At 58.1% G+C, this 57671-nt stretch carries 49 protein-coding genes and 1 riboswitch (1 of these 50 only partly in view); of the genes, 21 read left to right on the forward strand and 28 right to left on the reverse strand.

The window, feature by feature from the left end:
- Positions 1-5 precede the first annotated feature (5 nt).
- The 4 genes from G5306_RS10805 (at position 6) to G5306_RS10820 (ending at position 5160) form a co-directional block, all read left to right on the forward strand.
- A complete protein-coding gene (locus G5306_RS10805; RefSeq protein WP_421172677.1) occupies positions 6-515 on the forward strand; it encodes a GNAT family N-acetyltransferase in 510 nt (169 codons plus the stop codon).
- A gap of 202 nt (positions 516-717) precedes the next feature.
- Positions 718-2070: an alpha-glucosidase/alpha-galactosidase gene (locus G5306_RS10810; RefSeq protein WP_421172679.1), complete on the forward strand. Its 1353-nt coding sequence runs from the start codon at positions 718-720 to the stop codon at positions 2068-2070.
- A gap of 44 nt (positions 2071-2114) precedes the next feature.
- Complete coding sequence (gene melB / locus G5306_RS10815) at positions 2115-3515, forward strand: melibiose:sodium transporter MelB (RefSeq protein ID WP_216952768.1); 1401 nt, start codon at positions 2115-2117, stop codon at positions 3513-3515.
- A gap of 58 nt (positions 3516-3573) precedes the next feature.
- The gene (locus tag G5306_RS10820) at positions 3574-5160 is read left to right on the forward strand and encodes a hypothetical protein (RefSeq protein ID WP_216952769.1); all 1587 of its coding nucleotides are present in this window, start codon (positions 3574-3576) and stop codon (positions 5158-5160) included.
- 51 nt (positions 5161-5211) lie between these two features.
- Here G5306_RS10820 and melR read toward each other — a convergent pair whose 3' ends face one another.
- The 4 genes from melR to G5306_RS10840 all read right to left on the reverse strand — a co-directional run bounded on the left by melR (position 5212) and on the right by G5306_RS10840 (position 10109).
- A complete protein-coding gene (gene melR, locus G5306_RS10825; protein WP_421172683.1) occupies positions 5212-6132 on the reverse strand; it encodes a transcriptional regulator MelR in 921 nt (306 codons plus the stop codon).
- 193 nt (positions 6133-6325) lie between these two features.
- A complete protein-coding gene (locus tag G5306_RS10830; protein WP_421172684.1) occupies positions 6326-7507 on the reverse strand; it encodes a MalY/PatB family protein in 1182 nt (393 codons plus the stop codon).
- A 1-nt stretch (position 7508) separates the two neighbouring features.
- Entirely contained in the window at positions 7509-8972 is a 1464-nt protein-coding gene (gene nhaC / locus G5306_RS10835) for a Na+/H+ antiporter NhaC (protein ID WP_216952772.1), read from the reverse strand.
- Positions 8973-9086: 114 nt separating this feature from the next.
- Complete coding sequence (locus tag G5306_RS10840) at positions 9087-10109, reverse strand: LacI family DNA-binding transcriptional regulator (RefSeq protein ID WP_421259328.1); 1023 nt, start codon at positions 10107-10109, stop codon at positions 9087-9089.
- A gap of 974 nt (positions 10110-11083) precedes the next feature.
- On the opposite strand from G5306_RS10840, the gene G5306_RS10845 reads away from it, so the two are divergent.
- Together G5306_RS10845 and G5306_RS10850 are read left to right on the forward strand one after the other, a co-directional pair.
- Positions 11084-12187 carry a leucine-rich repeat domain-containing protein gene (locus tag G5306_RS10845; protein ID WP_421312855.1) on the forward strand — a complete coding sequence of 368 codons (1104 nt, stop codon included), beginning with the start codon at positions 11084-11086 and terminating at the stop codon, positions 12185-12187.
- A 619-nt stretch (positions 12188-12806) separates the two neighbouring features.
- Positions 12807-14084, forward strand: coding sequence for a winged helix-turn-helix domain-containing protein (locus tag G5306_RS10850; RefSeq protein WP_421312856.1), 1278 nt, complete (start codon positions 12807-12809; stop codon positions 14082-14084).
- A gap of 764 nt (positions 14085-14848) precedes the next feature.
- Here G5306_RS10850 and G5306_RS10855 read toward each other — a convergent pair.
- From G5306_RS10855 to G5306_RS10880, 6 genes are all read right to left on the reverse strand, one after another.
- Positions 14849-15415, reverse strand: a complete 567-nt coding sequence (locus G5306_RS10855) for a fimbrial protein (protein WP_421312857.1) — start codon at positions 15413-15415, stop codon at positions 14849-14851.
- 2423 nt (positions 15416-17838) lie between these two features.
- Positions 17839-18864 (reverse strand): reverse transcriptase domain-containing protein, encoded by a 1026-nt coding sequence (locus G5306_RS10860; protein ID WP_421312858.1) that lies wholly within the window; start codon positions 18862-18864, stop codon positions 17839-17841.
- The gene (locus G5306_RS10865; RefSeq protein ID WP_279462974.1) at positions 18857-19417 is read right to left on the reverse strand and encodes a fimbrial protein; all 561 of its coding nucleotides are present in this window, start codon (positions 19415-19417) and stop codon (positions 18857-18859) included. The genes G5306_RS10860 and G5306_RS10865 overlap by 8 nt, the downstream gene beginning before the upstream one ends.
- Positions 19418-19428: 11 nt before the next feature.
- Positions 19429-20172 (reverse strand): fimbria/pilus periplasmic chaperone, encoded by a 744-nt coding sequence (locus G5306_RS10870; protein WP_016349199.1) that lies wholly within the window; start codon positions 20170-20172, stop codon positions 19429-19431.
- Between the two features lie 33 nt (positions 20173-20205).
- Positions 20206-22764 carry a fimbria/pilus outer membrane usher protein gene (locus tag G5306_RS10875; protein WP_421312859.1) on the reverse strand — a complete coding sequence of 853 codons (2559 nt, stop codon included), beginning with the start codon at positions 22762-22764 and terminating at the stop codon, positions 20206-20208.
- 565 nt (positions 22765-23329) lie between these two features.
- Positions 23330-24373, reverse strand: coding sequence for an OmpA family protein (locus G5306_RS10880; RefSeq protein WP_421208868.1), 1044 nt, complete (start codon positions 24371-24373; stop codon positions 23330-23332).
- Positions 24374-24699: 326 nt separating this feature from the next.
- Between G5306_RS10880 and G5306_RS10885 the strand changes: the two genes are divergently transcribed.
- A complete protein-coding gene (locus G5306_RS10885; RefSeq protein ID WP_421205561.1) occupies positions 24700-25311 on the forward strand; it encodes a fimbrial protein in 612 nt (203 codons plus the stop codon).
- 39 nt (positions 25312-25350) lie between these two features.
- Here the strand turns inward: G5306_RS10885 and G5306_RS10890 are convergent, their stop codons facing one another.
- The 9 genes from G5306_RS10890 to G5306_RS10930 all read right to left on the reverse strand — a co-directional run bounded on the left by G5306_RS10890 (position 25351) and on the right by G5306_RS10930 (position 32472).
- Positions 25351-25698, reverse strand: coding sequence for a 50S ribosome-binding protein YggL (locus tag G5306_RS10890; protein ID WP_421254358.1), 348 nt, complete (start codon positions 25696-25698; stop codon positions 25351-25353).
- A 609-nt stretch (positions 25699-26307) separates the two neighbouring features.
- Positions 26308-26811 carry a hypothetical protein gene (locus tag G5306_RS10895; protein WP_421312860.1) on the reverse strand — a complete coding sequence of 168 codons (504 nt, stop codon included), beginning with the start codon at positions 26809-26811 and terminating at the stop codon, positions 26308-26310.
- A 3-nt stretch (positions 26812-26814) separates the two neighbouring features.
- Positions 26815-27390, reverse strand: a complete 576-nt coding sequence (locus tag G5306_RS10900; RefSeq protein WP_421205556.1) for a YagK/YfjJ domain-containing protein — start codon at positions 27388-27390, stop codon at positions 26815-26817.
- A gap of 171 nt (positions 27391-27561) precedes the next feature.
- Positions 27562-27786, reverse strand: coding sequence for a helix-turn-helix transcriptional regulator (locus tag G5306_RS10905; protein ID WP_016349205.1), 225 nt, complete (start codon positions 27784-27786; stop codon positions 27562-27564).
- The gene (locus tag G5306_RS10910; RefSeq protein WP_421205554.1) at positions 27786-27971 is read right to left on the reverse strand and encodes a helix-turn-helix transcriptional regulator; all 186 of its coding nucleotides are present in this window, start codon (positions 27969-27971) and stop codon (positions 27786-27788) included. Before G5306_RS10910 ends, G5306_RS10905 begins: the two co-directional genes overlap by 1 nt.
- Positions 27972-28084: 113 nt before the next feature.
- Positions 28085-29119 (reverse strand): hypothetical protein, encoded by a 1035-nt coding sequence (locus tag G5306_RS10915; protein WP_421312861.1) that lies wholly within the window; start codon positions 29117-29119, stop codon positions 28085-28087.
- A 2-nt stretch (positions 29120-29121) separates the two neighbouring features.
- Complete coding sequence (locus G5306_RS10920; RefSeq protein WP_421312862.1) at positions 29122-30357, reverse strand: tyrosine-type recombinase/integrase; 1236 nt, start codon at positions 30355-30357, stop codon at positions 29122-29124.
- Positions 30358-30511: 154 nt separating this feature from the next.
- Positions 30512-30688 carry a hypothetical protein gene (locus tag G5306_RS10925; protein WP_118854342.1) on the reverse strand — a complete coding sequence of 59 codons (177 nt, stop codon included), beginning with the start codon at positions 30686-30688 and terminating at the stop codon, positions 30512-30514.
- A gap of 506 nt (positions 30689-31194) precedes the next feature.
- Positions 31195-32472: a cation:proton antiporter gene (locus tag G5306_RS10930; protein ID WP_019446508.1), complete on the reverse strand. Its 1278-nt coding sequence runs from the start codon at positions 32470-32472 to the stop codon at positions 31195-31197.
- Positions 32473-32688: 216 nt separating this feature from the next.
- Here G5306_RS10930 and metH point away from each other — a divergent pair, with 216 nt between their 5' ends.
- Positions 32689-36384 carry a methionine synthase gene (gene metH / locus G5306_RS10935; protein ID WP_421312879.1) on the forward strand — a complete coding sequence of 1232 codons (3696 nt, stop codon included), beginning with the start codon at positions 32689-32691 and terminating at the stop codon, positions 36382-36384.
- Between the two features lie 231 nt (positions 36385-36615).
- Entirely contained in the window at positions 36616-37512 is an 897-nt protein-coding gene (rimK, locus tag G5306_RS10940) for a 30S ribosomal protein S6--L-glutamate ligase (protein WP_005340088.1), read from the forward strand.
- A gap of 95 nt (positions 37513-37607) precedes the next feature.
- On the opposite strand, the gene G5306_RS10945 is transcribed toward rimK, so the two are convergent.
- The gene (locus tag G5306_RS10945) at positions 37608-38852 is read right to left on the reverse strand and encodes a sensor histidine kinase (RefSeq protein ID WP_021231598.1); all 1245 of its coding nucleotides are present in this window, start codon (positions 38850-38852) and stop codon (positions 37608-37610) included.
- Complete coding sequence (locus tag G5306_RS10950) at positions 38849-39517, reverse strand: response regulator transcription factor (protein ID WP_005340090.1); 669 nt, start codon at positions 39515-39517, stop codon at positions 38849-38851. The genes G5306_RS10945 and G5306_RS10950 overlap by 4 nt, the downstream gene beginning before the upstream one ends.
- A gap of 88 nt (positions 39518-39605) precedes the next feature.
- Between G5306_RS10950 and G5306_RS10955 the strand changes: the two genes are divergently transcribed.
- The 9 genes from G5306_RS10955 to thiH all read left to right on the forward strand — a co-directional run bounded on the left by G5306_RS10955 (position 39606) and on the right by thiH (position 49658).
- Positions 39606-40028 carry a hypothetical protein gene (locus tag G5306_RS10955; protein WP_164537822.1) on the forward strand — a complete coding sequence of 141 codons (423 nt, stop codon included), beginning with the start codon at positions 39606-39608 and terminating at the stop codon, positions 40026-40028.
- A gap of 86 nt (positions 40029-40114) precedes the next feature.
- A complete protein-coding gene (locus G5306_RS10960; RefSeq protein ID WP_042052581.1) occupies positions 40115-40600 on the forward strand; it encodes a hypothetical protein in 486 nt (161 codons plus the stop codon).
- Positions 40601-40860: 260 nt separating this feature from the next.
- A complete protein-coding gene (aerA, locus tag G5306_RS10965; protein WP_162838993.1) occupies positions 40861-42324 on the forward strand; it encodes an aerolysin AerA in 1464 nt (487 codons plus the stop codon).
- Positions 42325-42595: 271 nt separating this feature from the next.
- A riboswitch (TPP riboswitch) is annotated at positions 42596-42708 on the forward strand.
- A gap of 279 nt (positions 42709-42987) precedes the next feature.
- Positions 42988-44979, forward strand: a complete 1992-nt coding sequence (gene thiC / locus G5306_RS10970) for a phosphomethylpyrimidine synthase ThiC (protein WP_421312863.1) — start codon at positions 42988-42990, stop codon at positions 44977-44979.
- Positions 44976-46592 carry a thiamine phosphate synthase gene (thiE, locus tag G5306_RS10975; RefSeq protein WP_421312864.1) on the forward strand — a complete coding sequence of 539 codons (1617 nt, stop codon included), beginning with the start codon at positions 44976-44978 and terminating at the stop codon, positions 46590-46592. Before thiC ends, thiE begins: the two co-directional genes overlap by 4 nt.
- A complete protein-coding gene (locus G5306_RS10980; protein ID WP_421205545.1) occupies positions 46582-47358 on the forward strand; it encodes a HesA/MoeB/ThiF family protein in 777 nt (258 codons plus the stop codon). Before thiE ends, G5306_RS10980 begins: the two co-directional genes overlap by 11 nt.
- Entirely contained in the window at positions 47355-47561 is a 207-nt protein-coding gene (gene thiS / locus G5306_RS10985; RefSeq protein WP_167573687.1) for a sulfur carrier protein ThiS, read from the forward strand. Before G5306_RS10980 ends, thiS begins: the two co-directional genes overlap by 4 nt.
- Before the next feature lie 85 nt (positions 47562-47646).
- Complete coding sequence (locus G5306_RS10990) at positions 47647-48414, forward strand: thiazole synthase (protein WP_421312865.1); 768 nt, start codon at positions 47647-47649, stop codon at positions 48412-48414.
- Positions 48415-48431: 17 nt separating this feature from the next.
- Positions 48432-49658: a 2-iminoacetate synthase ThiH gene (thiH, locus tag G5306_RS10995; RefSeq protein ID WP_421312880.1), complete on the forward strand. Its 1227-nt coding sequence runs from the start codon at positions 48432-48434 to the stop codon at positions 49656-49658.
- Between the two features lie 413 nt (positions 49659-50071).
- On the opposite strand, the gene G5306_RS11000 is transcribed toward thiH, so the two are convergent.
- The 4 genes from G5306_RS11000 to G5306_RS11015 all read right to left on the reverse strand — a co-directional run bounded on the left by G5306_RS11000 (position 50072) and on the right by G5306_RS11015 (position 53577).
- The gene (locus tag G5306_RS11000) at positions 50072-51769 is read right to left on the reverse strand and encodes a reverse transcriptase domain-containing protein (RefSeq protein WP_421312866.1); all 1698 of its coding nucleotides are present in this window, start codon (positions 51767-51769) and stop codon (positions 50072-50074) included.
- Between the two features lie 303 nt (positions 51770-52072).
- On the reverse strand, positions 52073-52621 hold the full coding sequence (locus tag G5306_RS11005) for a GNAT family N-acetyltransferase (RefSeq protein ID WP_421312867.1): 549 nt from the start codon (positions 52619-52621) through the stop codon (positions 52073-52075).
- Between the two features lie 22 nt (positions 52622-52643).
- Positions 52644-53084 carry a hypothetical protein gene (locus G5306_RS11010; RefSeq protein ID WP_421312868.1) on the reverse strand — a complete coding sequence of 147 codons (441 nt, stop codon included), beginning with the start codon at positions 53082-53084 and terminating at the stop codon, positions 52644-52646.
- 79 nt (positions 53085-53163) lie between these two features.
- Complete coding sequence (locus G5306_RS11015) at positions 53164-53577, reverse strand: GNAT family N-acetyltransferase (protein ID WP_421312869.1); 414 nt, start codon at positions 53575-53577, stop codon at positions 53164-53166.
- Between the two features lie 287 nt (positions 53578-53864).
- Between G5306_RS11015 and G5306_RS11020 the strand changes: the two genes are divergently transcribed.
- Positions 53865-54446 carry a penicillin-binding protein activator LpoB gene (locus G5306_RS11020; RefSeq protein WP_257725757.1) on the forward strand — a complete coding sequence of 194 codons (582 nt, stop codon included), beginning with the start codon at positions 53865-53867 and terminating at the stop codon, positions 54444-54446.
- 89 nt (positions 54447-54535) lie between these two features.
- Here G5306_RS11020 and G5306_RS11025 read toward each other — a convergent pair whose 3' ends face one another.
- Positions 54536-55171: a Vat family streptogramin A O-acetyltransferase gene (locus G5306_RS11025; RefSeq protein WP_421257788.1), complete on the reverse strand. Its 636-nt coding sequence runs from the start codon at positions 55169-55171 to the stop codon at positions 54536-54538.
- A 23-nt stretch (positions 55172-55194) separates the two neighbouring features.
- Positions 55195-55512 (reverse strand): DUF6968 family protein, encoded by a 318-nt coding sequence (locus G5306_RS11030; protein WP_257725759.1) that lies wholly within the window; start codon positions 55510-55512, stop codon positions 55195-55197.
- A gap of 349 nt (positions 55513-55861) precedes the next feature.
- On the opposite strand from G5306_RS11030, the gene G5306_RS11035 reads away from it, so the two are divergent.
- Positions 55862-56752: a sensor domain-containing diguanylate cyclase gene (locus G5306_RS11035; protein WP_159158084.1), complete on the forward strand. Its 891-nt coding sequence runs from the start codon at positions 55862-55864 to the stop codon at positions 56750-56752.
- Positions 56753-56904: 152 nt separating this feature from the next.
- Here the strand turns inward: G5306_RS11035 and G5306_RS11040 are convergent, their stop codons facing one another.
- Positions 56905-57159 carry a hypothetical protein gene (locus tag G5306_RS11040; protein WP_421257787.1) on the reverse strand — a complete coding sequence of 85 codons (255 nt, stop codon included), beginning with the start codon at positions 57157-57159 and terminating at the stop codon, positions 56905-56907.
- 64 nt (positions 57160-57223) lie between these two features.
- Here G5306_RS11040 and G5306_RS11045 point away from each other — a divergent pair, with 64 nt between their 5' ends.
- Positions 57224-57671, forward strand: partial view of an amino acid permease gene (locus G5306_RS11045; RefSeq protein ID WP_421257786.1) — the start only. It continues 827 nt past the right edge of the window; 448 of the gene's 1275 nt are visible here — the first part of the coding sequence; the start codon lies at positions 57224-57226; its stop codon lies beyond the right edge, outside the window.

A 57671-nucleotide genomic window follows, 5' to 3' on the forward strand; every position in this document is an offset into this window, starting at 1 on the left:
TTGCCATGATTGCCTCCTCCCGCCTGATCCTGCGCGAAATGATCGCCACCGACGCCCCCTTCATCCTTGAGCTGCTCAATGACGGTGACTTCTATCGCTACATCGGTGATCGGGGCATTCGCACCCTCGAACAGGCGCAGGAGTATATCCAGCAGGGGCCGGCAGTCAGCTATGCCCGCTATGGTCACGGGCTCTATCTGGTGGAGCGCAAGGATGACGGTGCCAGCCTCGGTATCTGCGGTCTGATCAAACGCGATACCCTGGAGCAGGTCGATATCGGTTACGCCTTCCTGCCGCAATATCGTGGCCAGGGCTACGCCATTGAAGCGGCGCAGGCCGCCCTTGCCGATGGCAAAAGCCGGTTGGGGATCGGGCAGGTAGTTGCCATCGTCACTCCGGGCAACGAGCGATCCATCGGCCTGCTGGCCAAGCTGGGGCTGGTGCACAGTCGACTGGTCAAATTGAGCGAAGATGCCGATGAGTGCCTGCTGCTCGAATCCGGGGTAACGGAGTAACGTTCCGGCTGTCTGCGAGCCGGTCGATGCCAGGAGAAGGGAGTCCCACTTTCGGGAACAAGTGTCCCGTTTCCTAAGATCTTGTCAGCCAGCCCATCAAAAATGAGTTTTTGGGAGTCTCTGTTCCGTAAGCGAGACGCACCTGACGGGACCAGCCCTGCATAGTAGGCACACTGGTTTCACCGTCATTGGAGCAATGGACATGAGAACTCCCAATATCACCTTTATCGGCGCAGGCTCTACCATCTTTGTGAAGAACATCCTGGGCGATGTGTTTCACAAACCGGCCCTGAAAAATGCCAACATCTCCCTGATGGACATAGATCCACAGCGGCTTGAAGAGTCCCAGATTGTGGTGCGCAAGCTGATGGATTCCAGCGGTGCCAAGGGGCTGCTCAGTTGCCATACCGAGCTGAAACCTGCGCTGGCAGGGGCCAACTTTGTCATCGTTGCTTTCCAGATCGGCGGTTACGAGCCCTGTACCGTGACCGATTTCGAGGTGTGCAAACGCCACGGTCTCGAACAGACCATTGCCGATACGCTTGGGCCCGGCGGCATCATGCGGGCACTGCGCACCATCCCTAATCTTTGGCGGGTGTGCGAGGTAATGAGCGAGGTGTGCCCCGACGCCACCATGCTCAACTACGTCAACCCGATGGCGATGAACACCTGGGCCATGTATCAACAGTTCCCTCATATCAAGCAGGTGGGACTGTGCCACTCGGTGCAGGGAACGGCGCACGAGTTGGCCCGTGATCTCGGCATCGATCCGGCGACCTTGCGTTATCGCTGTGCCGGTATCAACCACATGGCCTTCTATTTGACCCTTGAGCATCAGCTGGAGAGCGGCGAATTCGTCAATCTCTATCCCGAGCTGCTGGCTGCCTATGAAGCGGGGACTGCCCCCAAACCCGGCCTGCACCACAACCAGCGTTGCCAGAATCTGGTGCGCTACGAGCTGTTCAAGAAGTTTGGCTACTTTGTTACCGAATCTTCCGAGCACTTTGCCGAGTACACCCCCTACTTCATCAAGCCGGGACGCCCCGATCTCATCGAGCGCTACAAGGTGCCGCTCGACGAGTATCCCAAGCGCTGCGTCGAGCAGATTGCCCGCTGGCAGGATGACCTCACTGCCTATCGTCAGGCCGAACGGGTCGAGGTGCCCGAATCGAACGAGTATGCGAGCGTCATCATCAACTCCCTCTGGAGCGGTGAGCCCAGCGTCATTTATGGCAACGTCAGAAACGACGGCCTCATTACCAACCTGCCGGATGGCTGCTGCGTGGAGGTGCCCTGTCTGGTGGATGCCAACGGCATTCAGCCCACCGCCATCGGTCGGCTGCCAACCCATCTGGCCGCCCTGATGAGCACCAACATCAACGTGCAGGCGCTGGTCACCGAGGCGATCACCGAGCGCAAGCGGGAAAGCATCTACCATGCAGCCCTGCTCGATCCCCACACGGCGGCAGTGCTTGGCATGGACGAGATCTACGCCCTGATCGACGAACTGATTGAAGCCCACCGCGGCTGGTTGCCGGAGTGGATTCACGGCTGAGCAAGAGCCCCCTGCGGGGGGCTTAACCCCCAAGGAGATAAACCATGAGCGTCTCGCTGAAAACCAAGTTGAGCTATGGCTTCGGGGCCTTCGGCAAGGATTTTGCCATCGGCATCGTCTACATGTACCTGATGTTCTACTACACGGATGTGGTGGGGGTGTCGGCTGCCTTCGTCGGCACCATCTTTCTGATTGCCAGGATTTGGGATGCGGTCAATGACCCCATCATGGGGTGGATTGTCGACAATACCCGTAGCCGTTGGGGCAAGTTCAAACCCTGGATACTGATCGGTACAGTGGTCAACTCCATCGCCCTGGTGATGGTGTTCAGTGCCCACTATTTCGAAGGGACGGCCCTGCTCGTCTATGTGGCCATCACCTACATCCTGTGGGGCATGACCTATACCCTGATGGATATACCCTTCTGGTCGCTGGTGCCAACGTTGACCATCGATAAGCACGAGCGCGAGGCACTGGTTCCCTATCCCCGCTTCTTTGCCAGTCTCTCCTGGCTTATTACCGGTGCCATCGGCCTCAAGGTAGTGGACTATTTTGGCCAGGGGGACAAGGCCCACGGTTTTCTGATGTTCACCTTCATCCTGGTCGCCTTCTTTCTTGTCTCGACCCTGGTCACCCTGCGCAATGTTAAGGAGCGCTACAGCTCGGCCGCGACCCCCACTGTCAGTCAGCAGCGCACCACCATCATGGATTCGGTCAAGCTTATTTTCCGCAACGATCAGCTCACCAGCGTGCTGTTTATGGCGCTCTGCTACAACGTGGCGAACAACACCATCACCGCCTTCGCCATCTACTACTTTACCTATGTGATTGGTCAGGAGTCCCTCTTTCCCAGCTTCATGATGTACGGGGGCATCGCCAACCTGATCACCCTGATGATCTTCCCGCGGCTGGCCCGCTTCATCTCGCGGCGGGTGCTCTGGGCGTTGGCCTCACTCTGCCCCATAACGAGCTGCCTGATGCTGATGTATATCGGTTTCATTGCTCCCCAGAATGTCGCGCTGATCATCCTCTCCGGCATCCTGCTCCACATAGGTACCGCCCTGTTCTGGGTGCTACAGGTGATCATGGTCGCCGACACGGTCGACTATGGCGAGTACAAGCTTGGCACCCGCAACGAGAGCATCGCTTACTCGGTGCAGACCATGGTGGTCAAGGCTGGCTCGGCCTTCGCCGGCTTCTTCATCGGTGTCATGTTGACTCTGGTCGGTTATGTCCCCAATGCGGTGCAGAGTGCCGAAACCCTCTTCGGCATGCAGGCCATCATGGTGGTGCTGCCGGCCATCTTCTTTGCCCTGACCCTGTTTGTTTACTTCCGCTTCTACAAGCTCAACGGCCACTACCAGAGCAAGGTGGTAGATCATCTGATGTGCAAATATGAATCCGAAAGTATCGAGGCCAAGCAGGCGCAGGCGGCGGCCAGCTGATCTCTTTCACCTATAACGCCGACCTTGGGGTCGGCGTTCATCATCAAAGGAGTTGAACATGGGATATCCAATGAGTCGCCGGGCCCGTCTCTCATGCGCCATGATGGCGGCAGGCATCGCTACCCTCTGTGCGCAGCCGGCGGTCGCCGCCGGAGTGGAGGCAGCATCGCAACCGGCCGTGCATCTCAGCTCTTCCAGCACCGAACTGGCGGAAGGGTTCAATTGGGCGGCCGCCAAAACGGCGCAGTTCATCATGACCGGCCAGCGTGGCGTCACCAACAAGGACGAGTACCACCCGGAGGGGGATGGCACCGGCCTGCATGACTACATCCCCTCCTACTGGGCCGGCTATTACGATCGCACGGCCTTTTACGGACGCGACTTTGCCCATCAGGTTGCCGGTGCCGAGATTGCTGGCTGGCGCGCCGAGAACTTTTCGATGTTCAAGGTGTTTGCTCGCAATGCCACCGACGCGCGCAAGTGGTATACCCTCTGGGCCTTCAACTTTGATGGCTCTCCCCACACCATCGACTACAAGGACGACAGCTGGTTCGTGCGCGAGGTGCCCGCCCAGTTCGAGTTGGTGGAGAAGGCTTACCACGCCTACCTCTGGAGCGGCGATCGCCGCTATATCGAGGATCCCGAGCTGTGGTCCTTTTACGGCAAGGTGCTGACCGACTTCATCGCGCTGCATGATGAGCAGCACCCCAACGGGATCGCCGAGGGCAAGGGAGGTATTTTCCAGGGATCCTGCACCTACAACGAGCGGGGCGAGCACCCGATAGAGGCAGCCGATGCCATCGGCTCCCAGTATCAGGCGACGCTGGCTTATGCCGCCATGCTGCAGGCTCGCGGTGAAAAGCGGGCGGCGCAAGTCTGGCAGCGCAAGGCGGTGCTGCTGAAGCGCTACTTCAACGAGGAGTGGAGCCGGGTTGCCGGGGATGAGCAGGGCCACTATGCCCGCATACTCGACAGCAATCTCAGCAAGCGCAACGATTTTGGCAAGGAGAACAGCTGGTTTATTCCGATGAAGCGGCTATCTGAGCCGGGGCCGCGCAATGACCGCTATCTCGACTTTATCAGCGAGATGGTGGGCGAGGGGATCGGCTCGACACCACAGGCACCCGCCAACATCGAGGCCTACACCTATCTGCCGGATACCTATTTCCCCTATCAGCGCAACGAGGAGGCGTGGCGCTGGATGCGCTACATTCTGGCCAAGCGAAATCTCCCCCATGAGCGGCCTAGTCAGGGCACCAATGGCGACTATCCGGAGATCTCCTTTACGCTGGTGTCGCAGACCGTGGAGGGGATGATGGGGGTTGAGCCGGATGCGGCCGCGCACCGGGTGGCAACCCTGTCCCGATTGCCCGCTTTCATCGACTGGGTAGCCATCGAGCAACTGCCGGTCGGGGCCCACCGGTTGTCACTGCGCCATGAGGGCGTTACCGCCAGCAAGTTGGGCAACACGGGGCCGCGCGCGCTGTTCTGGGAGGCCCGCTTCCCGGGCAACCACGGATTCCTGCTGGTGGATGGCAAGCTGCGCAAGGCGCGTATGCAGCGCCTCAACGGAGTCACTGTGAGTGCGGTCGAGGTGACTGTGCCGCCGGGTGGACGAGTGAATGTATCGGTACCGTCCCGCTAAGCGGTGAGAGATTGAGTCAGGGGGGCGTGAGCCCCTTTTTTATTTGGGAATTTACTGCGAAGAGTTGGCCCGTTCCCGACTCAGTTGGCGGTAGCGACTCGGTGTCAGCCCCAGATAACGCTGGAAGGTCTCATAGAAGCGGCTGCTGGAGTTGAAACCTGCCGTCAGTGCGACATCGAGGATGGTGCGGTCGGTATCGCTGAGCAGGGCTCTGGCATGGTTGATCCGCATCGCGGTGACGTACTGCTTGATGCTCATCTGCATCACCTTCTGAAACAGCCCCATGGCGTAGTTGGGGTGCAACCCAACATGATCGGCCAGCTCCCTGGTGGTGAGCGGGGCATCATGGTGGGCGGCAATGTATTCGAGCATCTGCTGCACATGGAACTGGGAGTGTTTTGAGGCACCCGTCGTCGTCCCCTGATTGCTGTGGTTGGCGAGCAGGCGGCTCCAGCCATCCAGCCCTAGGCGCCGCAACATCAGGCAGATCTCGTCGGCAACCAGTTGCTGACGGCCAGGGTCATCCATCCGGCTCTCCGTGACCCAGCGGGTCAGTTCAAACTCGCTCACCAGCATGGCTGATCGCGACTGCAGTACGCCGCCATGGGTGACCTGATTCAGCAGCTCCCGATTGATGGGCCAGGAGAGAAACAGATGGATCGGTATATTGATGAGGCCCATCTGCGAGCAGTGGCCGATACGGGTCAGCTGATGGGGGATGGCCGCCCAGAACAACCCTGCATGCCCTGCCGCCAGGGTAAAGGATTGGCCATTCATGGTGTACTCCACATCACCATCGAACGGGATGTTGACTTCCACCTGGCCATGCCAGTGGTAACCGGCCATCTCGTGGGGAGCCCGCAGTTCCACATCGATCGCCTCATAAACGGAGTAGAGCGAGAGGGGGCTGCTTAGCCCCTCATCGGTCTCGTGCACGCTGGAAAAGTAGGGGCGTTCAAGCTTCGTCATCATGCAGGCATCGTTATCAGGTGGATTGAAGAGACCCTGTTTGTATCACCATTCCGAGTCTCTGCCTGTGGCGGTCGTTCCGTTATTGCATCTTGTGGTGCACCAGAGCGGGAAACTGCCGGTGAACTCACAGTTGGGGTATGCAGGAGACAGCGGGGTTGCATGCTCTACCCCTGTTGTCCCCTGCTCTGCGATGTCATCTGGACACCAGCCGCTCCAGTCCGGTGAGTGCTTGTTCCAGATAGCTGCGCGGGCAGCCCAGATTGAGGCGAATAAAGCCCTGCCCCCCTTTGCCAAAGCCGATCCCCATCGACGGGACAACTCTCGCCTCTTCGATAAGCCGCTGTTTCAGCTCATCGTCATCCAGCTCCAGCTGGCGGCAATCGATCCAGGCCAGATAGGTGGCATCGGCCTCCATCAGTTGCAGACGGGGCAACCGGGTTGCCAGCTGCTCGGCAAACCAGTGGCGATTGTCTGTCAGATAGGCGAGCAGCCCGTTTAGCCATGCCTCGCCGTGCTGATAGGCCGCAGTGGCAGCCTCCATGGAGAGCGCATTGAATACATCCAGACCATGGGCATCGAGACGCTGTTTGAAGCGCTGGCGCAGCGCAGGATCCGGGATGATGAAGTTGGAGATGCGCAGCGAGGAGAGACCGAAGCTCTTGCTGGCAGAGGTCGCCACCACCATGTTGGGCAGCAAATGGGGCGGCAGGGAGAGCACCGAGGTGTGCCGATGGCCAGCCAGTTGCAGATCGGCCCAGATCTCGTCTGATACCAGCGTCACGCCGTGCTGCTGGCACAGGGTCGCCAGTTCATAGAGCTCGGTGAACGTCCAGCTCCTGCCGGTCGGGTTGTGGGGATTGCAGAGGATCATCATGGCGGGGCGCTCCACCATGAAGAGACGTGCCAGCTGCGGCAGATCCATCTCGTAGCGATTCCCTTTTCGCAGCAACGGGTTATCTAGCAGTCGTCGCTCGTTCAGCGCGATGATCTTGGCAAAGGAACCATAACAGGGGCCCTGGACAACAATCCCTTCTCCGGGTTGTGTCAGCATTTGCAGTAGCAGCGAGATGCCGGGGATCACCCCCTCGACGGAGTGGATCCACTCCCGTTCTATGGTGATCTGATGGCGCCGGGCAAACCACTGTTGTATGGCGCTGAAGTAGTCATCCCGTCGCTCGCTGTATCCGAATACGCCGTGGGCGACCCGCCGTTGCAGTGCCTGCTGCACGGTTGGTGGACAGGCAAAGTCGAAATCGGATACCCACATGGGTAGCAGATCGCTGCCGTCGATGCCAAGGTACTGGGGCATACAGTCCCACTTGATGGAGTTGGTATTGTGGCGATCAATCACTTGGTCAAAGTTGTGCTCCGGCATCTTATCGCTCCTCCGCCACTGTCATGGTCCGCGGCTCCCCTGTCACCTCTTTCCGGTCTGCATGGGCGATGCCAATACCGGTAAAGCCGTAGCCCAGGGCAAAGAAAAGGGCGGCATAGCACTGGATGGCCCAGGGGAGGTAATCGAGCGTCGGGATGCCAAGGGTGCCCGCCATATAGACACCAGCAGCCGTCCAGGGGATCAGGGGCTCAATCACGGTGCCCGCATCCTCTATGGTGCGGGAGAGGTTCTTGGTATCCAGCCCCATGCGACGGTAGGCGTCCTGAAACAGCTCGCCCGGGATGAGCAGGGCCAGCTTGCCGTCACTGGTGGCACCGGTGACCAGCAGGGTGGTGGCAATGGTCGAGGCGATCAACTGGCCAGTGGAGTGAATAAGGGTCAGCAGGCGATTGATGATGAGGTTGAGCGCCCCCGTCAGGGTCAGTACACCGGCAAAGGAGAAGGCGCAGAAGACCAGCAGAATGGTGCTCATCATCGAGAACATGCCACCGCGATTGAGTAGGCGGGGGATATCGGGGAGCAGCTGGCTGACGTCATGACCCAGTGGGGTGAACATGGTGAGGTTGAAGCCGTCGATCAGGGCATTGAAACCGGACTGTAGCGGCAATCCCTGCAACGTAATCCCGAGGATAATGGCGATGGCGCTGGCCAGCAGCATCAAGGGAATAGTGGGCTTCTTGGCGATCGCCCCCCACAGCACAATCAGCGGGGGCAGCAGCAGGAGAGGATTGAAGTGGTAGAGCTGCTCCAGTGTGGACAGGATGGTGATGACCTTCTCCGGTGTGGCCACCTCTTCACCGATGACTGAAAAACCGGCGACGAAGAAGACGCCGGCAGCCAGCAGGAAGCTGGGCAGCGTGGTCCAGAGCAGGTGCTGGATATGGGCGTAGAGGGTGGTATCGGCCACAATGGCGGCGAAGTTGGTCGAATCGGAGAGAGGAGAGATCTTGTCGCCGAAATAGGCGCCTGACACCACGGCCCCGGCTGCCGCTGCCAGCGAAACATCCAGACCGTGCGCAACCCCCATCAGGGCTACCCCGACGGTGCCCGCTGAGCCCCAGGAGGTACCGGTACAGACCGAGACCAGACTGGTGATGAAGAAGGCCGCAATGAGAATGTATTGCGGGCTGATCAGCTTGAGCCCCCAATAGACCATGTAAGGGATGGTGCCGCTGAACATCCAGCTGCCAATCAATCCACCCACACAGACCAGGATCAGAATGACCGGCATCGCCTTGGCCAGCTTCTGGACGATGGACTGGATGATCTCGTCCCAGCTATATCCCTGCCAGCAGGCGAGCAGTGCTGTGAAGATGGCGGACAGCAGGAGCAGTGGCTCAATGCGCAATCCCATCAGAACATAGCCAACGATCAGGAGCCCCAGCATCACCAGAATGGGTAATGTGGCAAGCCCCAGGGTCAGGGTCTTTCTCTCTTGTTTCATCACAGTTGATCCATCGCTTCAGAACATGGCGCCATTGTGGGGCGAGCAGCCTGGTGGAAATGTGAGCCTTGCACGCCAGCTATGTAACCGGTTACATGGTGTTCTGGAACGTGATCATGGTCGCAGAAGGGGAGGTTGCGTCAGGGGCATAACCGACTCGCGAATGACCAGTGCAGGGGTGAACTCATGGATCTCCGGGCCCGGGTCCTGCTGTTGCAGTCGGGTGATGGCCAGCTCGGCAGCCCGTTTGGCCATGGTCTCAATGGGGTAGTGCAGAGTGGTCAGTGTCGGGTAGAGGTAGCGGGCCAGCATGATGTCATCGAACCCGATAATCGACAGGTCTTCAGGGATCCGTCGCCCGCATTTTCTCAGGTGCGACATCATGCCTGCCGCCATCACATCGTTGAAAGTGAGCACGGCGGTTACCTCGGGGCACTCAGCAAGCAAGCGCACCGCCGCCTGTTCGCCCCCCTCCTCGGTAAAGGGCTGGCTGATAACCCACTGTGGTTTGAGTGCCAGATGATAGTGAGCCATTCCTTGCTCATATCCCTCCAGGCGGAGCTGCCGATCGGCGATGGGCAAATCACAGGTGATGAAGCCGATCCGGCGATGACCTTGAGCCACCAGATGGTCGACGGCGGCTCGGGTGCCTGCCCGGTTGTCCAGCCAGACACTGCGGTGAGCCAGCTCGGGCAGATAGCGATTGATGGGAATGAGTGCTGGCATGTGTGAGGCGTAACGGAGCAGCAGTTCGTCAGAGAGGCGAGTGGTATGGGCAACGATGGCTTCGCAGCCCTGATTGATCAGAAACTCGAGCCCATACTGCTCCTGCTCGCTTTGATGGGACCCGCTACAGACCATCAACCGAAAGCCGTGCTGCCGGCTGATGGCTTCTACTCCGCGGGCCAGTCTGGCAAAGAAGGGATCGGCCAGATTGCCGGTCAACAGGCCGAGCATATTGCCGCTGCGTTTTGCCAGAGCCACTGCCGCCATGTCGCGTCGATAGTCGAGCGCACGCATTGCTTTCTCTACCCGTTCCCTGGTCGCCGGTTCAACATGGGCAGAGTTATTGATCACTCTTGAGACGGTTGCCGTCGAGACCTTGGCGAGGGTTGCGACCTGTCTGATGGTGGCCATCTGATTGCCTTGTTCATACTCCGGAGATAAGGGGCTCTCTTATAACGACAACTCGGTATGTCAGCTACCTCTTGCGGTTCGCTTTACTGCGATTTGTGATCGGAGTGGCACATTGGTGGTTTGCAAGGCGAATGAGATAAAGAGGCTAAGGGAAGGAGCAGAGACGATGCGGGGTGTACTATCACCAGATGATGGCGGAGGGGGATAAGCAAAGAGGCCGCCGTGAGTTGCGGCCTGTCTGCATCGGGCGCTGCCGGAGGGCAGGCAGGATCAGTTGAGGTCTTCGATGGAAGACTCGCCGCATTCATATAAGTGTTTGATTATTATATTTTTAATTGTTTTGGTTAAGTGTTTTTTATTTTTTTACCCCACGCTAAACCCCGCTCAGTCAAAATTCTCTCTGCTGGTGGCCGGCATAGAGCGCTTGGCCAGTGAGCCGTTTCCTCTCCTCTGGTGGTGATAACTCAGCCAGCGGAATGGGCTGTGTTGTCGTTTTCACTGCGTCATGGACGTGAGGTGGCAGGGATTATTTCATCTATCAGTTCGGTTGGGTCGAGATCCCGTTAGCCGCTGCAGCAGGTTGTCTGTCAAGGTTGCTCTGGCAGCCTTCCAATCAGCGATGTTGCGAGGCCTCATCTCGCATAGGTGGAAAAAGCGTGCCTCATGACGATCTGTGCGGCTCCCTTATGCTCATTGAGCTATTGGCTGCCAATGATGTAGAGCGCTACGCCAGGAGTCATTACATATGCTCATGTACACCAACCTGAAACCTGTGGTCTGTGATAAACCTTGCTCACCCAATATCTGGCAAATGTACGGATGGTATTGGCCGAAATTATTTATAATTATTTGTAATTTAAAAATATAAGCAGTTGGTGATCACAATAATGAATATGTCTCGATCTTTTTTATTTTTCATGAAATCTATTTTCGGTAGGGTTTTATAGCAATCAACAAACCGAGAGACGTAAATAATGAAAAACACGACCTTGGCAATTGCCATTTCAATGGCGCTGTCTGTCCCCGCCATTGCCGGCACAGTGTCAGAACATGAAGCCGATGATCGCAATGGATATATCCAGTTGCAGCCTTCCGAAAATAATGAACAACTCCTGACAGATGCAGTCAATGCAGAGATTATCAATTTTCCTGACAAGAATATGGAAGCCGCGGTCAAATCTGCGTTGGGTATTGCTGAGGCAGATCCTGTGACGACTCAGGATATGCTGGCGCTGGATAGTCTCAATGCTGTCGGTAAACATATCGAGAACCTGACCGGGTTACAGTTTGCCACCAATCTTGTTTCACTGGATGTGACGGACAACGATATCAGTGATATTTCCGCAATCAGTGAACTGCCGCTCTCCACGCTGAAAATAGCGGCCAACCGTCTCGCTGATATCCATCAACTTGGCAGAATATCTACGCTGACCATGCTGGATATCTCGGGAAATGGGATTGATTCACTGAGCCCGATTGCGGATCTGATGAATCTGACCACCTTGTCCGTCAGCGATAACCCGATAGATGACCTATCCCCGCTGGGAAAGATGAGCAAGCTCAAGCAGCTTGAGGTGGCATCAGCCAAGATCTCCACCCTGGAGTTTATGCCTGCGACCCTGGTTGGTCTGAATATTTCGAATAACAAGATGGCGGATTGGTCCGGCATGGCCAACCTGTCTGCTTTGCAGAAGCTGGATGTGTCGGGGTGTCGCCTGGATGACCTCGAGAAGATAGTGCATGGGCCGCGCTATCTGGCGAAGCTGACTGCCGATGACAACTACATCAGCAACACTCGGCCGCTGGCCTATCTGCACGACAACACCAGTGTGTCATTGAAGAATCAACATGTGGTGATGGCGGATACGGTGCAGGGGAAATGGCTCAAGATCGTTTTGCGCACTCCGCAAGACGAGGTACCAGAGATTGTCTGGGCGACGCCCGGCAGCTATGACGAGACGAACAACCTGCTGGTATGGGAAGGGGCAGGCCAGAATTCACTGACATGGTCCTACGAGAGCAGCAACAAGAAGGTGATTGCCAGCGGTAGCGTTGTGCAGCAGGTATTCCAGCCTTAATATGCGGCTGGCTTTTATGGCACTACCTCCATGACTCCCGGCAGGTAGTGCCATTTTTTTTTTAAATGAGGAAGAGAGAGACCATCCCGGACAGGGTATGGAAAACAAAATTGACGTGAATCAAGCGGATATGATTCATCTTTAATGTTCATTCAGATTTGCATCTTGATCAGATAAAATCACGGTCACGAGCCCCCCCTGGATGGGGGCTTTGTTGTTATGGATGCTCTTATCTCTATGTTTTTAAGGGTATTTTTATGAAATTAATCGTAATTTAACCGCATGGGCTTTCAGTGCTAACATTTTCGCTCCATTTAATTGCCAAAAGGTAGCGAAATGTTTCGTAAAAGGGCTGATGTGGATGTTCTTTTCCCTAAGCCAACTGAATCATCGGGATGGAAGCCGAAGAAAAACTATGAGCTGGACTACATAAATATACCTATAAAGTACATAAAAACGCTGGTGTATATACTGGTAGTCATAGTTGCTGTATTGGACATATATTTTGCTTTTGAGATCTATTTCGAATATAGCGGTTGGCTGGTATGTAAAGGGGTGGCTAATGAATCCTGCTTTTTGGGGTGGTAGTCACATTCAAGTTTGCTGATTGATGAGCATCATGCTGGAAATAAATTATCACATTGGTGATGACATCACCTTTATTCCATCGCGTTATTGTCTGGTCAAAGAAAGGGGAGATGCTACCCGCGAAGTACATTTAAGCCAGAAAGAGTGCCAACTGCTGGAGTTTTTCTGTGAACACCCCCAGCAGGTGATGTCCAGAGAGGAGTTTATCTCTGCATTGTGGAACAACAGTGAAAGCAGCGACGCGGGTCTGAATAAAAATATCCTGATGATCCGGCGCAAGCTGGAGTCCCTAGGGGTGATGGACTCTATCCGTACCGTGCCCAGAGTGGGTTACATGATGGATCTGACCATCCTGAAAGAGGAGCTGATCATTGACGACGCCCCCGACACTGTCACCCATGATGCGCTGGTCGGAGAGCTGGTTGATGAAACGGACACAGGCCGCGATCTGTTTGACGAGCCCCCCTTGCTGCAACCCGCATGGCACCGCAGCAGGGTTATCCTCAAGCGTGGCATCATGGTCTCGTTGCTGCTTGGTCTGCTTGTTCTGGCTGGCTGGTTTCTGCTGGCGGAAGAAGAGAGCCTGCCCTATCTGACCAAAAAGATAACCACCCGGCACGGCATCATCTATCGCGTGGATGGGGCCAATCCGCCGATTTCCAGCGCCACTCTGGAGATGATTGACAAGGCTTCTGCGCAGTCGGCGGAGAGCGAATACCGGATGATGATTGCCGACCACCTGATATCGCTGGTCTCTTATGAAGGCGATCGGCCCCTGTGGGAGAAGGTCTATTTCGTTCAGCATGATGCGTCGCTGGAGCCTCAGCTAAGGTGCATCGCACAGCATCTCTCTGTGCCCCCCTTCCGTGATTTTCCGGCACCCATGGGGGAGGGGTATTACAACAACGTCAATTTCTATGCGCCTTGTGATGGGACAGAACATCCCGTATTGGCGATGCAGGTCAGACACAAGGGGTATGGTGCGCCGATCCACGAATTCGTGCAGGAGGTCTCGTTGGTGACGCCAGCCGGTGAGGAGATGGCAGAGCTAACGCTCCTCAAAACCCGTGATGGCAGGCTGACGGAGATCAACGGCCGCTATCCCGATTACGTCATGAAAGCCCATCTGCAGAGTGTGCACGTCAAGGCGCTGGAGTCGGAGCTGCTGACCCCCTATCGGGCGGCTGTCATGAGCATTATGACCAGCGAAGAGGAGCACTTGCGTTACACCCTGGAGGCGCAAAAAGTGCTGCATGCCTCCACCGTGCATGGCGGTTTTCTGATGCTGTCGCGCAGGGCGCCAGAATAAGCGCTCTGCCCGGATGCCCCGGCGGGCTCTCGGCAAGGGCTGCGCCGTCACTTATCCCACCAAGGCTGGCTTGTGCCAGCCTTTTCTTTATTCTGCCCTTGCCATGCCACCAGCTTTTGCCTTGATGCCCCCTCTCCTCGCCACCGCCCTGAACCCCCTGGTTAAGTGAAGTGCCGGCCGGCTCGCTGGTTGCTGGACTCTATGCTGCAACACAATGGCCCTGAGGCCGGGCGGTGGGGGGCAGCAGCGGGATGAAGGGTCAAACAGGGATGGGCCTCAGACTCTGGGGATAATGCGGGTGTAAGGGGGCCGAAGGGTGCCTTGCGGATGGATAGCCTCAGCTTAGCGGTGCGAACCGGGGATTCACTCGGCAGTCAGGAGCCGCGCACCGCCGCCGCTGAAGATACCGGACGCCCCCGGATAGGGGGGCTGACGCCGAGCGCGAATGGATGGATCCTTTTGGCAGGAGCACCACGGTCGACAGAGGCCGGCCATCCGGGTGGCGGTATGGTGACGGTTCCCGACCCGATGTCGCGGGTGTGCACATACTGGGCCAGAGGAGCGACATGGCTTATGCGTGCTGCATGGGATAGCGGGTGATGGCGCAGAGGGGAACAGGCGAACGGCGCCGGCAGAACAGGGAGGGGGGGCCACAGCCATCGGCTGGAGTTGGAGGGCGTTCCGGGTCAGATCCCGGCGGATAAGGCCCAATGGCAAGGCAATTCCGTTTGCCTTGGTTGCGGAGTCAGGTTATCTGCAGAGGATTACTGGTAGGTCATGATAAAGTCGGCGGAGGCATCGAACTCACCCGGCACCGCCTTGCCACCCTCAGCCACGGTACTGATCACCTTGGCACCAAACTTCAGGTGGTTGTCGCCATTGACCAGGCTGGCCACTTTGGTCGGGGTGCCGAGCACGATCTCGTCACCATTTTGCTTGTTGACCAGGGAGATGGCGCCACCGGAGCCGCCGCCGTTGAGGGCCAGGCTCTTCTTGGCGGTGTCGGCCGGGATGCCGTTGAAGGTGACGGTGGCGTCGCTGGCGGTGGCGAAGTCACAGGCTTCCAGGTGGATCTCGAACGGGCGCAGCGGCGTGGAGCCCTGCTTGTTCAGCAGCGAGTTGGCGATCTCCCCCATCTGGATGGTCTGGTCCACGCTCTCCGGGGCGATGGAGCAGGGGGCGTCGATAATGGCGCCGATAAACTTGATGGTGCCATGACCCTGATCCACGGGCGGTTTTTCGGTTGGTGGGGTCTCTTCGGCAAAGGCGGCACCTGTGCTCAGGGCGAGGGAGAGGGCGAGCGCCGACAGTCCCCAGCGGGCGGAATTCATGGGTTTCATCATGGGTTTCATATTGTTTTTTACCTTGTTTCGTTTCGTTGAGAGTATGCATAACGACAGCAGGCCGGTCAGTCAGGAGAAAGGGAGCACTGTCTTGGCTTAAACCGACTCACCTGGTGCTGTCGACCAAGGCATGCTACCCCCGGTAGCCACCGGCGCCCAGTTATGAAAAATTTCTTTGAAATCCCTTTTATATCAATGCATTGATCTCTTGTTTTGGTGTGCGTAAGTGGGGGCCGGTCGGTTGCAGCCTGCGGCTGGTTCTACGCTGGTGGCGACCAAATGGAACCATATCCCGTGCCACGGCAGACGGTCTAATATCAGCGGCATGGTCCTGTAAGCTTCGCAGCGCGTGATCCAGTGCGTTGCGAGTTGCGGGCGTGAGGCGCGGGAGTCAGGGGGCCAGCACGGGGTGCCGCGCTACGGCATAGCGGGCGGGCACTCCCGTGGCCGGGGCCGCGACCCGTTGGTCTCCCAGCGTTTCTGGGACGTCACGATGAAGCCGGCGGTCGCCCCCAACTCACCCGGCACCGACTCTTATCCCCATACCCCGTCCCTGATCTCCTTTGAGTCGGACTGCGGTGAGGTTGTCCCTATAGGCCATACGTGATCCCGTGCGGTTCAGGGGTGGCGACCCGTCCCTTTCACCGTCGTGCCAGTTATCAGAGTTGATGGCGTCACCGGACCCCTCCACCTCCTGGAGGATCCAGGCGCTTCGGGGTAGTGCCCGGCGGGATGCCGTTGATAGAGCCGGGGGATCCTAGCATGGGGTCGGTCGCTGGCTCCCAGTTGAGTGGCACGGGGGAAGCGCAAGTGCTTCCACTCGGTTCGGACAGGTGCGGGCAGTCTGGTCGCGGTCATCCTCTGGATCACGCGAACCTCGTGGCCTCACTGGTGCGTCTGGAATTGCGCCGATCGGGTGGATGTAGCCGAGCCGTGTCGCCCGCCCGGGTGGCCACGCCGCCAGGCCGTTTAGTTTCTGCGCGCGGAGCTTGCGGCAGGGCGGGGCTGTGTGGGTTCGCTCACCTCTGCTTCCGGTGCTAAGGCGGGGTGGGGTGATACTGTCGATTGGGGCTCGTACGAGCTCGTTCTGGTGGAGGAGATGCGATTGGTTGGGCGAGGGCACGGGTGCCTGAGGCCACGGTTTGTCTTGCCGGCTTGCTAGTACGCCTTTCACCACACCTGTCGCCCCCCGACCGCAGCTGTGGGTGCAGTCGTGCCTGGTAGTCTGCGCCGAGCAGTCGGCTGCTGCTCCTGGTCCTCGGGAGGTAAATAGCTGGTCCTGCGTGGTCCCGACCGGCCTAGGCCTATGGATCTCCCTTCGGTGAGGGGCACCCAGTTTACCCCGGGGTGGTTGCTTGCCCACGTCCTAGGGAGGGCGAGACGTGCCCCTAGGTCGGCCGCGCGTTGGGGGCGAGTCCCCGTAGCCTCTGACGGCCGACACGCCCCCCTCCGAGCTTCCTGACTGGCCGCAGCCACCGGGTTTCCGTCAACCCGTTACTATCGGGCGGCTTCCTCTACTCCACCCTCAGACTTCAGCACCGATCAATTGGGTTCTAGTATCAGCACTCCTGACGCTGAAAACTTCCCACTCGAGCTTGGGTCTGCGGCGGTGGTTAGTTCCAACGGAATGCTGCCTATTCCAGCCCCGGGTTTGGCGATTGTGAAGGGCAGCTGGACCCCACGTACTTTTATTGCGACCGATACCCCCGCTCCACTGTCTAGCACACTCGACCCCCCTCCCTGGAGACTGAGTCGGTAATCAGGAGCCGTCCCGCTGCACTGATATTGCAGGTCAAGGCGAGAGGACGCCCCCTCAGCAGTTATTGTTCCCATGTCCTTGTTGAGGGTCCTCGCATTAAACCAACAGGAACCGTTCCGGTCGGGAACGCGGATGCACCTCCCCAGCGTGAGCGGTTCGACACCGGCAGGCAGGATGTTGTCAACTGTGTTGGATACGAAGACTCCCACGCATTCGTATCCTCCGCCTGCCGTTGCGCACCCTCCCGAGTGATGCATGAAGAGGGTCGTCGTTGCCCCCGGGGCTGGTGTGGATGTGTTGAACACGAGTTGGTTTATTTGGGCGACTCGGTTGTTGTAGTCGTCACTCGAGAAGGTCTTGTGCGTTGAGTATACGAAGTCTTTGTCGTCATAATGCAGGTGCCCATATTCGTAGTTTGAGTATGTGCGGATCAAGACGTCGTCTTCGGCCGAGGGCGGCTCGGCGGTAAAGGTGACGTTGCCGGACCATTCATTGCACCAGTTTTGCACTAGTTCTAGGTTGGTGGCGTGGGGAACGACGACCGCGTGTACGGGGCCCGACAGCGACGTCAGAGTGGCTAGCAAGACGCCGGTCATTAGGTTTGGGGCTTTGCGATGGTGGCGGTGCGGTCGGCTTGTTATTGTCGGGGGGGTCATTGTCGGTCCTTTATGGTTCGGTTGTTTGGGGGGGGCGACATGGCGCCCCGACGGCGAGGCCGGCGGCCCACAGCACCCCGCCACCTCATAAAATACCCACGCACCCTGCGTTGGCTCTCGGCTTCCGGGTTGCCGGCACGCAGGGTCTGCTCATAAAGCCGCAGGGACTTGGTTCGATAGCGTTGCAGGGCGTTGGGGGCGATGCCGACCCGGCCCTGCGTGGTATACCAGCCCCCCAGCCAGTCGATGCCGCGATCCAGGCGGCCAATCCAGGTCTTGGCGGGGTGCTGGCTAAAGCCGTCGGCGGCCAGATAGCCATTGAGACGGCGCACGGCATCGCGCAGGCGCCAGCGGGTGCGGGCCAGCACGATAAAGTCGTCCATATAGCGGGCGTAATAGAGCTCCCCCCTGGCGGCAAAGTCGGCATCGATATGCCACAGCAGACTGGCGCCGATCAGCGGGCTCAGCGCACAGCCGCGGCTGATCCCCCCGCCGGGGGTATGAAACTCGCCGCCGCACTCGACGCTGTAATAGAGGTATTGGCGCATCAGCTCGCGGCAGACGGGGCAGGGCAGCCGCGCCACCAGCCGGCTGAGCACCCGTGCCCGGTCGATATGCTGGTAGTAGCCGCGAATATCGGTGCGCAGCACATAGGGGTGGCTGCCCCCGGCCCCTTGCAAAAAGTCGTGCAGCCGGCGACGGGAGGCCACGACCCCCATGCCGCGACCATGTTCGCAGGCCGGGTGCCAGGGGAGCCGTGGGGCGACCCGCAGCGCTACCCATTTCAGCACCAGCGCATCTTCTGCCGACCAGATGGCGTGGCCCCCCAGCAGTTGCATGGGGCTGAGCCGATAGTGCCCCGCCATCACCCGGGCAAACAGGGTGGCCGAGCGCGCGGGCCAGTGAAAGCGCAGGTGCCAGATATCGGCGTTGGCCGGGTAGTGGCGCCGCCGCTGGCAGAGCCACTGATAGGCCAGTTGCCAGGCCTGCGCCGGTGCGAGTTCGGGATAGCGGCTATTCATAGGTCAGCTTGAGGGTCGACTGGGCGCTGAAGGTGCCGGGGGTGAGCTTTTTCTCCCCCGATTTCAGCAGCGCGACGTAGACCCCGAAATCGAGCTGGTTCTTGCCGGTTTGCAGGGTCTGCTTGCTGCTGGCCTGACCCAGCGGCAGATCCTTGGGGCTATCCTTGCCCTGGACTATGCCGAGGGCGATGCCGGCAGCGGCGCTGCCCTTGGCCAGGCTCAGCAGGTTCTTGTCCTCGCTGGAGGCGGTGCCGCTGAAGGTGACCTTGACCCCCTTGGCCACCGAGGGATCGCACTCTTCCAGGTGCAGCACAAACCCCTTGGGTTTGGAGCGTTTGTCCCGCAGCAGATCCTTGTTGACCACGGTACCCAGATCCAGGCTGATGTTCGCATCCGCCGGGGGGATGGTGCAGGGCACCGAGACCAGGGTGCCGGTGATGGTCAGCTGCACCGAGTCATAGCCGTCAGCCCAGGCGCGGGCCGGCAGCAGCCCCAGCCAGGCGAGGCAGAGCAGGGCCGGCAGGCCGCGGGCCTTGTGGATCATGGGGTTCATCGTTACCTCCTTCAGGCCGCTTTGTCGGCGCTGGTCAGGCTGCAGTGCTGATCGGTGCAGCGAAAGTGGAGCGGGCGGCGCCCGCCGAAGTCATCGACATAGGTGAGGGTCGGCGTGTTGCCAAGCCGGGCGACCCCGAGATTGAGCTCACCCTGGCCGAACGGGGCCAGCATCAGGGGGGTGAAGTCGGCCTGCCCTTCGTCATCGGCCTTGCCGGCGGCATCGACCAGGGTGATGAAGTAGGGGGTGGGGTTCTCCACCCGGTAGTGCCCCTGGGTCGGGGTCAGCTTGAGCTGCTGCTGCCAGGGGGCGACATGGGCCTCCGGCTCCACCACCAGCGACTGCGGCCGGTAGAAGAACTTGATGCGGGTCTGCAGCGCCAGCTGCAGGGAGTTGGGTTTGTCGCTGCGCGGCGGGATCTCCCGCAGGTTGAAGTAGAACAGGCTCTCCCGATCCTGGGGCAGCAGGTGGCTCGCCTGGGTGGCCTGCACCTTCAGCATGCTGTCGGCGCCCGGCTCCAGCCGCTGCACCGGGGGCAGCACCACGAAGGGGCTTGAAATCTTGCGGCCCATGGCATCTTCCATCCAGGCCTGGGCCAGATAGGGCAGCTCCTTGTTGTGGTTGCGGATGTTGAGGCTCTGGGACTTGCTATCGCCGGTGTAGATCACCCGGGTGCGATCCAGGGCCACGGCGGCCTGAGTGGGCAGGGCGGCCACCAGGGCGAAGGCCAGCAGGGCGTGTTGCATCAGTTTCATCGTCGGATCTCGTGTTGGTCAGTAAAACGGGTCTCAGTGACAGCTCAGGGTGGGCAGCTCGTCCTCCGCCGGCAGCGGGTTTGGCAGCACTGCCTGGCAGTGGGCATGGTCGCCCCAGCGGATGAAGATCGGCTCGCCGGCGTGCAGCCCCGCCAGATAGGCCATGCCGTCGTCGCTCAGCATCCCCAGTCGCAGTTGTTGCTGGTTCTCCACCACCGCGGCGAAGGGGGGCGTCTTGCCGTTCTGGAGCCGGAAGGCGAGCAGCCGCTTGCCCCCCGCCAGCACATCGAAGTGCTGGTAGCCGATGGCCCCTTCGGTGAGGGTGCGGCTGGCCACGGGGGAGCCGATGGGTTCGACCTCGTCGCCGAGCCGATCCACATCTATGCTGGTGCGCTGCCGGTAGTAGCTGGTGAGATCGGCCACCACTGCCTTGCCGTGGCGATCCGTGGTGGTGACGGGGCCGCCGGCATGGATCGGCACCCCTTCGGCGCCATCGGCATCCACCAGCAGGCGACTGCCCCCCATCATGCCTACCCGGTGCAGGGCGGTGCCCTGCGCGGTGGCGGTGATGCCCCCCTGCACGGAGAGGCCCGCACTCAGGTTTTTGCCGCCGTTCTGCTCGCTGGCATTGACCGACAGCTGCGCCTTGTCGGCGGTATGGGAGTAGAAGCCGCTGAGGCTCTCCCCACGGGGCGAGGTGCTGGCCGAGAGGGAGTAGTTGTTGCGCTCGTCCAAGGTGTTGTAGTAGTTGGCGCTGTGGGTCAGGGTGTCGTTTTGCGACGAGAGGCTGTAACCGAGGTGACTGCCCCCGCCGAGCGGCACCGAGAGGGAGAGGTACATACCGGTATCGGCGTTCTCCCACTGGGTTTGGCGGTAGGCGTTCACCGTCAGCCCCAGGCCGCGCCAATCCTTCACATCGAACTGGTGGGAGAGGGCCAGGCTGATGCGTTCACTGTCCGGCTTCAGCCAGTAGGACTGGTGGGTGTAGTCGAAGTAGGCGCCGATATTCTGGTTGCGAAACTGCTTGCTCAGAATGACCGAGTACATCTCTTTCGAGCCCCCCTGGTAGTAGGCCTGGCTCTCGTCTTTGGCGCTCAGGTAGTCGCTCATGGTCATGAAGTCGCGCTCCGAGAAGCGGTAACCGGCAAACGCCACCTGGCTGTCGTATTTGTCGAAGCTCTTGGAGTAGTTGACCCGATAGGAGCCGCCGTGCTTGATGCCCTTCTCGGGCAATTCGGCCCGCGACTCCGTCATGTCGAACGAGATGGCTCCAAATTGCAGCAGGTCCCGGCCCGTACCCACAGTTAGCGCGGCATAGCCGTCGCTCACCAGGGCGCCGCCGAAGAGGGACCAGCCATTGTTGACTCCCCAGGAGGCTTCACCGCTGACAAACAGCGGCCCTTCCAGGCTGTGGTCGAGGTTGGAGGGCTTGCCGCTGGCAAACTTGTAGCGTACCGAGCCCGGGCGCGACAGATAGGGGATGGCAGCGGTATTGACCTTGAAGGTTTGCAAGGAGCCATCCTGTTCCTCTACCCGCACGTCCAGCTCGCCGCTGGTGGCCGAGTTGAGATCCTGGATTCGGAATGGGCCGGCCGCGACCTGGGTCTCGTAGAGAACGCGTCCCCCCTGGCTGATGACCACCTTGGCGTTGGTTTTGGCGATACCGACTACTTCGGGGGCATAGCCACGCAGGTTGGGGGGGAGCATGTTGTCATCCGAGGCTAGCGTGAGCCCGGTGAAGCGGAACGAGTCGAAGATGGAGTTGCCAAGATCCAGCTCCCCTACCATCAGCTTCTCCTCGCGGGAGGGGAGCGGGCGATAGGCGTAGACCCGGGTCACGTCGGCAGAGTGTTGCTGGTGGGTCTCTTTCACCTGTTTCGGATGGGTGGGATCCTGAGGTTCATCCTGATCCTGCTGGTCCTCATCCTGAGGCGGTTTCTGGGTATGCCAGCCACGATTGCTCTGATATTGCGCCTGCCAGTCGGCCCGCACGCGCCAGGCACCATAGTTGGCCCCCAGCACGCCGTAGGCACTGGCGTTGGTATTATTCTCCCACTGCTCGGAGCTGGTCGCATGTTGCAGGTTGATGCCGTAATCGAGCATAAAACCGTTGATGCCGTTATCCCAGCGGCTGATGGGTTCCCAGTTGTCGTCGATATATTCCAGGTTGGTTTGCGGAATTGAGATGGTGAGGGTGTAACTGCTGATATCCGGACGCAGCGTGCTCCCTTCCAGCACATCGAGATTGATGCACTGCATGTCGGTATTTGCCTGCAATACTTTTTGCAGGGCGCTCTCCTTGAGGCCGAACTCTTCCAGCAGTGTTTTCGGAATACAACTTATGGACGCGCCATCCGCATCACTTTTCACCGTGATTTCGCGCTCGCCCAGTGAACGATCGTTGATATTTACCTGCATGCTATATTTGCCGGGAACGATATAGCCGACGTGAGTGAATTGTTCGAAGTCGATATTTTCGCGATCGGCTACATCCAGCAAATCGGTATTGAAATCGATGCCGCCGGCAGGGGCGGCCTGAATGGCAAAGGCACCAAGCAAGTTGATTATCAATATTGCAATGCGTTGTTTCATATCAATATCGTCACTGTCTGTAAGGGGCCTGGGCTGAACTGCCTGCCACATGGTTGTGATGATCGACAACCTGTCTAAAAAAAACTGCGCTGACGCCGGGTCAGGCGAGATTTTTTATATTCAGAGGGATGAAATGAGAAACTGGCACCACCTGGTTTCCTGGCCGCAAATATCGCCCGGCACAATGATTCCCCCGATTGGCCAGCACATGGTATCGAGCTGGAACCCTCTTTGACCAGTTACAGATAATTCCGGTTTTATCCGTTAATAATCAATGTGTTGAGCTTTACTTTCATCAGGTCTTGGGTCGCCTGAAATCGGGTCTGGCAGGCCATTGCTGGTGGTTTTTAGAACAGTCAGGCAAAGCGTGACGCAGATAATGGGTGGGGAGCCCGGGTTGATATCGCCGGAAAAAGGGCGGAGGGATTATTGGGAGTGAGCAGATCGCGCTGATAGACCATGAGTGATTAACGATAAGCGACACTGAAATATCATGGGGAGATATAGCAGGGCTGATATTGGAAATAGGTGGGCATCCCTGCCCGATATAGCTTCCTTGATATCATCACGCTTGTACTGACTTGATCCCGGTCAGTCGTACTTCTACCCGACGGTCCGGTGCCAGGCATTGAATGCGTTTTGCTTTGGATTTGATGCCATCGCACTGAGTGCCGGTGAGCGAGTCATCTGCGCCACGTCCCTCAACCCGGATTTTGCTGGCCGGCAGCCCCTGGGAGACCAGGAAATCAGCCACAGCCCGGGCGCGGGCCTCGGAAAGGCGCTGGTTCACCTTGGCCGAGCCGATGCGGTCGGTATAGCCGATCACGATGGCTTCACCTTCTTTGGGGCGGGCGTTGGCCAGGTCCTGGTATAGCTTGTCCAGGGTCTGCAAGCCCTCTTCCTTCAGGTCTGCCTTGCCAAATGCAAACAGCACGTCAGAGCTCAGTTCGAAGGTCTTGTCGACCATGACGGGTTCCGGCGCCGGAATGGGGCGCTCTACCGCGACCGGCTCGACATAGCTGGAGCGGAAGGGGTGGTAGACCAGCTCCAGCGTGGTCATGTTCTGGTTGGGTTTGGTGCTGGTGTGGTAGTCACTGCTGTGCAGGTCTGCCACATCAGTGATGTAACGCCAGCGGGCCTGCAGATCCAGCGCATCGGTCAGTTGATAGGTCAGACCGGCGCCAAACAGGGAGGAGACCTTGGTATCTTTGGTGCCCAGCCCGTCGGTGTGGGCCCAGTAACCACCTGCCTCACCGAACAGACTAAGGTCACCAGCCAGGGGAACACGGCCGATCAGGGAGAGGGTTCCCCCCTGATTTTCGAAGCGGTTGCCATCGGTGTTGCCACGCCCGGCGTAGATGTAGCCCAGTTCGGCCCCCAGATAGTCGTTAAGGTTGTAACCCGCAAAGGCGTTGGTAGCGGCGGCATCTTCGGTGCCGTTTTCGACACCGCCAATCTTGTTCAGACCCTGAAAGTGGGTGAAGCCGGCACCGGCACCGAAATAGAGATCAGCCGAGTCACCGTTTTCGGTGGCATTGGCAGAACCGGTACCAAGACCCAGCATCAGACAGCTCACGACAAGGGCAAGCTTCTTTTGTCCAAATAACATAGATGACATCCTCATATTTTAATTTCTCGTTTTATTGCTTTGTTGCAAGCAAATGCCGACGATCAACGCATCGCTCATAATTCACATTGAATCAGAACGGTGCAGATTTGATAATCGCGGGGTGAAACAGTAGCCTGTGAGGTGGAGGAGTCAAATTATTTAAAATTAATATTTGTTATTTCTAAATAACGACAGGGTGATGGCCGTTCCGGTTCGATAAATCATGGTTAATGGCTGAGTTTAAAGGTAATTTTTCATAATTGGAGAGTGTCTTTCATTCTTTATATGATCAACGCTCGATCATTGGACAAATAGAGGTTGATTGTATGAAAAAAATATCAGGCTTGCGTTTGGTCACTGCCTTGACTGTGGCAATGGTATCGGGAGGGTATGCTGCACTTGCCTGTGCAGACGATGATGGCGGTTGGAGTGATTTGGGTCCATCCAGTCCAGCTGCGTCTTCTCCTCAGGATCAGGGTCATGGCACCATCAAGTTTGTGGGTGCCATTATCGATGCCCCCTGCTCAATTGCGCCCGAGAGTGTGGATCAGACAGTACAGATGGGGGAGATCGCCAACTCGCTGCTGAAAAAGCAGGGTTCAACTCCGCTGCGGCCGTTCGAAATCCACTTGGAAGCCTGTGATTTTGCCACCGCAGCCAGTGCGACAGTGACCTTCTCCGGGATTCCATCCGACGATACCAAGCATGCGCTGGCATTGAACGGTGGGGGGTCTGGTGGTGCGATTGCTCTGGTCAACAAGCAGTCAGGGGAAGAGATTGTATTGGGTACGCCAACCAAGGTGTCCAGTCTGGTCAATGGTGATAACCACCTCAAATTTGGCGCCAAGGTCGTGAGCACGGTGGCTGCTGATGGTAGCAACCCACCCGTGCCGGGTGAGTTCGATGCCGCGGCAGACTTTGTCATGAGCTATCAGTAAGTCATGATCCTGAGCGGGCTGCCCAATTGGGCAGCCCGCTCAGGGGCCATACCAGGCATCGCTCAGTGGTGCTAGCCGATGGCCAGTCACCCATGGCTGTACGGTCAACCAGTTGGCAATTGCTTCCCGATCTTGAGAGGTCAATGAGTCGTTAGCTGCTTGGCACAGGTAACCGCTGAGCTCAGCGTCGGCTCCACCCCCGCCAAAGCTCCAACCTTGTAGTTCGATATAGTCCAGCCATCGATCCAGTGCCTCTTCGAAGTCGACTTGCGCTCGATCTATGGTAAAGGTCAGGTGTAAACCCAACTCCTGAAATTCATCGAGATGCAGTTTTTTGCGCAAGCGGCGGGAGCGTTTTTTATTCAGTTCTGAGGGTTGAAATGTCATGTTGAACCTCTGAATCGTGTTGGTGGCCCATCAGTTGGGGTGAGACCTCCGAGGTGGTGCCAGCATAGGCCGTCGAAGCACACATTCGGTCCAGGTCGCGTCTTGCCACCATGCCCAGGATTTAGGCCGTTGAAGGGATAAGGTCTGATAGTTCGTGGAATTAAGAGGGATTGCAGGACTCATGCTCACAAACTAGTGCAGCTCGATCCACCATGCCAAGCAACAGAAAGGTCAAGCGCCTCTCTTGACTCTCCCAAATATATCGACTCAGTCACCAGCGCACAACGCACAGGCCTCCGTGTACCTGATGTCTGTGTTGCTGCCTGCAATGGCTGCAGCGATGATTGTAAACGCCAAGCGAGCCCTGTCAGTACCCAGCCACCAGCAAGTCTAAGGTTTACGCACTGATGACGGAGGATCACTTTACCTCTGGTCTGCATGTTCAGTAAGTTGCGATGATCACTTTCAATATTAATATATTACTGATTTTATTTAAGTTTATTGTTTTTGGTAATTTTTTACATGTGTATTTAGACTTTGCGTTTCTGGTAAACGATCCCTGCCATTGATGGACATCCTAGGGGGGGGACCAAATACCTATGGTGCTTTTTATCTATTAGATGTGATGGCTTTTCGTATGTAACGCCGTGCTGTCGAGGGATTCAGATTGTTTTCCCTCGCATACTGGGCAATGGTGATATCTCGATGTTTCGACTGCAGAGCGTAGCGTCTACAGTGGGTCTCCCACTTTTCACTCATGGACCGTCGCTTCAGTTCCAGTCTTGCTGTCTTATGATGCAGCTTATGCGTTTTTATATAGGCCTCTACCGACAGGCCGTTTTCAGCCTGCTCAGATTGGTATTGTTGACGATGACGTTCCCAGAAGCGTCGCCTTAGCTCCGCACTGCCCAGATCCCGAAACTTTACATAGACGAGTCTCAAATCAAGTTTGTATAGCTCTGCGTAGAACTTGATGCTGATACCTTGAAGCAGCACCAGATTGGCAAAGTTCTCCTGATGATGACGCCAGAACACCTTGCGTTCATAGAACCCCATTTCGCTCGGTTTCCTAATGCGGGTTGGGATTCTCGGAGCATAAATTCGGCTTTTCATCGTTCATTGCTTCCTGATACTGCGACTGATTTGGTAGTCCTTGACCGCTGGTGGCCGCTTTCCCTTGTCTTTGGTTTTGGCCAAATAGCTTAAGCGGTAGACAAGCAATCTATGTTCATCCAGGCGATCACGGTGGACGAAGTAAAAGGGATTCATCGGTAGGGCTAGGTAGCCATATGTCCATTCTGCTTTGGCTAACCGGTAGACATTGTCAGAGTGCTTGACCTTTTGTCCGTCCAAAAACAGGGCCAAGTGGTAGTGTTGGGCTGCGGATTTGGCTTTCTCTCTGACCCAGATGTAACCGTGATAACAGGGGCCGTAGTGCTGGATCAGTGTTGATTTGAACTGTCTGCAGAAACGACTGATGGGTTGATTGTTGTCTGTGCCCTGTTGCATTTTAAGCTCCAGGCGGATGGCAAGTAACTTGCTGGTCTTGCTAAAGAATCTTTCCAGTAATCGGAAGATGCCATCCATGATGTCCCGCCTGATACGTATGTTGTTCATGACCGCCCAAGCATGGCCTTGATACTCATAGTTCAGGGGAAGAGTCAAAGAAGAATCGTGATGAATACCGGGCATATATTATCAATATCCTGAAGCAGTGATGGCGGCTGGGTGCAGTTAACCCCCCGCCGATCGTGGACGGGGTGCTTTGCAAGCAGAGACTAGGCCTTGGAGAAAATCGGGGATGATGTGCCAGTTTGTTACATTCGGTGCCAAATAAAGGAGGCTGCTGCCCCCATTTATTCTTCAATCCACTGTTAACAGCGCTTCAATTTGCTGCCTTGTCCACCCCATGATCCGTCCGTTGCTATGTTTGAGCGGTGCCGGGAGCTTGGCCAAAGCGAGCCACCGGTAGATCGTCGTTCTGGAGCACCCCAGCACTCGCTGCAGGTCTTTGTGTTTGAGAATGGGTTGCAGCGTTCCGCTGTCTGCCGCCGCCAACGAACGATAGCTGAAGGGTGATTTGGCCATCACTTGCTCTCCATCAATTCTGCGAGCCATTGTTGGTATACCGACTCTGGCCAGCCGACTGTTTTGCCATGGATCTTGATGGGTTCGGGAAAAACCCCGTCACGAACCCATGCCCACAGAGTGCGGCGATTGCGTCCGACAAGGTCGCAAACTGTTGTAATGGAAAGTATTTTTTGAGAATTCATGGTTCACCTCGTCTCATTGGATTTGATTAGTGCATCTTCCCGGAATTATTTTGAGATGTGAGGTGAGTAAAGGCTAAATCACGGTGAGTTAGGTTAACTCACCGTGATGGTCGTTAATTTAACCAATCTCGGATGGTGTTTTTGTCGACATTGGCCAACTGGCTCTGTATTTGATCTCGTGGCCTTGAGCACATCAGCGTTTGAATCGCTTCTGCAATCGCGGTATTCGACCACTCTTCAAACGGCCTGTTAGCCAGAAAGAGAAAGCCTGCCGAGGTGTGCGCACACCGTTTGATAAGCTGCTTGACCAACTCCTTATCAGGACACTGTAGAGCGTGACGCAGCTCGATGACCAGTTGGTGATAGTGAGAGGATGTGAAGGTATCCCGATCAACGGCGATGGTTGCCAGCACGTCATCATGCTCCACCAGCAATTCCGTCAGGAAGATGAGCATTGCATGTTTTTTGGGGGAATATCTGGGGTGTTTGTTGAGGGCTGTAATCCCCGAACGAGATGAATGCCGGGCCGTGTTGCTGAATAGTTGCTTCACGCTCTCATGAGTCAACCACAAGTGCTCGGGAAATACACGGCAATCTGGCACCTCGGGGTTTTTGGCAGAGGTAATTGGCACAATGGAGACCTGAAAGCCATCAATGGGATTGTTGAGGGTGAGCAGATAACCGTGTGTCACAAAGAAGGAGCGGAACTCCACCATCCCGTGAGTTTCCAACTGCTTGGCAAAGCTGTGGCCCACAGTCCAGAGTCCGGAAGCCTTGGCCATCAAGGTTAATGGATAGGTAACCCCGCCGTAACTGAAGCGGTAGAACATGGGGACGCCACCAAACAGTTTGCTTGGACGCACATCATTAAAGTGGAGTCGTGCCAGCCCAAATTCACCCTGAGTGATCTTCAGCGTCGCATTGACCAACCGGTCCTGAGCTCCCATCTGCTTGTCGAAGGCATCATTTGGCTGTGCTGGGTCCAGGTTGCGTACGATGACGGCACATTCTGACTCTTCTAGCATCAAATAGAGCGTGGTCTTCTGATTGGCTGCCCAATGGATTATGTCTTCTACCTTGCAACCCAGTTCGCTGGCTGCCTTGGTAATCTTGAGGTAGTCGGTGTCCGGTAAATTGCATCTCTTCATAGTTATTGATGTCGCCATGCAGCCTTATTTAAGTGGATGATATTGCTGCTGGCCGTGGAGTTCCAGATTATTGACTGCCATAACTCGAGGGTGGCTTTTTGTTCTGATAGCCGGTGGTCGTGAATATAATGACTCATGACTCCCTTTAGACTATGGCCGGCAATGATTTCGATCACATGTGGGGCGATCCCAGCAGTTGTGAGATGGGTTGCAAGAGAGCGTCGTAAATCGTGGAAGGTCCAGAAAGGGCTATGTCCAAGTCTTACTGACAACTTGTGGCCGTAGGTCGCCACCGTGCTCACTTTCTTTAGCTGGCCGAGAAGATAGGACGTTTTGTTCTTTTTTGCGGTTGCGATAAGTTCGGCGAGCATCGGTTTGAGTCGCTCAGGTATGGCGCGGACAATTTTGTGGTCCGTTTTTGAATGTTCGATAGGAACGGTCCATATCCCTGCGGCTAGATCCCACTCTGTTATATGGGATTCCCGCACTTCACGTGTTCTTGCTCCGAAAGATAGTAGCAAGAGAGATAGTGCACGATAGTAGGTGTTGGAGGAGGGGCTTTGGATCCATTCCATCAGAGCGTGGATTTCTGCAAGACTCAGAACGCGATCCCTTTTTCCACCCCGTTTACCTACATCTGCAATAGTCAGGTCATTGAGTACATTCGAGACGGCATAGCATCGAACACGGCAATACTTCAGCGCCTGTTTGGAGATCTGGAAGAGCATGCCAGCGGTAACAGGTACCTGCTTGTTGCATTCATCAAAAGCCACCAGCCAGTGTCTGGTCTCACAATCGATGAGTGGGAGATAGCCTATCTTGGGAAAGATCCATTTTTGGAATTGTTGCCGGATCTTTGGGGCATTCTTTCTGTTTTTAGCTGCGTAGTTATCCAGCCAATAACAAATCGCATCTTCTACCGTGACTGGTTTCAGTCGTTCTTCTTTGGCCAGTTTGAGCATCAACGCTGGATTGTGGCCGGCCGCTAGCCATCCTTTACATTGCTCGGTTTTCCTGCGGGCTTCTTCAATATCGATCCCTGCGCTGTTGTTGGTGAACTTCCCCAAGGTCACTTCCAGATTTTTCCCATTAAAGCGATAGCGGAAAACAAAGCTGACTGACCCGCTTGGATGCCAGAAGGCATTCAGTCCATCGCCGCGATCCACTTTACGGATGGGCTTCTTGCCGCCGTGGGGGGTGCCAAGCATTTTCCTGAGTGCAGTGACCACTAATGCCATTTTATACCCCCACAAAACCCCATAAAAAACCCCACATATGTATCCCTAACTGGTATCACCTCCCATCACCTGATGGGACATGAATTCTCAGTGGGCCTTATATATCATGGGGCTTTTGTAGGCAAGGCGGGTTTTAATTGGACGTAACGAAACGTCAGTTGAGTTCTTCGATGGAGAACTCGCCAGCGATACCATCACAGGAGATGGCGAAACCGCCGCTGAAGCGGGTGCTGAACTGGATCAGGAACGCATCATTGTCGTGCTCTTGCACAGGCAGGTTGATGGGCTTGCTGCGACGCAGGGGCTTGTGTGTTTGTACTGCTTTCATCATGGTATTTCTCTATATAAATTAGGTGTTTGCTCCTTGTATTGGCAAATGTCAGGTCAATGGGCGCGGTCGATTGGGTGAACGACAAGCGCGCAGGAATACCCAGCCCGGTTAAGGGGCGTCTGCACTTTCAAGGAATATGCTGATGCATAAATCAAATTGGGTGGGCAGATCGGGTCTGCACCGTGAGAGCCGGGCAACGCAGGCAGACAGCCTGACGGTTCTCAAGGCGAGTAAATCAGAAGAAGGTTATGCGGGTACTGGCAGGATTCATCGTGAGGTGAAGCATTGCAGGATAAACATAAACAGGGCTGATTAACTAGCCGGCGCGCATTCTCTCCTCGAAATGAATAAAAAGCAAACAATAATTTGCCGATGTTGAAGTCAGTACGCTTTTCCTCTGTGTAATCAAGGCGCTATCAGCAGCAAATATTCGCAACTATCCGCCATAAAAAGAGGGCTCCCGACGGGAGCCCTCTCTCATTCTGCAATCAGCACAGTGGGCCGACTCAGTAGTCGCCACAGGCCTTCTTGGCGGCCGTGATCATCGGGGTGATGGTCATGCCTTGCACCACGATGGAGAACATCACCACCGAGTAGGTCATCACCAGGATGACCTCCCGCAGATCGACGCCATGTTCCGGGATCATCATGACGCCGGAGGGGAGTGCCAGCGCCATCGCCATGGCCAGACCACCGCGCAGGCCACCCCAAGTGAGGATCCGCACCGAGAAGGTGTTGTAATTGCGGAATCGGCGGAAAGCCACATAGGGTAGCGACACGCTGATAAAGCGGGCGCCCAGGCAGAGCGGCACCGCAATGACCAGCAGGATCCAGTCACGCCAGGCGAGATCCAGCAGTACCAGCGCCAGACCGATCAGCAGGAACAGCAGGGCGTTGAGGAACTGGTCCATCAACTCCCAGAAGTGATCCAGGTGATGGCTGCTCTGCTCGGAGAAGCCGGAGTGACGGGTCCAGTTGCCGATCATGATGCCGGTGACCACCATGGCCAGTGCGCCGGAGACGCCGATCATGTTGGCAAAGGCAAAACCGGCGGTCGGGATGCAGAGGGTCAGCAGCAGCTCCAATGAACCGTCATCGGTGGCGCTGATCATCACGTGGGCGATGAGGCCCAGCACGGCACCGAACAGGATGCCGCCGAGGGCTTCGTGCAGAAACAGACCGGCCACGCTACCGAAGGTGGGTTCGACACCGCCAAAGGCGACGGCAAACACGGTAGCGAAGATGACGAGGCCAACACCGTCGTTGAACAGGGATTCCCCTTCGATCTGGATGGCGATCTGGGGTGGCGCTTTCATCTTCTTGACGATGGCCAGTACGGCAATCGGGTCAGTGGGGGAGATCAGCGCGCCGAACAGCATGCAGTAGACCAGCGGCAACTCCCAGCCCAGCAGCTTGGCGATAAACCAGAAGCCGTAGCCGATGAGGAAGGTGGAGAGCAGGGTGGCAATGATGGCCAGAATGGTGATCTCCCACTTCTGGCTACGCAGCGCCTTGAGGTTGATGCCGAGGCCACCGGCGAACAGCAGGAAGCCCAGAATCCCCTTCAGCAGGAAGTTCTGGAAGTCGATGCTCTCCATGGTCTTGACGGCAAGAGGTTCCAGGTTGAACCAGCCCAGTTTGCCAAACAGCACCAGCAGTGCGGAGATCAGCATGGAGCCCGCAGTAATGGCGATGGTGGTCTGGATCTTCACAACATACTGGTTGGCAAAGGCGATAAAAATCGCCAACGCTGCCAGAAAACAGAGTGTGTAGTAGACGCTCATAGTTATTTTTTTCTCGTTGGTAGACAGCAAGCACGTATCCCTATGCAGGACGGGCATAGGTTACTCTCGGGCCCTATGTTACTCATTACCCATAAATGAGTATATGGTGGCGCATTTGGACTGATAGACGGCTAGATTTCCATTTTATTTGTTTGCTGTTAGGATGCTGTTTACGCAGTTGCATGGATGTAAGAGGAACACGCGGTGTCGAACGTAATGTCGAGCAGAGAGCTGAGCAAGCAGTCGGACGTAACAAAGAAGCTGGAAGCCTGCCTCAGGGAGCGGATCCTGATCATCGACGGGGCCATGGGCACCATGATCCAGGGCTACAAACTCGGTGAGGCGGATTATCGGGGTGAGCGGTTTGCCGACTGGCATACCGACATCAAGGGCAACAACGATCTGCTGGTGCTGACCCGTCCGGCGGTGATCCGCGAGATCCACGAGCAGTATTGCGCTGCCGGGGCCGACATTCTCGAGACCAACACCTTCAACGCCACTCGCATCGCCATGGCCGATTACGAGATGGAAGAGTTCTCGGCCGAGATCAACCGTGAAGCCGCCCGTCTGGCCCGCGCCGTGGCAGACGAGTGGACGGCAAAAGATCCCGCCAAGCCGCGTTTCGTGGCAGGGGTGTTGGGCCCCACCAACCGTACCGCCTCCATCTCGCCGGATGTGAACGATCCCGGCAAGCGTAACGTCACCTATGACCAGCTGGTGGCCGCCTACACCGAATCGACCCATGCCCTGATCGAGGGCGGCGCTGACATCATCCTGATCGAAACCATCTTCGATACCCTCAACGCCAAGGCGGCCGCTTTCGCGGTGGAAGGGGTGTTCGAGGCGCTGGGCTACAGCCTGCCGGTGATGATCTCCGGCACCATTACCGATGCCTCCGGCCGTACCCTCTCCGGCCAGACCACCGAAGCCTTCTACCACTCGCTGCGCCACGTCAAACCGGTCTCGTTCGGCCTCAACTGTGCGTTGGGGCCCGATGAGCTTCGCCAGTATGTGGAGGAGCTGTCTCGCATCAGCGAATCCTGCGTCAGCGCCCACCCCAACGCCGGTCTGCCCAATGCGTTTGGCGAGTACGATCTCGATGCCGTCGAGATGGCGGCGCATATCCGCGAGTGGGCCCAAAGCGGCTTTCTCAACCTGGTCGGCGGTTGCTGCGGCACCACCCCGACTCATATCCGCGCCATGGCCGACGCCGTGGCGGGCATCAAGCCGCGTGTGCTGCCCGAGCTGCCGGTGGCCTGCCGCCTGTCGGGTCTTGAGCCGCTGATCATTACCCCTGAATCCATGTTCGTGAACGTGGGGGAGCGCACCAACGTCACCGGTTCGGCCAAGTTCAAACGGCTGATCAAGGAGGGGCTGTACGACGAGGCGCTCGACGTTGCCAAGCAGCAGGTGGAGAACGGTGCCCAGATCATCGACATCAACATGGATGAGGGGATGCTGGACGCCGAAGCGGCCATGGTGCGCTTCCTCAACCTCATCGCCGGTGAGCCCGATATCGCCCGGGTGCCTGTGATGATCGACTCCTCCAAGTGGGAGGTGCTGGAGGCGGGCCTCAAGTGCGTGCAGGGCAAGCCGGTGGTCAACTCCATCTCCATGAAAGAGGGGGAGGAGAAGTTCATCCAGCAGGCCAGATTGCTGCGCCGCTACGGCGCCGCCGTCATCGTGATGGCGTTCGATGAAGCGGGTCAGGCCGACACCCGCGCCCGCAAGTTCGAGATCTGCCAGCGTGCCTACCGGATCCTGGTGGATCAGGTCGGTTTCCCGCCGGAAGACATCATCTTCGACCCCAATATCTTCGCGGTAGCGACCGGCATCGACGAGCACAACAACTACGCGGTGGACTTCATCGAGGCGGTGAAGGACATCAAGACGCACCTGCCTCACGCCATGATCTCCGGCGGCGTCTCCAATGTCTCGTTTTCGTTTCGCGGCAACGAGCCGGTGCGGGAAGCGATTCACGCCGTCTTCCTCTACCACGCCATCAAGAACGGCATGGACATGGGGATCGTCAACGCCGGTCAGCTCGCCATCTATGAAGACATTCCGGCGGAGCTGAAAGAGAAGGTCGAGGCGGTGGTGCTCAACCTCAATGACAATGCCACCGAAGAGCTGCTGGCCATCGCCGAGAAGTATCGCGGAGCCGGTGCCCAGGCTGAGGATCCGCGGGATCAGGAGTGGCGCAGCTGGCCGGTGGGCAAGCGGCTGGAGCACGCACTGGTCAAGGGGATCACCGACTTTATCGAAGAGGATACCGAAGAGGCACGCGCTGGTGCCGAGAAGCCGCTGCACGTCATCGAAGGGCCGTTGATGGATGGTATGAACGTGGTCGGCGACCTGTTCGGCGCGGGCAAGATGTTTCTGCCGCAGGTGGTGAAATCGGCGCGGGTGATGAAGCGGGCGGTTGCCTATCTGCAGCCCTATATCGAGGCGGAAAAGTCGGGCGGCTCCAGCAACGGCAAAATCGTGCTGGCCACCGTGAAGGGGGACGTGCACGACATCGGCAAGAACATCGTCGGGGTGGTGCTGCAGTGCAACAACTTCGAGATTGTCGACCTCGGGGTCATGGTCTCCTGCGAGACGATTCTCAAGACGGCGCGTGAGGTCGGCGCCGATATCATCGGGTTGTCGGGTCTCATCACCCCGTCGCTGGACGAGATGGTGCACGTGGCCAAGGAGATGGAGCGTCAGGGTTTCAAGCTGCCGCTGCTGATCGGCGGTGCCACCACCTCCAAGGCGCACACCGCGGTGAAGATCGAACAGAACTACTCGGAGCCTGTGGTCTATGTCTCCAACGCCTCCCGCGCGGTAGGGGTGGCCCAGAGCCTGCTCAGTCCGGATCTCAAGGAGGCGTTTGTCGCCCGCATCGACAAGGAGTACGAGATCGCCCGGGATCAGCATGCCCGCAAGCAGCCGCGCTCCCGTCCGGTCAGTCTGGCTCATGCCCGCGCCAACCGGCACCAGCTGGACTGGGTTGGCTACCAGCCGCCGAAGCCCCGCGAGCTCGGGGTGCAGAAGTTCGAAGATGTGCCCATTTCGGTGCTGCGCCCCTACATCGACTGGACGCCGTTCTTTCTCAGCTGGGAGCTGGCGGGCAAGTATCCACGCATCCTCGAGGACGAGATTATCGGCGAGGAGGCGACCAAGCTGTTTGCCGACGCCAACGCCATGCTGGATCAGCTGGAACAGGATCTGAGCGTGCGCTGCGCCGGGGTGATCGGCCTGTTCCCGGCCAACGCGGTAGGGGACAGCATCGAGGTCTACAGCGACGAGTCCCGCACCGAGGTCATCAAGGTGCTGCATCACCTGCGCCAGCAGAGCGAGAAGCAGGGCTTCCCCAACTACTGTCTGGCGGACTATGTGGCGCCGAAAGAGAGTGGCAAGCCCGACTGGATCGGTGCCTTCGCGGTGACCGGCGGCATCGGTGAGGAGGCCATCGCCAAGGCCTACAAGGCGCAGCACGATGACTACAACGCCATCCTCATTCAGGCGGTGTGCGACCGTCTGGCCGAAGCCTTTGCCGAGTATCTGCACGAGCAGGTGCGCAAGGTGCATTGGGGTTATGCCCCGGACGAGGCACTCAGCAACGAGGAGCTGATCCGCGAAAACTATCAGGGCATCCGTCCGGCGCCCGGTTATCCGGCCTGCCCGGAGCACACCGAGAAGGGGAGCATCTGGGAACTGCTGGAGGTGGAGCAGGCCATCGGCATGCAGCTCACCGAATCCTACGCCATGTGGCCGGGGGCGGCGGTGTCGGGCTGGTACTTCTCCCATCCCGAGAGCAAATACTTCGCGGTGGCGCAGATCCAGCAAGATCAGGTGGAAGATTACGCCGTTCGCAAGGGGATGACGCTGGCAGAGGCCGAACGCTGGCTGGGGCCAAACCTGAACTGACTCCCGCGTGACATCGGTTGATCTTTAACGAGAAACGGCGGCATCCTTGCTTGGGTTGAACAACCTGCGCAGAGCCGCCGTTTAACCTGTTGGTCACAGTGATGTGGTAGCGTGCGGTTTGGTGTGGTTTGTCTTGTTGTCAGGATAAACAATTGGCGTTGTCTTGGCGCTGTGGCACCTTATACTCTCCCGCCCCATCCTGCCCAGGCACAGCCTTCTAGCGGAATTGTCATGAAGATCGCCATTTTATCCCGTGAGCCGAAAAACTACTCCACCCGCCGTCTGGTCGAGGTGGCGCAGGCGCGCGGTCATCAGGTAGAGGTGCTCGACACCCTGCGCTGCTATATGAATATCGCTTCCCACAACCCCTCCATTCACTACGAGGGTGGGGAGCTGGGAAGTTATGACGCCGTGATCCCGCGGATCGGGGCCAGCATTACCGCCTATGGCACCGCCGTGCTGCGCCAGTTCGAGATGATGAACACCATGGCCCTCAACAGCTCGGTGGCCATCAGCCGCTCCCGCGACAAGCTGCGGGCGATGCAGCTGCTCTCCCGCCACGGTATCGGCCTGCCCATCACCGGCTATGCCCACAGCACCCACGACGTGCCCGACCTCATCACCATGGTGGGCGGGGCGCCGTTGGTGGTGAAGCTGCTGGAGGGAACCCAGGGGATTGGCGTGGTGCTCTGCGAGACCCAGAAAGCCGCCGAGAGCGTGATTGAGGCCTTTATCCAGACCAACAACAACATTCTGGTGCAGGAGTATATCCGCGAGGCCAATGGTGCCGATATCCGCTGTCTGGTGGTCAACGGCAAGGTAGTTGCCGCCATGCGCCGTCAGGCGCAGCCGGGGGAGTTTCGCTCCAACCTGCACCGTGGCGGCACCGCCGAGGCGATCAAGATCACCCCGGAAGAGCGCGCAACCGCCGTACAGGCCGCCAAGATCATGGGGCTGGATGTGGCGGGGGTGGATATCCTGCGTAGCGCCCGTGGCCCGCTGGTGCTGGAGGTCAACTCCTCCCCCGGCCTGCAAGGGGTGGAAGCCGCCTCGGGCAAGGATGTAGCCGGCAAGATCATCGAGTTCCTCGAACTCAAGGCGAGCCGCAAGAACAAACCGGCGGAGTGAGCCTCAGGCTTGCATCTGTCAGATAGCAACAGGGCGCCCTCGGGCGCCTTGTTGCTATCTGGCTGGTGGGTTGGCGGTGCCACTGCGCCCTCACCCTAACCCTCTCCCAAAGGGAGAGGGAACTCTCCGGCGGCGATCATCGCCAGCCGGGCGCTGAATACGCCATCCTCGAGCCGGGTGTCGATCTGCCAACCCAACTTCTCGCAGATGCGCTGGATGATGGTGAGGCCGCAGCCGTAGCCGAGGATCTGATCCGGCGCCGCCGCCGTCGGGTTGCTGATGGTGAGCACCGGGCCACACAGCTCGATGTCGATATGTCCCTCGGCATAGCTCAGGGCATTTTTCAGCAGGTTGCCGAGGGCGATGGCGAGCAGGGAGAGGGGGGCGTTTACTTCGCTGCTCTCATCCAGATTAAGCCGGATATCGAGGGCCTCCCGCTGCAACAGCGGAGCGAGGCGGGCCAGCTCCTGACGGATCAGCGGGGTCACCTGCTGCAGCGGTCGCTCCACTGCCTCCTTGCGGCCCAGCAGCAGGAAGGTCTCGGTGAGCAGCGCCATCTCGTCGGCGGCGGCGCGGATGCGGGTGGTGGCGCGGGCAGCTGGCGCGGGCAGATCCGTCACCTTGCCGAGCAGGGCGGCCGAGCCCTGGATCACCATGTTGGGGGTGCGCAGCTCGTGGCTGGCGAAGCGACTGAACTCCTGCTCGCGGGCGAACACTGCGCTCACCTCCTGCTTGCCGGCCAGCAGCGCCAGCTCGATATCCCGCAGCTCCTGCCAGGGGGCGTCGGGCTCGAAATCCGCCTGATCCGGGGTGAGGTGGGCGACCCTCTGTTGCAGCCGTTGCAGCGGCCCCGTGATATGGCGCACCAGCCAGATGCCGAAGCCGAGGCAGCCCAGCAGCAGGGTCACCCCGATCAGCCGGGTCGCCAGATGCAGCTTGTCCTCGTAGGGGTCGAGGTAGTCGTCGGCGTCGTCGTTGAACACCAGATAGAGCAGTCCCTCGCCGGAGGGGTGACGGGCCACCAGAAAGTGTTTGTCCTCCTTGCCCAGCTGATGCTCGAAAAAGCCGGGGGTCTGGTAGGGCTTCAGCCATTTCGGCAGGCGGCCTGCCTCGGTCCAGTAGCTGGAGAACTGTCTGGGGCTCGGGGCGGCGGCCGCCGGGCCGAGTCGCAGCCAGTCATCGCTGTAGCGGGTCACTTCGGCTTCCAGCCAGTGGCGCAGGCTCAGCTCTTCCATCTTGTCCTCGGCCACCAGCATCAGGCCGGAGAGCAGGATCAGCAGCACCACCCCGGCGCCGCCGAGCGCCATGATCAGGCGGCGGCGCAGGCTCGGCAGACTCATGCGCTCACCAGTCGGTAGCCCTGGCCGTGCAGGGTCTCCAGCATGGGAGTGGGGAAGGGCTTGTCGAGCGCGTTGCGCAGGGCGTAGATGTGGCTGCGCAGGGCATCGGAGTCGGGCTCCTCATCCCCCCAGACGGTGTCGAGTACCTCCTGACGGCTGACGATGGCGGGGGCGCGGCGGGCCAGCAGGGCGAGGATCCGGAACGGGATCTTGCCGAGCTTGAGGGGCTCACCGGCACGGGTGGCGCGGCCGCTGGCGACGTCGACCGTCAGATCGCCAAAGCTGATGGCCCCCACATCGCCGCGCGGGCCGCGCAGGCTGAGGGCTTGCAGTCGCACCTCCAGCTCCTCCATGGCGAACGGCTTGACCAGATAGTCATCCCCTCCCGCCTTGAAGCCCGCCAGCTTGTCCTCCAGGCTGTCGCGGGCGGTGAGAAACAGCACGGGAGTGGCAATCCCCTGCTCGCGCAGGCGCGCTACCGTGCTGAGGCCATCGAGGCGCGGCATCATCACATCCATGATGATGACGTCGAAACGCTGCTCCTCCAGCAGTTGCAGCGCCGCCTGACCGTGATAGGCACAATCGAGGCGGTGACCGGCCAGCTCCAGATAATCCATGATGGTTTCCGCCACCTGAGGATTGTCTTCCACTACCAAAATCTTCATGCTTTGCTCTCCTGGTTGGCGAGCGTTTCACGCTCTTTTCACACCGGATTCGGCATCCTGTTTGCCAGTGTAACCCCGAGGATCCCTGATGAAGAAGTCTCTCTGCGCCCTCCTGTTGCTGATCTTGTTGCCATTTGGCACCGCACAGGCGACCGAATTCAAACTGACCGGCCGCACTACCTGGCAGCTTGGCCAGTTGATGGTCAACGGCATGCCGTTCGTGATCGACGACCAGACCCGCTTCAAGGATTGGCTCAACGAGGATGATCTCGGCGGTACCTGGGTCGAGATGAAAGGGGTGGTTGAGAACGGCGTGCGCTATGTACGCAAGGTCGAAGCCCTCGACGAAGATGACAAGGACGAGATGGATCTGGAGGGGCCGGTGGAAGGGGGGCGGATCTGGGGCTACACCACTTCGGATAACAGTCTGGCGCCGTTTGAAGGGCGCTGGCTTGAGCTGGAGTGCAAGTTTGACGGCATGCGTCTGAGCCGCTGCCGCGAGGATGACTGATCCGATCTCTGCGTCCCGATTAGAAATGCTCCCGAATGAAGCCCATGCTTGTCCAGCATGGGCTTTTTGTTCAGGGACGAACGAAGATGGAACAATCGAGGAAGTGGTGTGCATGGATGCTGGGTCTGCCGCTCTGGGCGGCGCAGGCGGGAGCCGACGAATTGTGGCTGGTGGAGCTTGAGCACAGCGACGGCATCCGCCTGCAATTTCAGGGGGCTGAAGTGGAGCAGGGCAGTGCCGCCGTCTGGCGGCAGGGGGAAATTTGGCCGCAGCCACTCAAACCCGGCGACCAGCTCGCCCTGCTGGTGGCAGATGGCGTTGCCACCCGGATTGAGCTGCTGGCCGCCAGAGCCCCGCTGGCCAATCAGCCCTGGCAGCGGGCGCAAGATCGCCTGCAATCCTTCGATGACCGGCAGCTCACGCTGGCCACCCTGGGCACTGTGCCACTCAATCCGCAGGTGCGCTGGGTCAACGGTTCGGTCGCCGATCTGCACGCCGGGAGCGAGCTGGTATTGATCCGTTCGGCGGATGGAATATTGCAGGGAATTGAAGTGATCAATCCGGAAGAGTAATTCAGCATCTTCTTATTTAATATGGTTTCACCATATTGTGGCAGCCATTAAATAATGACTGTCACAATATTTATGATTTATTCCTCAATAAAGTCATCGCTCTAATTATTTTCCTGTATCACCATTATTTTGTTTGTCATGGATGTTTTTTGGTGGTTTATTTTATTTGTGTCAGGTTTTGTCGGAGTCCATACCTGTCAAATGAAAAAGGATATTTCTACACAATAACAATTATCGTATGTCTGAAAGAGGGATAAATGATGAATAGAATAATTACCGCCAATCTGGCGTTTTTGGCGTCTTCATTGATGCTCGCTCAGGTGCAGGCGGCTGAACCTGTCTACCCTGATCAGGTCAAGTGGGCGGGCCTTGGCACGGGCGTCTGTGCCAGTGGTTACCGTCCTCTGACCCGCGATGAAGCCATGAGTATCAAGGGTAATCTGGTCAGCCGCATGGGGCAGTGGCAGATCACCGGGCTGGCTGATCGCTGGGTGATTATGGGGCCGGGATATAATGGCGAAATCAAACAGGGCACTGCCGGAGAAACCTGGTGTTATCCCAACTCACCAGTTTCCGGAGAAATACCAACACTCTCTGACTGGAATATTCCGGCGGGTGATGAGGTCGATGTGCAATGGCGGCTTGTCCACGACAATGATTATTTTATCAAGCCAGTCAGTTATCTCGCCCATTATTTGGGATACGCCTGGGTGGGTGGAAATCATAGCCCCTATGTCGGGGAAGATATGGATGTTACCCGGGTTGGCGATGGCTGGTTGATAAAGGGAAATAATGACGGCGGCTGCTCCGGATATCGTTGCGGGGAGAAGAGCTCCATCAAGGTAAGCAACTTCTCATATACTCTGGAACCCGACTCCTTCAGCCATGGTCAGGTCACCGAGAGCGGCAAGCAGCTGGTCAAGACCATCACGGCCAATGCGACCAACTACACCGACCTGCCCCAGCAGGTGGTGGTGACCCTGAAGTACGACAAGGCCACCAACTGGTCGAAGACCGACACCTACAGCCTGAGCGAGAAGGTGACCACCAAGAACAAGTTTCAGTGGCCGTTGGTGGGGGAAACCGAACTGGCCATCGAGATCGCTGCGAGCCAGAGTTGGGCCTCCCAGAAAGGGGGCTCGACGACCGAGACCGTCTCGGTTGAAGCGCGCCCCACGGTGCCGCCTCACTCCAGCCTGCCGGTGCGGGTTGCCCTCTACAAGTCCAACATCTCCTACCCCTACGAGTTCAAGGCCGAGGTCAATTATGACCTGACCATGAAGGGCTTCCTGCGTTGGGGCGGCAATGCCTGGTATACCCATCCGGAGAATCGCCCCACCTGGGAGCACACCTTTGCCGTCGGCCCGTTCCGCGACAAGGCGAGCAGCATCCGCTATCAGTGGGACAAGCGTTATATCCCGGGTGAAGTGAAGTGGTGGGACTGGAACTGGACCATCAGCGAGTATGGTTTGTCGACCATGCAGAATAACCTGGGTCGTGTGCTGCGCCCGATCCGTTCGGCAGTGACCGGTGACTTCTATGCCGAGAGCCAGTTTGCCGGCGATATCGAAATCGGTCAGCCCCAGACCCGTTCCGCGAAGGCTGCCCAGCTGCGCAGTGCCTCTGCCGATGAGGTGGCGCTTACCGGTGTGGATCTGGACAGCGAGGCCCTTGCCAACGAAGGGTTTGGCAATGTATCCCTGACCATAGTGCCGGTTCAATAACCTCCCTCTCAGGCCCCTTTCATAGGGGCCTGTTTCTGTTCTGCGCAAGACGCTGTACTTGCCCTGCGCCCCTCGATTTTCCCTCTTTTTGTCCTCCTGTACCTGAATGATCACAGCGGGAAGCTATGGCTTGCCAAGGTGATGCCAACGCAGGTTTGACCTCTGTTTGGGGTGGCCCCGTGAGCGAGGCATCGTTCACTCATTTGTTGAAAGAGGCGTGTTGGCCAGATTGTTAACGGCTTGTGCTTTAAATTTTCCCCCTTATACTGGCGCCATCTTGTCGGAGTGCTGACCGTCGAACGACGCGAAGCTGAGACCGTTAATTCGGGATCCGTGGAACCTGATCAGGTTAAAACCTGCGAAGGGAACAAGGGTAACTTGCGGGTTACCGCGCCGGAGGAGGAACAAGCCTCTTCCGCTCATCGAAGGGGTAACCCTGATGGGTCAGGGCGCACAGGAGGGAGTCTGTCCCGTCCGGTTGTCCAGCACGTGGGGCGCCTTGCCCACAGCGTGCAGAGAGCGGGAAGCGGCAGAACAGCAGCGCGGAGATCTATCCCGCGCGCACTCCCTCCCGAGATAAACACCCCGCCGCAAGTTCATCTTCTCCTCGAACTCCAGACAAGCAAACACCCATAACTTCAACCAGTTAATGTGAGTTTTGCTATGTCTACTTCTGTATCTGATACCGCCAAATCCAGCCGCCGCGAGCAGCGCTCCAGCGCTCAGGCCTTTATCGACAACCTCAAAGGGATGGCTCATCCCAACTCCCGTCGCATCTTTATCGAAGGCTCCCGCCCCGATATTCGTGTCCCGCTGCGGGAGATCCAGCTGGCCGACACCTTCGTCGGCGGCACCAAAGAAGACCCCCGGTTCGAGCCCAACGAGCCGGTGCCGGTCTATGACACCTCGGGCCGTTACGGGGAGGAGGGGGTCGCCATCGACGTGCGCCGCGGCCTGCCGCGCCTGCGGGAAAACTGGGTGCTGGAGCGCGATGACACCGACGAACTGCCGGGGCTCAGCTCCACCTTCACTCAGGAGCGGCTGGCCGACGAGGGGCTGGATCATCTGCGCTTCGAGCATCTGCCGAAACCGCGCCGTGCCAAGCTGGGTCGCCGGGTCACCCAGCTCCACTACGCCCGTGCCGGCATCGTCACCCCCGAGATGGAATTTATCGCCATTCGCGAGAACATGGGGCGCGAGCGGGTGCGCTCCGAGCTCCTGCGCACCCAGCATCCGGGCCGCGATTTCGGTGCCCGTCTGCCCCAGAACATCACCCCTGAATTCGTGCGCGATGAGGTGGCCGCCGGCCGCGCCATCATCCCCAGCAACATCAACCACCCGGAAGCGGAGCCGATGATCATCGGCCGCAATTTTCTGGTGAAGATCAACGCCAACATCGGCAACTCGGCGGTCACCTCCAGCATCGAAGAGGAGGTAGAGAAGCTGGTCTGGTCCACCCGCTGGGGCGCCGACACAGTGATGGATCTCTCCACCGGTCGCTATATCCACGAGACCCGCGAGTGGATCCTGCGCAACAGCCCGGTGCCCATCGGCACCGTGCCCATCTATCAGGCGCTGGAGAAGACCAACGGCATCGCCGAAGAGCTCACCTGGGAGCTGTTCCGCGACACCCTGCTGGAGCAGGCCGAGCAGGGGGTGGACTACTTCACCATCCACGCCGGCGTCTTGCTGCGCTTTGTGCCGATGACCGCCAAGCGCCTCACCGGTATCGTGTCGCGCGGCGGCAGCATCATGGCCAAGTGGTGCCTCTCCCACCACAAGGAGAACTTCCTCTACCAGCACTTCCGCGAAATCTGCGAGATCTGCGCCGCCTATGACGTGGCCCTGTCCCTTGGTGACGGTCTGCGCCCGGGCTCCGTCTATGACGCCAACGATGAGGCCCAGTTCGCCGAGCTGCGCACTCTGGGCGAGCTGACCAAGATCGCGTGGGAATACGACGTGCAAGTGATGATCGAGGGGCCGGGTCATGTGCCGATGCACATGATCGAGCGCAACATGACCGAGCAACTGGAGCACTGCCACGAGGCGCCTTTCTATACGCTCGGCCCGCTCACCACCGATATCGCACCGGGTTACGATCACTTCACCTCCGGCATTGGCGCCGCGCTGATCGGCTGGTACGGCTGCGCCATGCTCTGCTACGTCACCCCCAAGGAGCATCTGGGGCTGCCCAACAAGGAGGATGTGAAGCAGGGGCTGATTACCTACAAGATCGCCGCCCACGCCGCCGATCTGGCCAAGGGGCATCCGGGTGCCCAGATCCGCGACAACGCCATGTCCAAGGCGCGTTTCGAGTTCCGCTGGGAGGATCAGTTCAACTTGGCGCTGGATCCCGACACCGCCCGTGCCTACCACGACGAGACCCTGCCGCAGGAGTCCGGCAAGGTGGCCCACTTCTGCTCCATGTGCGGGCCCAAGTTCTGCTCCATGAAGATCACTCAGGATGTGCGTGACTACGCAGCAAAGCTGGAGGCTGTGGAGATCAAGCTGGTCGGCATGGATGGCCAGCAGGAGCAGGTAGTGGCTCAGGTGGAGAGCGGCATGGCCCGCATGGCTGAGACTTTCAAGGAGACCGGCGGCGAGATCTATCATCAGGCAGCGGCGCTGAAACAGGCCGCAGGGGAGGAGGCGTGAGCAGCGCAAGCGGGGCTGTCAGCCCCGCCGATCTGTCGCCCGTGACGGACTCTCGCCCAGTTGTCTGGACCATCGCCGGTTCAGACTCCGGCGGCGGTGCAGGTATTCAGGCCGACTTGCACACATTGCACGACCTTGGCGTGCACGGTTGCTCGGTTATCTCCGCCATCACCGCCCAGAACTCGGTGGCGGTGAAGATGGTTGACCCCGTGCTGATGCAGACCTTCACCGCCCAGATCGATGCCCTCGGCGTCGATCTGCCGCCCGCCGCCATCAAGATCGGTCTGCTGCCGACCCGGCTCCACGTCGAGGTGTTGGCTCGCCGACTGGCAACTATCGAGGCACCCTTCGTGGTCTACGACCCGGTGGCCATCGCCAGCACCGGCACCCCGATGGCGGAGCCCAATATGCTGGAGGCGGTGCGCGAACAGCTGCTGCCACGTCTGTCGCTTATTACCCCCAACGGCCCCGAGCTGGAAGCCCTGACCGGACTGCCGGTCAGCAGCCCCGAACTGGTGCGCCTTGCCGCCCGCCGCCTGCGTGAACTCGGCGCTCGCGCCGTGCTGGTCAAGGGCGGCCATCTGGAGTGGAGCGGCGAGCTGTGTCTGGACTACTACCAGGATGAGCCCCGCGAATTCTGGCTGGCAGCGCCGCGCCTCGATACCCGCCACGGCCACGGCACCGGCTGCTGCTACGCCAGCGCCATCGCCGCCGTGGTGGCGCAGGATTATCCGGTAGAGGATGCCATCACCCTCGCTCGTGCCTACCTGCAACAGGGCTTGGCGGCGGCGCAAGGAGTGGGCGCGGGCCCCGGCCCCATCGCCCATCTCGGTTGGCCCGCCGATCTGGCTCACTTCCCCCGCGCCGTATTGGCGGGGTCAACCCTCGATCGCCGCTTCGGACTTTATGAGACAAGCAGTGCCCGCCTGCCGCAGGGCCCCTTCGCGCCGACCGAACACAACCTCGGTCTCTATCCGGTGGTCGATTCGGTCAAGTGGCTGCGCCGCCTGCTGGGGCAGGGGGTCAAGACCATCCAGCTGCGGATCAAGAATCTGCCCGCCGCTCAGGTAGCACCGGCCATTCGCGATGCGGTTGAGCTTGGTCGCCGCCATGGGGCGCGGCTCTTTATCAACGACTACTGGCAGCAGGCCATCGAGGCGGGCGCCTGGGGCGTGCATCTGGGGCAGGAGGATATGGAAACCGCCGATCTCGCCGCCATTCAGGCGGCCGGGCTGCGCCTTGGCATCTCCACCCACGGCTACTTCGAGTTGATGCGGGCCCGCGAGCTGGCCCCCTCCTATATCGCGCTGGGCCATATCTTCCCGACCAACACCAAGGCGATGCCCTCACGCCCGCAGGGGCTGGTGCGGCTGCATCGCTACCGCGCCCTGATGGCGGAGTGGCCGACGGTGGCCATCGGCGGCATCAGCGAGGAGCGGGTGGCGGCGGTCAAGGCAAGCGGAGTCGGCAGTATCGCGCTGGTCTCGGCCATCACCGCCAGTGACGACTGGCAGGGGGCGACCGAGCGGCTGCTTGCTGCCGTGGGGGCAGGGGATGAGCCGCGCTCGGCGCAGCTCATGACCGACATGCAGGAGGTGGAACATGCTCTCTGATGCGGAATACCTCAGATATGGCCGCCAGCTGATGCTGGCGGAAGTGGGTGAAGAAGGGCAGGCACGGCTCAAGGATAAATCCGTGCTGATCGTGGGCTTGGGCGGGCTTGGCTCACCGCTCGCCCTCTATCTGGCGGGGGCCGGGGTGGGTACCTTGTGGTTGGCCGATGGTGATACGGTGGACTCCAGCAATCTGCCGCGCCAGATCCTGTTCGATAGTGAGGCGGTCAACCACTCCAAGGCGGAGCTGGCCCGCGAGCGCTTGGCCGCCCACAACCCGCTGGTGGAGCTGATTGCCATCAACCAGCGGCTCGATGCCGCCAGCCTGCCGGAGTTTGTGGCCGAGGTTGATCTGGTGATCGACTGCTGTGACAACCTCGCCACCCGCCAGGCCATCAACGTCGCCTGCGTGGCTCAGGGCAAGCCCTGGCTCTCCGCCGCCGCGGTGGGCTGGCAGGGGCAGCTGATGGCGCGCACCAGCAGCGATCACGCCTGCTACGCCTGCCTCTATCCGCTGGATACCAAGCTCGCCCAGAGCTGCGAGACCAGCGGCGTCACCGGCCCGCTGGTCGGAGTGATGGGCTCTTTGCAGGCGCTAGAGGCATTGAAACTGCTGCTCGGGATGCCGAGCCCGGTCGCTGGCACATTGCGCCGCTTCGATGCTTTGACCCATCAGTGGCAGACCCTCACTCTGGCTCCCGATCCCGATTGCCCGGTCTGCGGACAGCGCCGATGCCCGACACACGATAAGGAGATCACCCCATGACCCTCACCATCCGACTCAACGATAAAGCCCAACCGCTGGCGGCAGGGCAGAGCGTGGCCGACCTGCTGGCTGCACAGGGGGTTAATCCCCAAGGGGTGGCGGTGGCCCTTAACGGCGCCGTGCTGCCCCGTGGCCGCTGGGCCGAGACCCGTCTTAATGACGGGGATGAAATTCACCTCTTCACCGCCATTGCGGGAGGCTGACCCATGATGCTCACAGTCCCATCTTCGCGTGCTCTGCCTTGCGGTGGAACCTCATCTCTTCTTATCGCAGTGGCAGGAGGCTGACATGCTCAAGATTGCCGATCACACCTTCTCATCGCGCCTCTTTACCGGCACCGGCAAGTTTGCCCGCCCGGAACTGATGGCCGCCGCCATCGAGGCGAGCGGCTCCCAACTGGTCACCATGGCCATCAAGCGGCTCGAACCGGGCAAGGCCCACGACGATATCCTGAGCCCCTTGCTGCAACTCGGGGTCAAGCTCTTGCCCAACACCTCCGGCGCCAAGACTGCCGCCGAGGCGGTGTTTGCCGCCCACCTCGCTCGCGAGGCGCTGGGGACGAACTGGTTGAAGCTGGAGATCCACCCCGATCCGCGCTATCTGTTGCCCGATCCCATCGAGACACTGAAAGCCACCGAGCAGCTGGTGAAAGAGGGCTTTGTGGTGCTGCCCTACTGCGGCGCCGACCCCGTGCTCTGCAAGCGGCTGGAAGAGGTGGGCTGCGCCGCCGTGATGCCGCTCGGCGCGCCGATTGGTTCGAATCAGGGGCTGGTAACCCGGGAGTTTCTCTCCATCATCGTCGAGCAGGCCAATGTGCCTGTGGTGGTGGATGCGGGGATCGGTGCGCCGAGCCACGCCGCCGCCGCCTTTGAGCTGGGTGCCGACGCCGTGCTGGTCAACACCGCCATTGCGGTGAGCGGCGACCCGGTCGCCATGGGCCGCGCCTTTGCGCTGGCCTGCACCGCCGGTCGCAGCGCTTATGAAGCTGGCCTTGGCGCCCGCGCCCTGCAGGCCCAAGCCTCCAGCCCGCTTACCGATTTTCTGGGGGCGTTATGAGTCATGAAGCTGGCGCGATGAGTGACTTCGAGCCTTTTGCACAACCTCAGGTGCGCCCGAGTGATAGCCCCCCTCTCGGCTCTTCACAAAATAAGGGAGAGGGGCTGGGGGTGAGGGCTAAGGAGCCAACCTTTCTCGACCGTTGGCAGGAGCTGGAGTGGGACGATATCGGCATGCAGATCCGCGCCAAGACCGCCGCCGATGTAGAGCCGGCGCTGGGTTCACCCCGCCGTACCTTGGCCGATTTTATGGCGCTGATCTCCCCAGCCGCCGAGGCGTTTTTACCGCAGATGGCAGCCGAGGCCGAGCGGCTGACCCGCCAGCGCTTTGGCAACACCATCGGCTTCTATGTGCCGCTCTATCTGTCGAACCTCTGCGCCAACGACTGCACCTACTGCGGCTTCTCCATGAGCAACCGCCTCAAGCGCAAGACCTTGAATGCAGAGGAGATTGAGCGTGAGTGTCTGGCCATCAAGGCGCGCGGTTTTGACAGCGTGCTGCTGGTGACCGGCGAGCACGAGCACAAGGTGGGGCTCGCCTATTTTCGCGAGGTGATGCCCATCATCCGCCGCCACTTCAGCACCGTGGGGATGGAGGTGCAGCCCCTCTCGCAAGCCGAATATGCCGAGCTGAAAACCCTCGGCCTCGACGCCGTCATGGTCTATCAGGAGACCTACCACGCTCCCACCTACGCCCGCCACCATCTGCGCGGCAACAAGCGGGATATCGCATGGCGCCTCGCGACGCCGGATCGGCTGGGCCGCGCCGGTATCGACAAAATCGGGTTGGGGGCGCTCATCGGTCTCTCCTCGGACTGGCGCGCCGACAGCTACTTTGTCGCCGAGCACCTCGCCTGGCTTGAGCGCCACCACTGGCAGAGCCGCTACTCGCTCTCCTTCCCGCGCCTGCGCCCCTGCACCGGCGGGCTGGAGCCTGCCGTGGTCATGTCGGATCGCCAGCTGGCCCAGCTTATCTGCGCCTGGCGCCTCTTCTCGCCCACGCTGGATTTGTCGCTCTCCACCCGCGAGTCCGCTACCTTCCGCAACGGTGCGGTGCGCCTTGGTATCACCCAGATGTCGGCCGAGTCGCGCACCCAGCCGGGTGGCTATGCCGAGGGGGATAAAGAGGAGCTGGAGCAGTTCGCCATCCACGATGACCGTCCGGTGGGTGAAGTGGCCGCCGCTGTGCGGCAGGCGGGGTTGCAGCCGGTGTTCAAGGACTGGGAACCCTTCTTGGGCCGATAGGGGCGGTCACGCCCCCCTTTGCCGGTGGCACGGCTTCGCCGTGCAGGACGCGAGGCTGCTGGCCTCGAAGGGGTTTCGCCCGCCCTTCGGGCTGGGGCGAGTGACTTTGGAAAGACCCAAAGTCACCAAAGGTTTTTTCCCCCGCCAATCCGACCGCTACGTGGTTTCCCTCGGATAAGGTGCAAGGTCGGACGGACCGCCGCAGACGGCACATCCCTGTGCCGACTGCGTCTGCGCCATCATCCCTGATGGCGCTCCTGACCTTGCCCCTTCCCCTCGGCGGATTGGAGGGGGAACCAAAACCGTGCCCGCCATCACCTCAGGGGAATCGTAGGGTGCAATAATCAGAGCGCATTAAACCGTTTTTTTGAATATAGAGGTGCAATTCACCTCGTTCACTGCATCCTACGAATCTATTCATTTACATAATTAATTAGCGTTGAAATTGGTATGAAACCATGCAGTTTTGTCGAGTGATCATGTTTAGCAGAGCCTATAGAAGCAATACCGATGACTTCAAGCTTTTCATTTAGTACCGGGCCTCCGCTGTTTCCATGAATTACAGGAATGTCAAGTAGCCATACATTGTTTCCAAACAAAATTTTGGATTGTACTATTTTTCCACTATTAATATATGGTGTCTCTCCTGGTGAATATTGAGGGAAACCCATAACAGTTACTTTTGAACCTATTTTTAAAATTGAGTCATCTCCAACTTTAAGTCTTTTTATTCCGTTGAAATCTGTTGTTGGTTTTAGAATGGCTAAGTCTTTTGCACGACATGATTTATCAAAGTTTGATTTACGCTTTTTGTCTTGCTCAAAATGACGATAAATCTCAAGCAACAGGCTGTTATCTTTGTCAATGCCATCAACAACATGCTGATTGGTTACTAATCCAATGCCATCAAGTAGAAATCCAGTTCCCTGAGAATCATCTAACGCATTTTCAATGATGAAAATGGACTCGCCAATTTTATCCAATGGTGTGTTAATTAGCGATTTATTTGGTTTTCCTATGCACTCAGTGTATGAGTAAAGGATTTCTCTAAAGAGGCGATCGCTTTTACCTCGAACCATGCCAATGAAATTAATCCTACCTAAAACAATTTCACTAAAGAAAAAACCCTGATCTTCATTGTTTTTTATAAATATCTGATGTTTTTCTAAAATAGATTTGTCGTGATATTTTGATAGATACTCTAATGCCGCATTAACAAGCCCAAATTTCTTCCAAGCGTATATCATAGACCTTGTTTGGCGAATAAAAACTCTCGAAACATTGACTCTTTCATTGACAACTAAACCAGTTACAACTTGTCTGAAGTTTTGTGAGAAACATCTGGACTTTTCATTGTTAATTTTAAATCCATTCTTTTCAATGATAGAAATAAGTTTTTCACCTAGCTTTAAGTTATTCTCTTTTAATACAGTAGCGATATCTCTGGGAAGCCTGCGTCTAGACTGGGTGAATGAAAAAGTAATATCATCAACATATCTTGTATATGTAGAGCGATTATTTGCAGCTAGCTGATGAAGATCTTTATCAAGCTTATATGCAATCATGTTGGAAATTATAGGGGATGTTGGAGCACCCTGAGGTAATTTTCCGTTCAAGCAACATATATGGGCTAAAACTGTTGCAACAGGTGGTGCGAGATTTAATGGATAAGATTGAAATAAATTTCGCACTCGACCAAAATGCAAAGAGTCAAAGAACCCAAGCAGATCAATATTTAAAACGAAATTTTTACCAACATGCATGGATGCATTTGTTAATATGCTTTTTCCTTGAATGAATCCATGCGCTGATTTTCTAGGGGAGTAAACATTGTTGAGGGATTGCGATATTGCTCTCTGAATTGACTTTAACTTTTTATTGGGCGCTGAAATCAGCCTTTTATCTCCATTTTTCTTATCTATATAAAAAGGTCTATATAGATTATTTACTGATGGATAAATTAACTCTTGGAGTTCATTATAATTCTGAAACCCCAAGAATAAGGCTAGGGCATCAGTAGAATGACAACACGTAATGCAAGTTGGTTTGACCGGTTTAAGATGTTGTTTCACTGCACTGGGTGAAAGAAAGGTCGCATTTGGTTGTGTCATAGGAAAGTCCAGAATGGTGAAGAAGGGGCGAATATGCTTTCTCTTTTACCATGTGCCGGTGGCAACCGTGACGAGTGCAACCGGGAAAAAGAAACATGTAAATGACCACCGCAGATTAACGGCAGAAAGTTAAACTCTCGCCCCTTCTATTAAAAAATATCCCCAAAAAAATATAAATCAACAGCATATTGGTGATTATGTTATTTGTATCACACTAAAAGACAAGGTGGGGCGAATTAATCTCCATCCAGCAAGATGGTAGATGCCCTACTGCAGAACGTTATTCGATGGCGAGTGATGCCATCATGTTTCATCTGTGGAAATAAGCGAATAGATATATGCATCAAGGGGCTGTTCATGAAGGAATATACGGTTCCTTGCCCGGCACTCAAAGGCGGCTCCGGCAGCGATGGCAACAGCTTCGCTGGCGCTGTTACCGATTCCCATCACGATCTCCAGCCTAAATAGGCCCAACCGTTCAAAGCTAAAATCACGGAGCAGTGCGACCGCCTGTCGGGCGATGCCGCGGCCTTGGCGTGATTGGTGTACCCAATAGCCGATATTGCCGTAGCGGTGATGGGGCGACAGCTGGTTGATACCTGCGCCACCCAGCAGTTGGCCGGTGGTGGCGCAGAAAATGCCCATGTCAAAGGCACGTCCCGCTTCGCGATCCTGCTCGCAGTTGGTAAACCACTCCAGTGCGTTTTCCCGAGTAAATGAATGGGAGCACCAGCTCATCCATTTACCGACCGTCTCGATCGATTCGTGGGCCGCGCGGACAAACTCGTCAGCATCGCTCGGCTCGAATGGGCGGATTACGATCTGGGTGTTGGCAACGGTAGTGAGCTGCATCGTGCTTCCTGCTTGATGGTGTCTATGGGGCGGCGCTGCCCAGTTGCTTGAGGGAAGCCGTCAGCGAGAAAGGCTGAGCAAATTCCTTCATCCCGGCCAATCTATCCAGCTCTGCTTGGCCGACTTGCTGCAACTGAGCTTGCTGGGCGGGAGTGAGCGTGGTGGTTCTCGCCTTGATCAGGGTGTCGAGAAAACTACGGTCTCCCGCTACCGCCTGATGGAACGCCTTGAGCGCCAGCGCATCGACCTCTGCTGCGGTGCGGCGCTCCATGCTTTTCTCATGCAGATAGATCAGCACTGTCGCCTGTTGTTCCCTCTCCAGTGACCAGAAGGGGTCGCTTTTTGCGGGCAGTGTGGCGCTGTGTTGTGACTTGATCGCTTCACATCGCTCAAATGCCGGATCCAGATCGTGTAGTGACAGGGCAAGGGTGCTGGAACTGGTTGCAAGCAGCGCAAAGATCAAGGCAAGGCGCCTGTAGAAGGAGAGACTCCTGCTACCCGGCGCCTTGTCTATTGCAGGACTGTTGCGGCTGCTCATCGGCTTATGACGGCTTTTTCAGAAAGTAACTGATATGCCCCGGCGGCATATCGGGCAGCTGGCCAAAGACTTCGTAGCCCTGCTTCTGGTAGAAGGGGAGGGCCTGAAAGCTGGTGGTTTCCAGATGGTAGTTGGTGATGCCCTTGCTTTGGGCGTACTGCTCCATGGCGCCGAGCAGGCGGCCGCCCCAGCCATCGCGGCGGATGCTTTCGTCGATCCAGAGCCAGTCGACGTGCAGCCAGCCCCACTTGATGTCTGCGATGATGCCGCCGTGTACCTTGCCCTCTTCATCCTTGATAAAGCTGGCGATCCGCTCGCGCAGATGGGTACCGGCGTGTTCCTTGTTGTAGCCCGAGAGACCAATGCGCAGGGCTTCGAGCTCATCGTCCTGAGGCGGTTGGGGTGGGGTGAGTTGCATAGTGCTTCCTGCTTGAGTGTGATGATCTCTGTCGGGTTGCGACGTGTTGTGCGCCGGGCTTACCGCTGCGTTACTGTTGATGTTTTACCGACACTACCCTAACGGAATCGGGTGGAGCCGTGCCAGCTTTTTCGTGGGCCCAGGTTCGCCAGTCTCTGTCGCCCTGTGGTGGTGGGCGTATCGACCCCGCCGGGGTTTGTCCCTAGCATAAGGAGGATGCGGGGCAGGGGCTCCGCCATGCGGGCATGTGTTGATGCCCGTTTACGGACTTCTGGCGGAGAGAAAAGATGAAGCTGCGTTCCTTGTTGATGGTGGGGGCCCTGCTGCTGGGCGGTTGTGCGGTCAATCCCTACGGTGGTACTCAGGCTCCTGTCAGTGAACCCGATCAGCCAGTGAGCCAGCCGGACAAGCCGGTGACCAAACCGGATAGCGGGGACGTTCAGCCCAAGCCGGTGGCGCCGACCGGACTGGCGCAGGCCATGGCCGATCTCTTTGTGCAGGCCCCCGAGGTGCGGGAGCTGGCGCAAACCGGTCAGCCGGTGCTGCTGCTCACCCCGCCCCAGAACGGCACCGGCGAGCCGGTGGACACCCGCGCCATGGCGGCGGCCATGAGCAAGCGCATCCAGAGCAAGAGCGGTTTTCACTTTGTCGACCAAGGGCAGGTGGCAGCCATCACCGGCCAGCTGGAGTATCAGCAGGGCAGGATGAACCCGGCCTCCCTTGTGCGGCTTGGCCGTCAGACCGGCGCCGGCTACATGCTCTACGGGGATCTGGTGACAGAGGGGAGCCGTTATCGGTTGTCGATGACCCTGATGGAGCTGCGCAGCGGCGAGCTGATCTGGAGCGGTAGTCGCTCCGCCAGCCACTGAGCGGTCTGCGACCAATCAAAAAGAGGGTTGAGTGCCTGTACGCTCAACCCTCTTCTCATTTCTGGCCCTATGCCTGATGGGGCTTGTCTCTAGCGGATTGCCGCTTCCAGCGCGGCTATCTCGCCGCCGCTGATGAGCGGCAGGTTGCGGCTGATCTGCTCCACCGGCCAGTCCCACCAGGCGATGGCGTTGAGACGGGCGATGGTGTCGTCGTCGAAGCGGTAGCGGATCACTTTGGCCGGGTTGCCGCCGACCACGGCGTAGGCGGGCACGTCACCGGTGACCACGGAGCGGGCGGCGATAATGGCGCCGTTGCCGACCTTTACCCCCGGCATGATCAGAGCCTCATAGCCAATCCAGACATCGTTGCCGATCACGGTATCGCCCTTGTAGGGGAGGCTGCCCGGGGCGGGGGCGGCGCTCTCCCAACCGTTGCCGAAGATAAAGAAGGGGTAGGTGGAGAAGCCGGAGGTCTGGTGGTTGGCGCCGTTCATGATGAACTTCACCCCGCGGGCGATGGCGCAGAACTTGCCGATGATGAGCTTGTCGCCGATGAAGGGGAAGTGGTAGAGGACGTTGCGCTCGAAGCCCGCCGAATCCTCCGGGTCGTCGTAATAGGTGTAGTCACCCACCTCGATATTGGGCCCCTTGATGGTGTTCTTGATAAAACACACCTGGGGGAAGCCATTCATGGGGTGGGGATTGGCGGGGTCGGGTCCGTGCATCCGGGCTCCTAGGGTTGGCCGGGCTAGAGCGCCGGGAAGTAGCAGGCGCTCATGTCGATAGGGTGATCGGGGCAGCCTGGCAGATAGAATTGCCAGCCCGCATCGGAGAAGGCGCGCAGTTCAGTTTCGACAAACTTGATGGCGAGGCTCAGGGCCTGCAGGCTGTCGATGCCGTAGATAAAGGTTTTGTCGCTCAGCCCCGCCAGCTTCACCTTGCAGCGCCAGTCACCGCTGGCGGACTCGGGGTCCGGCTCGGGGGCCTTGATGGCGATCTTGAGGGTGAGCTGTTCCCCTTCGGTACTGATAGCGTCGAAGCGGGCGGTAACGATGGCGTTTTTCATCTGGCGATTCCTTTTCCGTGGTACAGCCCCTGCGGTTGCGGGGGGGCTGGCGTTCCTGATGGCTGATGAGGTGAAAACTGGACTCGTGACGGCCAGCGTAAATGAACTTGTGAGTTGAAACAATGAGATATCATTGAGCGAGGGAGGGGCCATCCGCCACTGCGAACGGTCGCAAGTCAGAGCGGCGGTGGGCGCAGGCAATCCTTGCTGGCCGAGACGTCTGCATGCTGCTAGATGTAAAGGGTTGTTGGCTATGACGGCAGATTTTTCTCCGTTGCCGATGAGGGCGAGTGAGTCCTTTTAAGGCAGAATATCTCCCCCTGTTTGACCCTAACGTACAGGAGTCTCCGTGGCGCTTTCGGTAACCCAGCTTTATGAAGTGATGGCCCAACTGCCAGATCCCATCTTCATCCTCAGTGAAGATGGTTATTACGTGGAATATATCGGCGGCATGGAGCAGCAATCCTATCACGATGGCAATCCGCTGGCGGGCAAGCAACTGGCCGATGTGCTGCCACCCGAGATGGCCATGTGGGTCAAGGCACAGGTTGCCGAGTCACTGGCGAGCGGTCAGGTGCGGGTGGTGGAGTATGAGCTATCAGCAGCCGAGGTGGGGGGGATCAATGCCGCCGTCGGGCCGCAGGGGGTACAACGCTTCGAGGGCAAGATTGCCCCGCTGCCCTCCCTCTATGACGGCAAGCGGGCGGTGGCCTGGGTGACTCGCAATATTACCCGCCAGTACGAGTTGCAGCAGCGACTGCAGCGCCAGAGCGAGACCGATCAGCTGACCGGTCTCTACAACCGCCGCTTCTTCTTCGAGCACTGCCAGCCGCTGCGGACAGGGGAGGCGCCCTGTGGCCTTATCATGCTCGACATCGATCACTTCAAGCAGATCAACGATCACTACGGCCATCAGCAGGGAGATCGGGCCTTGCAGCGATTCAGTGGCTGCATCGATGCCCTGTTGCGTGCGGACGATCTCTTTGTGCGCAGCGGCGGCGAGGAGTTTCTTATCCTGTTGCCACGGATCGATGAGGCCGGTTTGCTGCAGATGGCGGAGCAGATCCGTGCTGCTGTCGAAGCATTGCCTGCCGATCCGGTCGCCATCACGGTCAGTCTGGGCACAACCCTGGTGCAGCCGGAGGAGGAGATCAATCAGGCGCTGGCCCGGGCCGACGAGTGGCTCTATCAGGCCAAGCGGGCAGGGCGCAACCGGGTGGCACACTGCCCGGCACGCTGAGCTGATTGGTCCTGTTATTGGCAGACATCACCTTTCCTTTTGCCATAAATAAATTGGCTGACATCACTGTCAATTAGTCGAAAAGTTGGCCGAATTATTTCACTCATATTCCACAGCTTAAGGTGTTAATATTATCGGCCTGATCGCTGGTCTTATTTGTGTTGTTGGGCAACAGCATGAGGTTTTATCGGTATGTTATCAAAAGGGTTTGGATCTGGTTCTGGATGACGAATGTGACACATTTCATTGTCTTTTGAAACAATCCGATTCAAACGGTCATGAATTATTAACCTTGACCAGGTTGGCGATTTCAACGATGGTAGCGTGGCAGCTCCGTTTCTCTCCGGTGGCTCTGTTGGCCGCTGGCGGCGTTGTTTTTTCATGTGCAGGGCGATATGCAACGACATATCTCCAGCCTGTTATTCGGGCCAATAAAAATAATGATGACAGACTAATAAGGTATATATTGCAATGAGTGTTTCTATTGCTGAAAAGAGTAACTCTGTTTCAAAATTGAAATGGGAGAAAAGCGATTCGGTATGGACCATGGGCCTATATGCCACTGCTGTCGGTGCCGGTACGTTATTTCTTCCTATTACTGTCGGCAGTAATTCCCCGGTTATTTTGCTGTTTATTTTATTGCTGGCTTTTCCGCTCTCTTATTATTCCCACCGGGCATTGAGCCGCTTTGTGCTCTCCAGCTCCCATAAGGAAGGGGATATCACCCATGTGGTGGAGGAGCACTTCGGTGCCAGGGCGGGCAAGCTGCTGATGCTGGTCTATCTGATGGCCTTCTACCCCATCATTCTGGTCTACAGCATCTCCATCACCAATGCGATCCAGAGCTTCGTGGTACATCAGCTGGGGGATGCCGAGCTTCCCCGCGGCTTGCTGGTGCTGGGGGTGATGCTGGGCCTGC

The organism is Aeromonas sp. 603404, assembly GCF_049171775.1.
GTDB classification, from domain to species: domain Bacteria; phylum Pseudomonadota; class Gammaproteobacteria; order Enterobacterales; family Aeromonadaceae; genus Aeromonas; species Aeromonas veronii_A.

Coding starts and splice junctions, on each gene's coding strand:
- G5306_RS10920 (WP_421312862.1), bottom strand. CDS start 30,357: ATGGCATTAGTGGTCACTGCACTCAGGAAAATGCTTGGCACCCCCCAC.
- G5306_RS10910 (WP_421205554.1), bottom strand. CDS start 27,971: ATGAATTCTCAAAAAATACTTTCCATTACAACAGTTTGCGACCTTGTC.
- G5306_RS11030 (WP_257725759.1), bottom strand. CDS start 55,512: ATGAAAAACGCCATCGTTACCGCCCGCTTCGACGCTATCAGTACCGAA.
- G5306_RS11025 (WP_421257788.1), bottom strand. CDS start 55,171: ATGCACGGACCCGACCCCGCCAATCCCCACCCCATGAATGGCTTCCCC.
- thiS (WP_167573687.1), top strand. CDS start 47,355: ATGACCCTCACCATCCGACTCAACGATAAAGCCCAACCGCTGGCGGCA.
- G5306_RS10990 (WP_421312865.1), top strand. CDS start 47,647: ATGCTCAAGATTGCCGATCACACCTTCTCATCGCGCCTCTTTACCGGC.
- G5306_RS10950 (WP_005340090.1), bottom strand. CDS start 39,517: ATGAAGATTTTGGTAGTGGAAGACAATCCTCAGGTGGCGGAAACCATC.
- G5306_RS10860 (WP_421312858.1), bottom strand. CDS start 18,864: ATGAATAGCCGCTATCCCGAACTCGCACCGGCGCAGGCCTGGCAACTG.
- G5306_RS10925 (WP_118854342.1), bottom strand. CDS start 30,688: ATGATGAAAGCAGTACAAACACACAAGCCCCTGCGTCGCAGCAAGCCC.
- G5306_RS10960 (WP_042052581.1), top strand. CDS start 40,115: ATGGAACAATCGAGGAAGTGGTGTGCATGGATGCTGGGTCTGCCGCTC.
- G5306_RS11040 (WP_421257787.1), bottom strand. CDS start 57,159: ATGTCGTTGCATATCGCCCTGCACATGAAAAAACAACGCCGCCAGCGG.
- G5306_RS10830 (WP_421172684.1), bottom strand. CDS start 7,507: ATGCCGGAGCACAACTTTGACCAAGTGATTGATCGCCACAATACCAAC.
- G5306_RS10880 (WP_421208868.1), bottom strand. CDS start 24,373: ATGTTATTTGGACAAAAGAAGCTTGCCCTTGTCGTGAGCTGTCTGATG.
- G5306_RS10870 (WP_016349199.1), bottom strand. CDS start 20,172: ATGAAACTGATGCAACACGCCCTGCTGGCCTTCGCCCTGGTGGCCGCC.
- aerA (WP_162838993.1), top strand. CDS start 40,861: ATGAATAGAATAATTACCGCCAATCTGGCGTTTTTGGCGTCTTCATTG.
- G5306_RS10890 (WP_421254358.1), bottom strand. CDS start 25,698: ATGACATTTCAACCCTCAGAACTGAATAAAAAACGCTCCCGCCGCTTG.
- nhaC (WP_216952772.1), bottom strand. CDS start 8,972: ATGAAACAAGAGAGAAAGACCCTGACCCTGGGGCTTGCCACATTACCC.
- G5306_RS10915 (WP_421312861.1), bottom strand. CDS start 29,119: ATGAAGAGATGCAATTTACCGGACACCGACTACCTCAAGATTACCAAG.
- G5306_RS10945 (WP_021231598.1), bottom strand. CDS start 38,852: ATGAGTCTGCCGAGCCTGCGCCGCCGCCTGATCATGGCGCTCGGCGGC.
- G5306_RS10845 (WP_421312855.1), top strand. CDS start 11,084: ATGAAAAACACGACCTTGGCAATTGCCATTTCAATGGCGCTGTCTGTC.
- G5306_RS11015 (WP_421312869.1), bottom strand. CDS start 53,577: ATGCAACTCACCCCACCCCAACCGCCTCAGGACGATGAGCTCGAAGCC.
- melB (WP_216952768.1), top strand. CDS start 2,115: ATGAGCGTCTCGCTGAAAACCAAGTTGAGCTATGGCTTCGGGGCCTTC.
- G5306_RS10875 (WP_421312859.1), bottom strand. CDS start 22,764: ATGAAACAACGCATTGCAATATTGATAATCAACTTGCTTGGTGCCTTT.
- G5306_RS10885 (WP_421205561.1), top strand. CDS start 24,700: ATGAAAAAAATATCAGGCTTGCGTTTGGTCACTGCCTTGACTGTGGCA.
- G5306_RS10850 (WP_421312856.1), top strand. CDS start 12,807: ATGCTGGAAATAAATTATCACATTGGTGATGACATCACCTTTATTCCA.
- thiH (WP_421312880.1), top strand. CDS start 48,432: ATGAGTGACTTCGAGCCTTTTGCACAACCTCAGGTGCGCCCGAGTGAT.
- G5306_RS11000 (WP_421312866.1), bottom strand. CDS start 51,769: ATGACACAACCAAATGCGACCTTTCTTTCACCCAGTGCAGTGAAACAA.
- G5306_RS10930 (WP_019446508.1), bottom strand. CDS start 32,472: ATGAGCGTCTACTACACACTCTGTTTTCTGGCAGCGTTGGCGATTTTT.
- metH (WP_421312879.1), top strand. CDS start 32,689: ATGTCGAGCAGAGAGCTGAGCAAGCAGTCGGACGTAACAAAGAAGCTG.
- G5306_RS11005 (WP_421312867.1), bottom strand. CDS start 52,621: ATGCAGCTCACTACCGTTGCCAACACCCAGATCGTAATCCGCCCATTC.
- melR (WP_421172683.1), bottom strand. CDS start 6,132: ATGATGACGAAGCTTGAACGCCCCTACTTTTCCAGCGTGCACGAGACC.
- G5306_RS10955 (WP_164537822.1), top strand. CDS start 39,606: ATGAAGAAGTCTCTCTGCGCCCTCCTGTTGCTGATCTTGTTGCCATTT.
- G5306_RS10900 (WP_421205556.1), bottom strand. CDS start 27,390: ATGCCCGGTATTCATCACGATTCTTCTTTGACTCTTCCCCTGAACTAT.
- G5306_RS10840 (WP_421259328.1), bottom strand. CDS start 10,109: ATGGCCACCATCAGACAGGTCGCAACCCTCGCCAAGGTCTCGACGGCA.
- G5306_RS10980 (WP_421205545.1), top strand. CDS start 46,582: ATGCTCTCTGATGCGGAATACCTCAGATATGGCCGCCAGCTGATGCTG.
- thiC (WP_421312863.1), top strand. CDS start 42,988: ATGTCTACTTCTGTATCTGATACCGCCAAATCCAGCCGCCGCGAGCAG.
- G5306_RS10810 (WP_421172679.1), top strand. CDS start 718: ATGAGAACTCCCAATATCACCTTTATCGGCGCAGGCTCTACCATCTTT.
- rimK (WP_005340088.1), top strand. CDS start 36,616: ATGAAGATCGCCATTTTATCCCGTGAGCCGAAAAACTACTCCACCCGC.
- G5306_RS10805 (WP_421172677.1), top strand. CDS start 6: ATGATTGCCTCCTCCCGCCTGATCCTGCGCGAAATGATCGCCACCGAC.
- G5306_RS11020 (WP_257725757.1), top strand. CDS start 53,865: ATGAAGCTGCGTTCCTTGTTGATGGTGGGGGCCCTGCTGCTGGGCGGT.
- G5306_RS10820 (WP_216952769.1), top strand. CDS start 3,574: ATGGGATATCCAATGAGTCGCCGGGCCCGTCTCTCATGCGCCATGATG.
- G5306_RS10865 (WP_279462974.1), bottom strand. CDS start 19,417: ATGAACCCCATGATCCACAAGGCCCGCGGCCTGCCGGCCCTGCTCTGC.
- G5306_RS10905 (WP_016349205.1), bottom strand. CDS start 27,786: ATGGCCAAATCACCCTTCAGCTATCGTTCGTTGGCGGCGGCAGACAGC.
- G5306_RS10895 (WP_421312860.1), bottom strand. CDS start 26,811: ATGAAAAGCCGAATTTATGCTCCGAGAATCCCAACCCGCATTAGGAAA.
- G5306_RS10855 (WP_421312857.1), bottom strand. CDS start 15,415: ATGAATTCCGCCCGCTGGGGACTGTCGGCGCTCGCCCTCTCCCTCGCC.